Annotated in this window: 52 protein-coding genes, 1 pseudogene and 2 riboswitches (1 of these 55 cut by a window edge); of the genes and pseudogenes, 38 read left to right on the top strand and 15 right to left on the bottom strand. The window is 71.1% G+C overall.

Going from position 1 to position 56,401, the window contains the following annotated elements:
- Nucleotides 1-119 precede the first annotated feature (119 nt).
- A complete protein-coding gene (locus tag AQI88_RS36540) occupies nucleotides 120-2,207 on the top strand; it encodes a hypothetical protein (protein WP_067008260.1) in 2,088 nt (695 codons plus the stop codon).
- A 102-nt stretch (nucleotides 2,208-2,309) separates the two neighbouring features.
- Here the strand turns inward: AQI88_RS36540 and AQI88_RS48090 are convergent.
- The 6 genes and pseudogenes from AQI88_RS48090 to gcvT all read right to left on the bottom strand — a co-directional run.
- Nucleotides 2,310-2,634: pseudogene (locus tag AQI88_RS48090) on the bottom strand (type II toxin-antitoxin system VapC family toxin); the annotation flags it as partial.
- Complete coding sequence (locus tag AQI88_RS46260) at nucleotides 2,631-2,807, bottom strand: hypothetical protein (protein WP_159050484.1); 177 nt, start codon at nucleotides 2,805-2,807, stop codon at nucleotides 2,631-2,633. The gene AQI88_RS46260 and the pseudogene AQI88_RS48090, both read right to left, overlap by 4 nt.
- Nucleotides 2,801-4,168 carry an L-serine ammonia-lyase gene (locus AQI88_RS36545; protein ID WP_067008262.1) on the bottom strand — a complete coding sequence of 456 codons (1,368 nt, stop codon included), beginning with the start codon at nucleotides 4,166-4,168 and terminating at the stop codon, nucleotides 2,801-2,803. Before AQI88_RS36545 ends, AQI88_RS46260 begins: the two co-directional genes overlap by 7 nt.
- Before the next feature lie 97 nt (nucleotides 4,169-4,265).
- Nucleotides 4,266-5,546: a serine hydroxymethyltransferase gene (gene glyA, locus AQI88_RS36550; RefSeq protein WP_067008264.1), complete on the bottom strand. Its 1,281-nt coding sequence runs from the start codon at nucleotides 5,544-5,546 to the stop codon at nucleotides 4,266-4,268.
- Nucleotides 5,547-5,560: 14 nt separating this feature from the next.
- Nucleotides 5,561-5,938, bottom strand: a complete 378-nt coding sequence (gene gcvH, locus AQI88_RS36555; protein WP_067008266.1) for a glycine cleavage system protein GcvH — start codon at nucleotides 5,936-5,938, stop codon at nucleotides 5,561-5,563.
- A gap of 117 nt (nucleotides 5,939-6,055) precedes the next feature.
- The gene (gcvT, locus tag AQI88_RS36560) at nucleotides 6,056-7,183 is read right to left on the bottom strand and encodes a glycine cleavage system aminomethyltransferase GcvT (RefSeq protein WP_067008269.1); all 1,128 of its coding nucleotides are present in this window, start codon (nucleotides 7,181-7,183) and stop codon (nucleotides 6,056-6,058) included.
- 41 nt (nucleotides 7,184-7,224) lie between these two features.
- Nucleotides 7,225-7,338: riboswitch (glycine riboswitch) on the bottom strand.
- A riboswitch (glycine riboswitch) is annotated at nucleotides 7,339-7,436 on the bottom strand.
- Nucleotides 7,437-7,614: 178 nt separating this feature from the next.
- On the opposite strand from gcvT, the gene AQI88_RS36565 reads away from it, so the two are divergent.
- The 10 genes from AQI88_RS36565 to AQI88_RS36610 all read left to right on the top strand — a co-directional run bounded on the left by AQI88_RS36565 (nucleotide 7,615) and on the right by AQI88_RS36610 (nucleotide 19,043).
- Nucleotides 7,615-8,292, top strand: coding sequence for an AAA family ATPase (locus AQI88_RS36565; RefSeq protein WP_067008278.1), 678 nt, complete (start codon nucleotides 7,615-7,617; stop codon nucleotides 8,290-8,292).
- 101 nt (nucleotides 8,293-8,393) lie between these two features.
- Nucleotides 8,394-9,188: an enhanced serine sensitivity protein SseB gene (locus tag AQI88_RS36570; protein ID WP_067008281.1), complete on the top strand. Its 795-nt coding sequence runs from the start codon at nucleotides 8,394-8,396 to the stop codon at nucleotides 9,186-9,188.
- A 187-nt stretch (nucleotides 9,189-9,375) separates the two neighbouring features.
- Nucleotides 9,376-10,173 (top strand): enhanced serine sensitivity protein SseB C-terminal domain-containing protein, encoded by a 798-nt coding sequence (locus AQI88_RS36575; protein WP_398698700.1) that lies wholly within the window; start codon nucleotides 9,376-9,378, stop codon nucleotides 10,171-10,173.
- A 350-nt stretch (nucleotides 10,174-10,523) separates the two neighbouring features.
- On the top strand, nucleotides 10,524-11,522 hold the full coding sequence (locus AQI88_RS36580) for an ABC transporter permease (protein ID WP_067008287.1): 999 nt from the start codon (nucleotides 10,524-10,526) through the stop codon (nucleotides 11,520-11,522).
- A 53-nt stretch (nucleotides 11,523-11,575) separates the two neighbouring features.
- Nucleotides 11,576-13,330: an ABC transporter substrate-binding protein gene (locus tag AQI88_RS36585; protein ID WP_449657830.1), complete on the top strand. Its 1,755-nt coding sequence runs from the start codon at nucleotides 11,576-11,578 to the stop codon at nucleotides 13,328-13,330.
- A gap of 72 nt (nucleotides 13,331-13,402) precedes the next feature.
- The gene (locus tag AQI88_RS36590; protein WP_067008293.1) at nucleotides 13,403-14,410 is read left to right on the top strand and encodes an ABC transporter permease; all 1,008 of its coding nucleotides are present in this window, start codon (nucleotides 13,403-13,405) and stop codon (nucleotides 14,408-14,410) included.
- Complete coding sequence (locus tag AQI88_RS36595) at nucleotides 14,407-15,501, top strand: ABC transporter ATP-binding protein (RefSeq protein WP_067008296.1); 1,095 nt, start codon at nucleotides 14,407-14,409, stop codon at nucleotides 15,499-15,501. The genes AQI88_RS36590 and AQI88_RS36595 overlap by 4 nt, the downstream gene beginning before the upstream one ends.
- On the top strand, nucleotides 15,498-16,850 hold the full coding sequence (locus AQI88_RS36600; protein WP_067008299.1) for an ABC transporter ATP-binding protein: 1,353 nt from the start codon (nucleotides 15,498-15,500) through the stop codon (nucleotides 16,848-16,850). Before AQI88_RS36595 ends, AQI88_RS36600 begins: the two co-directional genes overlap by 4 nt.
- Before the next feature lie 94 nt (nucleotides 16,851-16,944).
- A complete protein-coding gene (locus tag AQI88_RS36605; protein WP_067008302.1) occupies nucleotides 16,945-18,336 on the top strand; it encodes a M1 family metallopeptidase in 1,392 nt (463 codons plus the stop codon).
- Nucleotides 18,337-18,383: 47 nt separating this feature from the next.
- The gene (locus AQI88_RS36610) at nucleotides 18,384-19,043 is read left to right on the top strand and encodes a trimeric intracellular cation channel family protein (protein WP_067008305.1); all 660 of its coding nucleotides are present in this window, start codon (nucleotides 18,384-18,386) and stop codon (nucleotides 19,041-19,043) included.
- Here the strand turns inward: AQI88_RS36610 and AQI88_RS36615 are convergent.
- On the bottom strand, nucleotides 18,952-20,235 hold the full coding sequence (locus AQI88_RS36615) for an alpha/beta hydrolase (RefSeq protein ID WP_067008441.1): 1,284 nt from the start codon (nucleotides 20,233-20,235) through the stop codon (nucleotides 18,952-18,954). The two genes, AQI88_RS36610 and AQI88_RS36615, sit on opposite strands and share 92 nt — an antisense overlap.
- 164 nt (nucleotides 20,236-20,399) lie before the next feature.
- On the opposite strand from AQI88_RS36615, the gene AQI88_RS36620 reads away from it, so the two are divergent.
- On the top strand, nucleotides 20,400-21,263 hold the full coding sequence (locus AQI88_RS36620) for a thioesterase family protein (RefSeq protein ID WP_067008309.1): 864 nt from the start codon (nucleotides 20,400-20,402) through the stop codon (nucleotides 21,261-21,263).
- A 183-nt stretch (nucleotides 21,264-21,446) separates the two neighbouring features.
- On the opposite strand, the gene AQI88_RS36625 is transcribed toward AQI88_RS36620, so the two are convergent.
- Nucleotides 21,447-22,043 (bottom strand): TIGR03086 family metal-binding protein, encoded by a 597-nt coding sequence (locus AQI88_RS36625; RefSeq protein ID WP_067008312.1) that lies wholly within the window; start codon nucleotides 22,041-22,043, stop codon nucleotides 21,447-21,449.
- A 104-nt stretch (nucleotides 22,044-22,147) separates the two neighbouring features.
- On the opposite strand from AQI88_RS36625, the gene AQI88_RS36630 reads away from it, so the two are divergent.
- Together AQI88_RS36630 and AQI88_RS45430 are read left to right on the top strand one after the other, a co-directional pair.
- Nucleotides 22,148-23,128 carry a helix-turn-helix transcriptional regulator gene (locus AQI88_RS36630; protein ID WP_067008315.1) on the top strand — a complete coding sequence of 327 codons (981 nt, stop codon included), beginning with the start codon at nucleotides 22,148-22,150 and terminating at the stop codon, nucleotides 23,126-23,128.
- A gap of 140 nt (nucleotides 23,129-23,268) precedes the next feature.
- Complete coding sequence (locus AQI88_RS45430) at nucleotides 23,269-23,589, top strand: hypothetical protein (RefSeq protein ID WP_067008316.1); 321 nt, start codon at nucleotides 23,269-23,271, stop codon at nucleotides 23,587-23,589.
- Nucleotides 23,590-23,619: 30 nt separating this feature from the next.
- On the opposite strand, the gene AQI88_RS36640 is transcribed toward AQI88_RS45430, so the two are convergent.
- Nucleotides 23,620-24,246, bottom strand: coding sequence for a TetR family transcriptional regulator (locus AQI88_RS36640; RefSeq protein WP_067008320.1), 627 nt, complete (start codon nucleotides 24,244-24,246; stop codon nucleotides 23,620-23,622).
- Between the two features lie 146 nt (nucleotides 24,247-24,392).
- Between AQI88_RS36640 and AQI88_RS46885 the strand changes: the two genes are divergently transcribed.
- From AQI88_RS46885 to AQI88_RS36650, 3 genes are all read left to right on the top strand, one after another.
- Nucleotides 24,393-24,560 (top strand): hypothetical protein, encoded by a 168-nt coding sequence (locus tag AQI88_RS46885; RefSeq protein WP_167357506.1) that lies wholly within the window; start codon nucleotides 24,393-24,395, stop codon nucleotides 24,558-24,560.
- A gap of 32 nt (nucleotides 24,561-24,592) precedes the next feature.
- Nucleotides 24,593-24,871 carry a DUF4190 domain-containing protein gene (locus AQI88_RS36645; RefSeq protein ID WP_067008323.1) on the top strand — a complete coding sequence of 93 codons (279 nt, stop codon included), beginning with the start codon at nucleotides 24,593-24,595 and terminating at the stop codon, nucleotides 24,869-24,871.
- A gap of 261 nt (nucleotides 24,872-25,132) precedes the next feature.
- Nucleotides 25,133-26,302, top strand: coding sequence for a cysteine desulfurase family protein (locus tag AQI88_RS36650; RefSeq protein ID WP_067008325.1), 1,170 nt, complete (start codon nucleotides 25,133-25,135; stop codon nucleotides 26,300-26,302).
- A 280-nt stretch (nucleotides 26,303-26,582) separates the two neighbouring features.
- Here the strand turns inward: AQI88_RS36650 and AQI88_RS36655 are convergent, their stop codons facing one another.
- Nucleotides 26,583-27,257: an N-acetylmuramoyl-L-alanine amidase gene (locus AQI88_RS36655; RefSeq protein ID WP_067008327.1), complete on the bottom strand. Its 675-nt coding sequence runs from the start codon at nucleotides 27,255-27,257 to the stop codon at nucleotides 26,583-26,585.
- 59 nt (nucleotides 27,258-27,316) lie between these two features.
- Here AQI88_RS36655 and mnmA point away from each other — a divergent pair, with 59 nt between their 5' ends.
- Nucleotides 27,317-28,447: a tRNA 2-thiouridine(34) synthase MnmA gene (mnmA, locus tag AQI88_RS36660; protein ID WP_067008334.1), complete on the top strand. Its 1,131-nt coding sequence runs from the start codon at nucleotides 27,317-27,319 to the stop codon at nucleotides 28,445-28,447.
- A 14-nt stretch (nucleotides 28,448-28,461) separates the two neighbouring features.
- Here mnmA and AQI88_RS36665 read toward each other — a convergent pair whose 3' ends face one another.
- Both AQI88_RS36665 and AQI88_RS36670 read right to left on the bottom strand, forming a co-directional pair.
- Entirely contained in the window at nucleotides 28,462-29,244 is a 783-nt protein-coding gene (locus tag AQI88_RS36665) for an alpha/beta fold hydrolase (protein WP_067008337.1), read from the bottom strand.
- A gap of 37 nt (nucleotides 29,245-29,281) precedes the next feature.
- Entirely contained in the window at nucleotides 29,282-29,605 is a 324-nt protein-coding gene (locus AQI88_RS36670) for a DUF427 domain-containing protein (protein ID WP_067008341.1), read from the bottom strand.
- A gap of 51 nt (nucleotides 29,606-29,656) precedes the next feature.
- On the opposite strand from AQI88_RS36670, the gene AQI88_RS36675 reads away from it, so the two are divergent.
- The 5 genes from AQI88_RS36675 (at nucleotide 29,657) to AQI88_RS36695 (ending at nucleotide 36,681) form a co-directional block, all read left to right on the top strand.
- Nucleotides 29,657-30,196: an LOG family protein gene (locus AQI88_RS36675; protein ID WP_067008344.1), complete on the top strand. Its 540-nt coding sequence runs from the start codon at nucleotides 29,657-29,659 to the stop codon at nucleotides 30,194-30,196.
- A gap of 16 nt (nucleotides 30,197-30,212) precedes the next feature.
- On the top strand, nucleotides 30,213-30,902 hold the full coding sequence (locus tag AQI88_RS36680) for an SDR family oxidoreductase (RefSeq protein ID WP_067008444.1): 690 nt from the start codon (nucleotides 30,213-30,215) through the stop codon (nucleotides 30,900-30,902).
- Between the two features lie 60 nt (nucleotides 30,903-30,962).
- Nucleotides 30,963-31,970 (top strand): methionine synthase, encoded by a 1,008-nt coding sequence (locus AQI88_RS36685; protein ID WP_079058040.1) that lies wholly within the window; start codon nucleotides 30,963-30,965, stop codon nucleotides 31,968-31,970.
- Between the two features lie 15 nt (nucleotides 31,971-31,985).
- On the top strand, nucleotides 31,986-34,181 hold the full coding sequence (gene ligA / locus AQI88_RS36690) for an NAD-dependent DNA ligase LigA (RefSeq protein ID WP_067008347.1): 2,196 nt from the start codon (nucleotides 31,986-31,988) through the stop codon (nucleotides 34,179-34,181).
- Between the two features lie 259 nt (nucleotides 34,182-34,440).
- Nucleotides 34,441-36,681: a putative bifunctional diguanylate cyclase/phosphodiesterase gene (locus AQI88_RS36695; RefSeq protein WP_067008350.1), complete on the top strand. Its 2,241-nt coding sequence runs from the start codon at nucleotides 34,441-34,443 to the stop codon at nucleotides 36,679-36,681.
- A gap of 76 nt (nucleotides 36,682-36,757) precedes the next feature.
- Here AQI88_RS36695 and AQI88_RS36700 read toward each other — a convergent pair whose 3' ends face one another.
- Nucleotides 36,758-37,333: a TetR/AcrR family transcriptional regulator gene (locus AQI88_RS36700; RefSeq protein WP_067008353.1), complete on the bottom strand. Its 576-nt coding sequence runs from the start codon at nucleotides 37,331-37,333 to the stop codon at nucleotides 36,758-36,760.
- 87 nt (nucleotides 37,334-37,420) lie between these two features.
- Here AQI88_RS36700 and AQI88_RS36705 point away from each other — a divergent pair, with 87 nt between their 5' ends.
- The 13 genes from AQI88_RS36705 (at nucleotide 37,421) to AQI88_RS36765 (ending at nucleotide 49,879) form a co-directional block, all read left to right on the top strand.
- Nucleotides 37,421-37,792: a DUF4267 domain-containing protein gene (locus AQI88_RS36705; protein WP_067008357.1), complete on the top strand. Its 372-nt coding sequence runs from the start codon at nucleotides 37,421-37,423 to the stop codon at nucleotides 37,790-37,792.
- A 28-nt stretch (nucleotides 37,793-37,820) separates the two neighbouring features.
- On the top strand, nucleotides 37,821-38,315 hold the full coding sequence (locus AQI88_RS36710; protein WP_067008360.1) for a cupin domain-containing protein: 495 nt from the start codon (nucleotides 37,821-37,823) through the stop codon (nucleotides 38,313-38,315).
- Nucleotides 38,316-38,407: 92 nt separating this feature from the next.
- Nucleotides 38,408-38,704 (top strand): Asp-tRNA(Asn)/Glu-tRNA(Gln) amidotransferase subunit GatC, encoded by a 297-nt coding sequence (gatC, locus tag AQI88_RS36715; protein ID WP_031117542.1) that lies wholly within the window; start codon nucleotides 38,408-38,410, stop codon nucleotides 38,702-38,704.
- A 2-nt stretch (nucleotides 38,705-38,706) separates the two neighbouring features.
- Entirely contained in the window at nucleotides 38,707-40,203 is a 1,497-nt protein-coding gene (gene gatA, locus AQI88_RS36720; protein ID WP_067008363.1) for an Asp-tRNA(Asn)/Glu-tRNA(Gln) amidotransferase subunit GatA, read from the top strand.
- Nucleotides 40,200-40,439 (top strand): hypothetical protein, encoded by a 240-nt coding sequence (locus AQI88_RS36725; protein WP_067008367.1) that lies wholly within the window; start codon nucleotides 40,200-40,202, stop codon nucleotides 40,437-40,439. The genes gatA and AQI88_RS36725 overlap by 4 nt, the downstream gene beginning before the upstream one ends.
- Nucleotides 40,440-40,455: 16 nt before the next feature.
- A complete protein-coding gene (gene gatB, locus AQI88_RS36730) occupies nucleotides 40,456-41,970 on the top strand; it encodes an Asp-tRNA(Asn)/Glu-tRNA(Gln) amidotransferase subunit GatB (protein ID WP_067008370.1) in 1,515 nt (504 codons plus the stop codon).
- A gap of 154 nt (nucleotides 41,971-42,124) precedes the next feature.
- Complete coding sequence (locus tag AQI88_RS36735; RefSeq protein ID WP_067008374.1) at nucleotides 42,125-42,439, top strand: hypothetical protein; 315 nt, start codon at nucleotides 42,125-42,127, stop codon at nucleotides 42,437-42,439.
- A gap of 203 nt (nucleotides 42,440-42,642) precedes the next feature.
- Nucleotides 42,643-44,874: an MMPL family transporter gene (locus tag AQI88_RS36740; protein ID WP_067008377.1), complete on the top strand. Its 2,232-nt coding sequence runs from the start codon at nucleotides 42,643-42,645 to the stop codon at nucleotides 44,872-44,874.
- Complete coding sequence (locus tag AQI88_RS36745; RefSeq protein ID WP_067008380.1) at nucleotides 44,852-45,427, top strand: GNAT family N-acetyltransferase; 576 nt, start codon at nucleotides 44,852-44,854, stop codon at nucleotides 45,425-45,427. The genes AQI88_RS36740 and AQI88_RS36745 overlap by 23 nt, the downstream gene beginning before the upstream one ends.
- Nucleotides 45,428-45,462: 35 nt before the next feature.
- Nucleotides 45,463-46,002, top strand: a complete 540-nt coding sequence (locus AQI88_RS36750; protein ID WP_067008383.1) for a hypothetical protein — start codon at nucleotides 45,463-45,465, stop codon at nucleotides 46,000-46,002.
- A gap of 200 nt (nucleotides 46,003-46,202) precedes the next feature.
- Nucleotides 46,203-46,394 carry a hypothetical protein gene (locus tag AQI88_RS36755; protein ID WP_067008386.1) on the top strand — a complete coding sequence of 64 codons (192 nt, stop codon included), beginning with the start codon at nucleotides 46,203-46,205 and terminating at the stop codon, nucleotides 46,392-46,394.
- Between the two features lie 170 nt (nucleotides 46,395-46,564).
- A complete protein-coding gene (locus tag AQI88_RS36760; protein WP_107118771.1) occupies nucleotides 46,565-49,645 on the top strand; it encodes a helix-turn-helix transcriptional regulator in 3,081 nt (1,026 codons plus the stop codon).
- A gap of 36 nt (nucleotides 49,646-49,681) precedes the next feature.
- On the top strand, nucleotides 49,682-49,879 hold the full coding sequence (locus AQI88_RS36765) for a DUF6191 domain-containing protein (RefSeq protein ID WP_067008392.1): 198 nt from the start codon (nucleotides 49,682-49,684) through the stop codon (nucleotides 49,877-49,879).
- A 9-nt stretch (nucleotides 49,880-49,888) separates the two neighbouring features.
- Here the strand turns inward: AQI88_RS36765 and AQI88_RS36770 are convergent, their stop codons facing one another.
- Nucleotides 49,889-51,043 (bottom strand): PQQ-dependent sugar dehydrogenase, encoded by a 1,155-nt coding sequence (locus AQI88_RS36770; protein ID WP_107118772.1) that lies wholly within the window; start codon nucleotides 51,041-51,043, stop codon nucleotides 49,889-49,891.
- 119 nt (nucleotides 51,044-51,162) lie between these two features.
- The gene (locus tag AQI88_RS36775) at nucleotides 51,163-52,161 is read right to left on the bottom strand and encodes an aldo/keto reductase (RefSeq protein WP_067008398.1); all 999 of its coding nucleotides are present in this window, start codon (nucleotides 52,159-52,161) and stop codon (nucleotides 51,163-51,165) included.
- Nucleotides 52,162-52,235: 74 nt separating this feature from the next.
- On the opposite strand from AQI88_RS36775, the gene AQI88_RS36780 reads away from it, so the two are divergent.
- Complete coding sequence (locus AQI88_RS36780) at nucleotides 52,236-53,210, top strand: 2-hydroxyacid dehydrogenase (RefSeq protein WP_067008401.1); 975 nt, start codon at nucleotides 52,236-52,238, stop codon at nucleotides 53,208-53,210.
- 371 nt (nucleotides 53,211-53,581) lie between these two features.
- A protein-coding gene (locus AQI88_RS36785; protein ID WP_067008405.1) for a putative bifunctional diguanylate cyclase/phosphodiesterase crosses the window boundary here: on the top strand, nucleotides 53,582-56,401 show its 5' portion. The gene runs 210 nt beyond the window's last position; 2,820 of the gene's 3,030 nt are visible here — the first part of the coding sequence; it begins with the start codon at nucleotides 53,582-53,584; the stop codon falls past the right edge of the window.

Consider the following 56,401-nt stretch of genomic DNA (forward strand, 5'->3'; position numbering starts at 1 on the left):
CCGTGACCTTCGCCCGGTAGTGGGCTGCTGGTCCTCGGCCGGGTGGTGTGTCGCGCTTCGGCGATAGCGTGACGGGACAAGCAGTGGTGCGGACAGGTTGGGCGGGCAGGTTCATGCGGATGCGGTTCGAAGCCGGGGCCGAGGATGAGTTCGAGGCGGCGTGCGGGCTGCTGGTCGGCCGGCTGGTCCGGTGGGCCGGGGAGCAGGGTCTACCGGTGGACGGTTTCATGGCCGAGGCGGCGTTGGATTACCGGCACCGGGCGACGGTCGACGGTCGGCTGGGGCTGTGGGAGCCGCGGCATGTGGAGGAGCTGCTGCTGTCCTGGTTGCCGGAGCAGGTCACCGAACTTCCCGGGGAGGAATGCGGCGATGCACCAGGCACGTTGTGTACGCTGCTGCGTTTTCTGCATGCCGCGCAGTTGGCGGATCCGCGAGGAATGGCACTTGAGGACTCCCTTGCCGCCGTCGATGCGGCCGCGGAGGGGTATCCGGCGGCGATGGCGGACCGCACCCGCTGGGGTTTGGCGAAGTTCTGGGCGATGACCGCTGCCGAACAGGGCGTGGACGTCCTGGACGGGGCGGCCATGCAACTGTTCGCGGAGCGGGTGCAGCGCGGGGAAGTCGCCTATGACGAGCGGGCCCTCGGCGAGATCCTGGAACGGCGGCTGACCGGCCGGGTGCTGTCCGGTGTGGCCCGCGCCGAGCCGCAGCTGCCTGTGGTGTTGCCCCTGGACGACGAACTGCGCCGACAAGCCGGGGCGTCTACCGTCGTGGCGCAGTTGCGAGGAATCGCCGAGTGGGCGGGGCGGGACGGTCGCGCGGTGACGACGGCGGGCCGGCTGCGGATCGCCGACGCGCGCGAGCTGGTGGAGGCACTGGGCACTGGTGACAAGGCCGAGGGCGTGCGTTCTTCGGCCGACCTGCCGCGTCTGGGACTGCTGGTGGAGTGGGCGAAGAAGGCACGGCTGGTCCGGGTGGTCAAGGGACGGCTGTATGCGGTGGCCAAGGCCCGGCCGGTGCTGGCCGACCCGTTTCAGCTGTGGCTGCGTGTCTTCGACGCGTGTTTCGAGCTGCGGCAGGCGCTGATCGGGGCGCGCAGCGGCTGGCACGTCGGGTCGATGCTGTTCGACGTGTATGAGGAGGTGCTGGAGGATGTGCTGAACACGCTCTACAGCCTGCCGCACTCGATGCCCTGGCCGCACCTGCGAGACTCCGTGCACCTGGCCTACCGAGCTCGGTTCCCGTTCGACGGCGGGGCGGATCTCCAGCACAGGATGTGGTTCGAGCACGCCGACCGGGATCTGCGCACGGTGCTCGATGCGCTGGTGGACCTGGGCGCGATCGAGCGGGACAGCGGTATGGCCGATCCGGTGTTCCTCGACGTCGACCTCTGCCGTGCCGGAGACGAACTGCCCGCGGACATGCCGCCGGAGGTCGCGGAGCTGCTGGGCACTGTGGGAGCGCCAAAGGACGCGGCGGCGCAGGAGCGCGCCCGCGCCCGGTGCGAGGAGCTGACTGCCGGGCCGGTGGAGCTCCTCCGTCTCACGGAGCTCGGCACCCGGGCAGTACGGCAGCGCCTGCTGGCGGCCGGCCGGGACGCGCCGCTGGTCGGCGAACTGGCCCAGGCGCCGGCGGCCGGCCTGCTGGGGGTGCTGGCCGAGGAGTACGACCCGGAGGCCGCCCGTGCGGAGCTGGCCGGCTGGATCTCGGCCCACGGCGAACGGGATGCCGCACTGCGGCAACTCACCGAAGCCGTAGGGACCATGGCCCTCCGCACGCGTGCACAGGCGATGCTCGACGTACTTCTGACGGCGTTGTCGGACGGTGAAGGCGAACGGCTGCTGCGCGCGCTGCGCGGCGATGCCCGGCTGGCTCCGCTCGCGCTGAGCGTGCTGGCGCACCGTGAACTGCTGTCCCCCGAGGACATGACCGACGCGGAGCATCTGCTGGTGCTCGCCGAGAGCCTGCTCCAGCTCGTGGAGCTGGCGGGTGGCGAGGACGGCGCCGTGGATGCGCTGCGTGCTCAGGGCCCCGAAGCCAGGCACGCGGTCGCCGCCGTGCTGGACTCCGCGCACCCGGACCGGGCGGGGCTCGAAGAACTCAGGCAGCTGGCGGCCCGCGCATGGCGCACTCCGGCCGCCCGCCTCGGCCGCGGCCGGAAGCACGGACGCCGCGTCGGCAAGAGCGGCCGCAAGCGGCACCGCTGACCAGGGCAACACCGTCCGTTCCCGCAGGCGCGACTGGGATCGGTACGGGCACGCAGCTGGGAGACCGGTGGCCCTCGGCGGCGTGCGTCCCCGGTGGCGCGCTGGCGTCGGGGCGTGGGCCGGTGCGGTGGTGGCGACGATGGCGTCGAGGGCGTATGTGTGATCGTGGAGGCCGGCTGCGGCGAGGAGCCTGCCGGCGCGGCGGGCGATGGCTTCGGTGGGCGGGATGACGTTCACGCGGGAGACGGCGTAGTCGAAGCGGGCCTGGTTTGGTCCTGGGGTGGTCGCGGGCTTCGACGAGGGTGACGGAGCTGGTGACGACGCGCATGTCCTCGGCCTCGGCGGCGGCCAGCCACTCGGTGAGTTCGGGTGTGCGGCGTACCAGCTCGGACAGTCCCTCGCAGTCCAGGACGAGGGTGCCGCTCACGCGGCATCCGCCGAGCCGGCCGTGTCACCGCGCAGGACCGCCCGCTTGGCCTCGACCGCTGCCTGATCCACCGGCCCGTGTTCGGCTTCGGCGTCCTCGATGAGTTCGCGCAGCCGGTCGCGCTCCAGTTGGCGCTGAATGAGAGCTTCGGTCAGGGCCCATCCCCTCAGCACTCGATGATGTTCACCGCCAGCCCGCCCCGAGCCGTCTCCTTGTACTTCACGCTCATGTCGGCGCCCGTGTCCTTCATCGTCTTGATGACCTTGTCCAGGGACACCATGTGGGCGCCGTCGCCGCGCATCGCCATCTTCGCGGCCGTGACCGCCTTCACCGCGGCCATGCCGTTGCGTTCGATGCACGGGATCTGGACCAGGCCGCCGACCGGGTCGCAGGTCAGGCCGAGGTTGTGTTCCATGCCGATCTCGGCCGCGTTCTCCACCTGCTCGGGAGAGCCGCCGAGCACCTCCGCCAGCGCGCCCGCGGCCATGGAGCAGGCGGAGCCGACCTCGCCCTGGCAGCCGACCTCGGCGCCGGAGATGGAGGCGTTCTCCTTGAAGAGCATGCCTATGGCGCCGGCGGCCAGCAGGAACCTCACTATGCCGTCCTCGTCGGCGCCCGGCACGAAGTTGATGTAGTAGTGCAGGACCGCCGGGATGATGCCGGCCGCGCCGTTCGTGGGGGCGGTGACCACGCGGCCGCCCGCCGCGTTCTCCTCGTTCACGGCCATCGCGTAGAGCGTGATCCACTCCATCGCGTGCGCCAGCGGGTCGCCCTCGGCGCGCAGCTGGCGGGCCGAGACGGCCGCGCGGCGGCGGACCTTCAGGCCGCCGGGCAGGATGCCCTCGCGGGACAGGCCGCGCGAGACGCAGGCCTGCATCACCCGCCAGATCTCCAGCAGGCCCGCCCGGATTTCGTCCTCGGTGCGCCAGGCGCGCTCGTTCTCCAGCATGAGGGAGGAGATCGACAGGCCCGTTTCCTTCGTCAGGCGCAGGAGTTCGTCGCCGGTGCGGAAGGGGTACTTCAGGACCGTGTCGTCCAGCTTGATGCGGTCCGCGCCGACCGCGTCCTCGTCGACGACGAAGCCGCCGCCGACCGAGTAGTACGTCTTGGAGACCAGTTCCGTGCCCGCGGCGTCGTACGCCCACAGCGTCATGCCGTTGGCGTGGTACGGGAGCGCCTTGCGGCGGTGCAGGATCAGGTCGTCGTCGAAGGAGAAGGGGATCTCGTGCTCGCCGAGGAGCGAGATCCGGCCGGACTCCTTGATTCCCTCCACCTGCTCGTCGGCCTTCTCCACGTCCACCGTGCGCGGCGAGGCGCCCTCCAGGCCGAGCAGCACCGCCTTCGGGGTGCCGTGGCCGTGGCCGGTCGCGCCGAGCGAGCCGTACAGCTCGCAGCGGACGGACGCGACCTTCTCCAGGAGGTCCTCATTGCGCAGTCGGCGGGCGAACATGCGCGCCGCGCGCATCGGGCCGACCGTGTGGGAGCTGGACGGGCCGATGCCGATCGAGAACAGGTCGAAGACCGAGATGGCCACGGGGACTCCTCAATACGGGTGGTGCGGGGGTGGTGCAGGGGGTGGGGCACCGCGCGCGCTGTACTTCCAGTGTGCGCGGTGCCCTGAAAAAAGTGACTTACTTGTTCAGACCGGGGTACAGCGGGTGCTTGTCGGCCAGGGCCTTGACCCGGGTCTTCAGAGCCTCCGCGTCGGCCTCCCCGAAGGGAGAAGGCGCCTTGAGGGTTTCCGCGATCACGTCCGCGACCTCGGCGAAGTCCTCGGCCGTGAAGCCGCGGGTGGCGAGGGCGGGCGTGCCGATCCGCAGGCCCGAGGTGACCATCGGGGGGCGCGGGTCGTTCGGGACGGCGTTGCGGTTGACCGTGATGCCGACCTCGTGGAGACGGTCCTCGGCCTGCTGCCCGTCCAGCTCGGACTCGCGCAGGTCGACCAGGATCAGGTGCACGTCCGTGCCGCCGGACAGGACGTTCACGCCGGCCTCGCGGGCGTCGGACGCGGTCAGCCGCTCGGCGAGAATCCGCGCGCCCTCGACCGTACGGCGCTGGCGCTCCTTGAAGTCCTCGCTCGCCGCGACCTTGAAGGAGACCGCCTTGGCCGCGATCACGTGCTCCAGGGGGCCGCCCTGGAAGCCCGGGAAGACGGACGAGTTCAGCTTCTTCGCGAAGTCCTTCTTGGCGAGGATGATGCCGCCGCGCGGGCCGCCCAGCGTCTTGTGGGTGGTGGACGTGACGACGTCCGCGTGCTCCACCGGGTTCGGGTGGAGACCGGCGGCGACCAGGCCCGCGAAGTGCGCCATGTCGACCCACAGGTAGGCCTCGACCTCGTCGGCGATCCGGCGGAACTCGGCGAAGTCCAGCTGCCGCGGGTACGCCGACCAGCCCGCGATGATCACCTTCGGGCGGTGCTCCTTGGCGAGGCGCTCGACCTCGGCCATGTCGACCAGGCCGGTCTCGACGTCCACGTGGTAGGCGACCACGTTGAACTGCTTGCCGGAGAAGTTCAGCCGCATCCCGTGGGTCAGGTGGCCGCCGTGCGCCAGGTCCAGGCCGAGGATGGTGTCCCCGGGCTGGGCCAGCGCGAACAGCGCCGCCTGGTTCGCGGAGGCGCCGGAGTGGGGCTGCACGTTGGCGTACTCGGCGCCGAACAGCTCCTTGATCCGGTCGATGGCGATCTGCTCGGCGACGTCGACGTGCTCGCAGCCGCCGTAGTAGCGGCGGCCCGGGTAGCCCTCGGCGTACTTGTTGGTCAGGACCGAGCCCTGCGCCTCCATCACCGCGAGCGGGGCGAAGTTCTCGGAGGCGATCATCTCCAGCGTCGACTGCTGGCGGTTCAGCTCGGCGTCGACCGCGGCGGCGATCTCCGGGTCGAGCTCGTGCAGGGACGTGTTCAGGACAGTCATACGGTTACGACTCCTCAGCCGGCGGTCTCGGCGGTGTACTCGTCGGCGGAGAGCAGGTCGGCCGGCTCCTCCGTGACGCGCACCTTGAACAGCCAGCCGCCCTCGAAGGGGGCGGAGTTCACCAGCGACGGGTCGTTGACGACGTCCTCGTTGACCTCGGTGATCTCACCGGTGACCGGCGAGTACAGGTCGGAGACCGACTTCGTCGACTCCAGCTCGCCGCAGGACTCGCCCGCGGCCACCGTGGAGCCGACCTCGGGGAGCTGGGCGTAGACGACGTCGCCGAGCGCGTTGGCCGCGAACTCGGTGATGCCGACCGTCGAGACGCCGTCCTCGGCGGCCGACAGCCACTCGTGCTCCTTGCTGTAGCGCAGCTGCTGGGGGTTGCTCATGGCCTGAATTCTCCTGTACGCGCGGGAGTGCTGGTGAATGGGGGACTACTGGAACTGCTTGTGAGCAGGTGAAATGTGCGCAGGGTCACGTGTGCGGCACGGACCGTGCCCCAGTGTCTACTTCTGGCGCTTGTAGAAGGGCAGTGCGACGACCGCGTACGGCTCGTGGCTGCCGCGGATGTCCACGCCGACGCCCTCGGTGCCCGGCGCCGCGTGCGCCGCGTCGACGTACGCCATGGCGATCGGCTTGCCCAGGGTGGGGGAGGGGGCGCCGGAGGTGACCTCGCCGATCACCGCGCCGCCCGCGACGACGGCGTACCCGGCGCGCGGCACCCGGCGGCCCTCGGCGATCAGGCCGACGAGGACCCGCGGCGGGTTCTGCTCGGCGTGGGAGGCGGCCTCGGCCAGCGCCTCGCGGCCCACGAAGTCGCCCTCCTTCTCGAACTTCACCACGCGGCCGAGCCCGGCGTCGAAGGGGGTGAGCGAGGTGCTCAGCTCGTGCCCGTACAGCGGCATGCCCGCCTCCAGGCGCAGGGTGTCCCGGCAGGACAGGCCGCACGGGATCAGACCGACGCCCTCGCCGGCCCGGGTCAGCGCCTGCCACAGCTCCACGGCGTGCTCCGGCTTCACGAACAGTTCGAAGCCGTCCTCACCGGTGTAGCCGGTGCGCGCGATCAGCGCGGGGACCCCGGCGACCGTGCCGGGCAGGCCCGCGTAGTACTTGAGGCCGTCCAGGTCGGCGTCGGTGAGGGACTTCAGGATGCCGGGGGACTCCGGGCCCTGGACCGCGATCAGCGCATACGCGTCACGGTCGTCGCGGACCTCGGCGTCGAAGCCGGCGGCGCGCTCGGTCAGCGCGTCCAGCACCACCTGGGCGTTGGAGGCGTTGGCCACGACCATGTACTCGGTCTCGGCCAGCCGGTAGACGATCAGGTCGTCCAGGATGCCGCCGTCGGCCTGGCAGATCATGGTGTAGCGGGCGCGGCCGACGCCGACGGAGGCGATGTTGCCGACCAGGGCGTGGTTCAGGAGGGCGGCCGCCTGCGGCCCGGTCACGGTGATCTCGCCCATGTGGGAGAGGTCGAAGAGGCCGGCCTTGGTCCGTACGGCGAGGTGCTCGTCGCGCTCGGAGCCGTAGCGCAGGGGCATGTCCCAGCCGGCGAAGTCGGTCATCGTCGCACCGAGCGAGCGATGCAGCGCATCCAGCGCGGTGTGACGCAATCCAGTGGGTTCGGTACTGCTCATCGGTCGGTCGTCTCCCAGGGCACATGACGGGCGAGGAACGTTCCTCCCCATCTGTCATCGGAACCTGAGAGGTTCGCCATGATCCTCGCGAGGAGTGGTCACGGCTTGCACCTTGGGTGGAGCCACTGACACAGCGGCCCGCTTTTCAGATGTGCCTCGCCCGCGCGGTAACGGGGCCTGAGAGATTCAAGGGAGGGACTTGCTCCTTCGGCGCCCCAGCGAAGGCTGCTGGGGACTCTCCCGCGCGGATTCAAACGGCCGGTATGCAGTTGGCGGCCACATCATTGCACGCCGCACCCCCACGCGTCAGGGCCCGCATCTGTAACCGACCTGTGGCAGTACGCGCACCGAACCGCCGGACGCCGCACATTACCTTCTCTTTACATCCGATGGGCATGACCTTTGCAAGCCCACAGGGGAGGACGATCACGGTGAACAGGACCACGGCCTACGCCGCCACCACCGGCATTGCGGTGCCGAAGCAGCCCTTGGCCCCGGCCCGCGAGCGCTGCGCCGAGCGTCCGGCCCCGGTCGTCCGCGACCTGCGCGACCGCGGCGGACGCAGCCCGCACGCGCTGCTCTTCGGACCCCAGGACCTGGTGGTGGTCACCGGCCTGCCCGGCAGCGGCAAGTCCACCTTGATGAGCCGCGCGGTCCGCGGCCACCGCATCGACTCCCAGGACGCCCGCGACCACTGGGCAGCCCGCCTGCCCCGTCTCCTGCCGTACGCCCTCTACCGCCCGCTGGTCCGCCTCGCCCACTACGCCGGGCTGCGCCGCGCCCTGCGCACCGGCGAGGGAGTCGTCGTGCACGACTGCGGCACCCAGGCCTGGGTCCGCGCCTGGCTGGCCCGCGAGGCCCGGCGCCGCGGCGGCACCCTGCACCTGCTCCTGCTCGACGTCACTCCCGGCACCGCCCGGGAGGGCCAGCGCGAGCGCGGCCGCGGCGTCTCCCGGTACGCCTTCCGCCGCCACCGCCGTACGGCCGCCCGCCTGCTGCGTGCGGTGGAGCGGGGCGAGCTGCCCGCCGGCTGCGGCTCGGCGGTGCTGCTGGACCGCGACGCGGCGGACGTCCTGCGCCGCATAGGCTTCGCCGGCCACGGGGAGTGAGCCGGCCTCCCGGACCGAGCGGTGTCATCGGCCTGAGCGTTGTCACAGCCACCCGCTAGCCTTTTGAGCCACAGCAGTGGTTCCCGGCAGGCGGCAGGCAGATGGACTTCTCGGCGGCGGACTTCTCCGCGGACATTCCGGCACAGGCGCACCCCCACCCGCACAGCGGTTGGCCTGGCAACGAGCTGGAGGAGATGCTCTCGGCCTCCCTCGGCATACCCTCCGCGGGCGGCCGGATCATCGAAGTCCTCGGCCGGAGCTTCGTGTGGATCCCGCTGCCCAACGGCGGCGGCCCGGACAGCGGCCCGCTGGATCTGCCCACCCTGGACATCGACGGCCAGGTCTACGTCCCGGTCTTCAGCTCCGAGGAGCAGTTCCGCCAGGCGGCCGGCTCCCACATGTCGTACTCCATCGCCCCGGCGGTGGAGTTCGCCCGCGGTCTGCCCCCGCAGGCCGGTATAGCCGTGAACCCCGGCGGTGTGGTCGGCATACCGCTGCCGCCCCAGGCGGTGGCCGAGCTGTGCCGCGCGGGCCGCACCCCGCTGGACGGCCCCGGCACGGGCGGCCGGGTCCGCCTCTTCGAGCCCGACTGGCAGGACGACCCGGTCGACTTCCTCTCCGCAGCCTCCGCCGAGTTCGCGGCGACGGGCGTGGTCCGCACGGCCCGCCGCTGCCTGGCCGGCATAGAAACGGCCGACCCGGTGATGTTCGTGGGCGTGGAACTCGCCCAGTGGGAGGGCGACCTGCGCGCCCTGCCCCTGGAGGCGCTCGGCAAGGCCCTCGGCGAGGTCCCGGTGAAATGGCCGGTCAACCTCGTCCTCCTCGACGTGGCCGAGGACCCGGTGGCCGACTGGATGAAGACAAACGTCCGCCCCTTCTACCAGTACGGCCACTGAACAGCCCACTCAGGGGCAGCCGACCAAGGGGGCGCGGGGAACTGCGCGACAAGCCACAACGCACCCCGCGCCCGCGAACCGAAGACAAGGCCCCACCCCACTAGGCGCTTAAGCTGTTCCCAAACGCGGGGCACTCCAAAGAAGGGCAAGACAGGTGAGCGCGAGCCCAAGCGGCAGCGTCGAGCACATGCTGCGCCAGGTCACCCCCGGGCGCTACGACGCCTACGAGGCACTGCTGCGCGCCCTCGCCACCCCTTCCTCCGGCCAGATCTGGATGCTCCTGTGGCACGGCCAGGCCGGCTCCCCGGACGCCCAGTACGGAAACATGGAGGTCGACGGCTTCAGCTACGCCCCCTGTGTGACCTCCGCCCAGGAACTCTCGGCCAGCGGCTGGAACCGCTCCTACGAGGTGGTCGACGGACTCGACGTGGCCCGCACCCTCTATCCCGACCACTTCGGCATCTGGCTCAACCCGCACGCCCCGGGCGGCGGCGTCGGCATCCCCTGGCTGGACCTGCGCCGCATCGCCACCGGCCTGGACCGCCAGCCCGCCGGTCCCCTGCGGCTGACGGAACCCGGCATCGAGATCCCGCAGTTCTACGCCCTGCTCGCGCAGAACGCCCACCGCACCCCGGCCCTGCGCACCCTGCGCCGCGCCTGGGTGCAGCCCGCGCTCGGGGCGCCGTACCTCGCCATCGGTCTGGACGTGTACGACACCTCGCCGGCCGCCGTCGACTCGGTGCGCGCGATGATGCAGCAGTCCGTCGGCGCGGTCCCGGAGGGGCTGCCGGTCTCGACGGTCGCGATGACGGACGACTACGACCCGGTCGTGATGTGGATGCGGGCCAACGCCCGCCCGTTCTACGACCGCGAGGCCCACGCGGCCCCGCCCCAGCCCCAGCCCCAGCCGCAGCCGCAGCTTCAGCCCCAGCCTCAGGGCCCGGCCGCCGGTTACGGCTACCCGCCCGTCCACGGCGGCTACTGATCAAAGGGGCCGCGAAGCCCGCTTCTTGGCCTTGATCGTAGAATTTACGTGCCCGGCACACTTCTGCGCGCGTAGACATCGGTTGGACGTGCCGAACCGCGCAAAATCGACGTTCTGTCCCAACTGGGCCGTGTCCGCGGGGCGTTACCCAATGTTCGGATAACGGAATCCCTCGCACTGCATCACGGTTGCGCATACTTTCGCCGTCAGCTCTGGCGGGTGATCGCAGCGACGCTGAAGACTCCCGACTCAGACACGAGGTGGAGACCTCGTGATCGATGGCAAGTCGACAAAGCCGCAAACCGCGGCAGGCGCAGGCCGGTCACCACCGGCGAGAGGGGTCGCTCACCGTGACCGCACCGATCGAGACCACCGGGGCGGCAGCCGAGGCACAGCCGGAGGCTGTGCTGGCGGGTGCCGAGAAGGGGCAGATCGAGGGTCGTTCCCTGGGCCAGATCGCCTGGTCCCGGTTCAAGCGGGACAGAGTCGCCGTCGTCGGCGGCATCATCGTGATCCTGCTGATCCTCCTCGCGATCCTCTCGCGCCCCATCCAGGCCATGTTCGGCCTCGACCCCAACGCCTTCCACCAGGACCTGATCGTGCCCGACACCTCGCTGCCCAAGGGCGGCCTGGGCGGTATGAGCATGGACCACCCGCTGGGTGTGGACCCGAAGTTCGGCCGGGACATCGCCACCCGCATCCTGGAGGGCTCCTGGGTCTCCCTGGTGGTCGCCTTCGGAGCCACGATCCTGTCCAACGTGATCGGCGCGATCATGGGTGTCGTCGCGGGCTACTACGGCGGCCGGGTCGACTCGATCATCAGCCGGCTGATGGACGTCTTCCTCGCCTTCCCCCTCCTGCTGTTCGCCATCGCCATCTCCGCCACCCTGCAGGGCGGCGCCTTCGGCCTCAACGGACTGCCGCTCCACCTGAGCGTGCTCATCTTCGTCATCGGCTTCTTCAACTGGCCCTACCTGGGCCGGATCGTGCGAGGTCAGACCCTTGCCCTGCGCGAGCGCGAGTTCGTGGACGCCGCCCGCGGCATGGGTGCCAAGGGCCCGTACATCCTCTTCCGCGAGCTGATGCCGAACCTGGTCGGCCCGATCATCGTCTACTCGACGCTGCTCATCCCGACCAACATTCTGTTCGAGGCCTCCCTGAGCTTCCTGGGTGTCGGTATCCAGCCCCCGCAGGCGTCCTGGGGCGGCATGCTCCGGGAAGCCGTCACCTACTACCAGGTCGATCCCCAGTACATGATCGTGCCGGGCCTCGCCATCTTCATCACCGTCCTCGCGTTCAATCTGCTCGGCGACGGTCTCCGCGACGCTCTCGACCCCCGCAGCCGCTAGGCAGCTCCCGAGAGTCCATCTAGTTTCCGATCATGGAGGGGAAACAGACCATCATGCGAAGGTCAGCGCTGGCCGCGGTCGCGGCCATCGGCTCCGCCAGCTTGCTCGTTGCAGGCTGCAGCAAGGCCGATGACAACAAGGACGGCAACACTCCGAAGGCGGCCGGTGCCAACGCGGCGACCACGGGTGTCGTCAATGCGTCCGACAAAAAGGGCGGCACGGTCACGTACGAGATGTCGGACGTGCCGGACTCGTTCGACCCCGGCAACACGTACTACGCCTACATGTACAACTTCAGCCGGCTCTACGCCCGCCCGCTGATGACGTTCCAGCCCGGCCCCGGCGAGAAGGGCAACACCCTTGTCCCGGACCTCGCCGCGAGCAAGGGTGTCCCGAGCGACGGCGGCAAGACCTGGACGTACAAGCTGCGTGCGGGCCTGAAGTACCAGGACGGATCGGCGATCACGTCGAAGGACGTCAAGTACGCCGTCGAGCGCTCCAACTTCGCGCGTGACGTGCTCTCGCTCGGCCCGAACTACTTCCAGCAGTTCATGAAGGACGGCGACAAGTACAAGGGTCCGTACAAGGACAAGGGCGCCAAGGGCCTGTCCTCGATCGAGACGCCGGACGCCACCACGATCGTCTTCCACCTGAACCGCGCCTTCCAGGAGTTCGACTACCTGGTCGCGGCTCCGCAGACGGCTCCGGTGCCGCAGGCCAAGGACGACGGCGTCGACTACGTCAAGCACATCGTCTCCTCCGGCTCCTACCAGTTCCAGAGCTACCAGGAGGGCAAGCAGGTCGTCCTGGTCCGCAACAAGAACTGGGACGCGAAGACCGACCCGCTGCGCAAGCAGCTGCCGGACAAGATCGTCGTCAACCTGAAGGTCAACCCGGAGACGATCGACAAGGACATCCAGTCCGGCGACGCCACCGCCGACCTCGTCGGCGGCGGTGTCCAGGCCTCCACCCAGGCCCAGCTGCTCAACTCGGCCGACGGCAAGGCCGCCACGGACAACACCTACGGTGGCCGCCTGGTCTACATGGCGATCAACACCAAGGTCGCGCCGTTCGACAAGGTCGAGTGCCGCAAGGCCGTGCAGTACGCCGTCGACAAGGTCTCCGTGCAGACCGCCGAGGGCGGCCCGATCCGCGGTGAGGTCGCCTCCACCGTTCTGCCGCCGGACATCACCGGCTACCAGAAGGCGGACGCCTACGCGACCAAGGGCAGCAAGGGTGACGTCGCCAAGGCCAAGGCGCAGCTGAAGGCCTGCGGCAAGTCGTCGATCAGCACCAACATCACGGCCCGCTCCGACCGCCCGCAGGAGATCGACGCCGCCACGGCGATCATCAACTCGCTGAAGAAGGTCGGCATCAACGCCACCCTGAAGCAGTACCCGCAGGGCAAGTACTTCACCGACTACGCGGGTGTGCCGAAGTTCACCGAGAAGCAGAACATCGGCCTCATGATGATGCAGTGGGGTGCCGACTGGCCCTCCGGCTACGGCTTCCTGCAGCAGATCCTGAACGGCAAGGCGATCAGCCAGTCCGGCAACACCAACCTGTCGCAGTACGACAACAAGAAGGTCAACGACCTGCTCGGCCAGGCTATCGCCGCCGAGGACGTCGCCAAGCGCAACGAGCTGTACGCGCAGATCGACAAGCAGACGATGGACGACGCCGTCCTCGTCCCGCTGACCTACTTCAAGGTCCTTCTGTACCGCTCGCCGTACGCGACCAACGTGGTCTCCACTGCCGCCTTCAGCGGTGAGTACGACTACCTCAACCTCGGCACCACGAAGAAGTAGCAGCCCCGGAAGGCAGGTGAAGGCATTGGTGCCCGCGGGCTTCGCGGCCCGCGGGCACCAGCGCCGGTCCCCGTGATCTCGTACATCCTCCGCCGGACGTTCGCGGCAGTGATCCTGCTGCTGGTCGTCACCGCGGTCACCTTCGCCATCTTCTTCCTGCTGCCGCGACTCGCCGGCCAGACAGCGGATCAACTGGCGCAGCAGTACATCGGCAAGAGCCCGTCGAAGGCGGACATCGCCGCGGTCAAGCACAACCTCGGTCTGGACCAGCCCGTCTACGTCCAGTACTGGCACTTCATCAAGGGGATCGTGGCCGGCGCCAACTACGACCTCGGCCCCACCACGGTGCACTGCAACGCACCCTGCTTCGGCTACTCGTTCAAGACCCACCAGGCGGTCTGGCCGGAACTCACCTCGCGCATGCCGGTGACGATGTCGCTGGCCGCGGGTGCCGCCGTGCTGTGGCTGCTCTCGGGTGTGACGGTCGGCGTCATCTCCGCCCTCAAGCCGCGCTCGATCTTCGACCGCACCTTCATGGGCGTCGCGCTCGCCGGTGTCTCGCTGCCCATGTTCTTCACGGGCAACCTGGCCATCCTGCTCTTCACCTATCAGTGGCCGATCTTCGGCCGCACGTACGTCCCGTTCACCGAGAACCCCGCGCAGTGGGCCAACACGCTCTTCCCGGCGTGGTGTTCGCTCGCACTCCTCTACTCCGCCATCTACGCGCGGCTCACCCGCTCGGGCATGCTGGAGACGATGAACGAGGACTTCATCCGCACGGCCCGCGCCAAGGGTCTGCGTGAGCAGAAGGTCGTGGTCCGGCACGGACTGCGGGCCGCCCTCACCCCGATCATCACGGTCTTCGGCATGGACCTCGGTCTGCTGCTCGGCGGCGCCGTGATCACCGAGACCGTGTTCTCGCTGCACGGCATCGGCGAGTACGCGGTGAACGGCATCACCGACAACGACCTGCCCAAGATCCTCGGCGTGACCCTGCTCGCCGCCTTCTTCGTCGTGATCGCAAATCTCCTGGTGGACGTGCTCTACGCCGCCGCCGACCCGCGCGTGAGGCTCTCGTGACCGAACTCTCCAAGACCGGCGCCGCAGTGGGGGAGCCCACCCCCGCCGGCAAGGCGCCCGAAGCCTTCCTGGAAGTCCGCGACCTCAAGGTGCACTTCCCGACCGACGACGGCCTGGTCAAGTCCGTCGACGGGCTCAGCTTCTCGCTGGAGAGGGGCAAGACCCTCGCCATCGTCGGCGAGTCCGGATCCGGCAAGTCGGTCACCTCGCAGGCCATCATGGGCCTGCACCGGCTCGGCGCCCGCGGCAAGAACGTGCAGATGTCCGGCGAGATCTGGCTGGACGGCAAGGAACTGGTCGCCGCATCCCCGGACGAGGTGCGCAAGCTCCGCGGCCGTGAGATGGCGATGATCTTCCAGGACCCGCTGTCCGCGATGCACCCGTACTACAAGGTCGGCGACCAGATCGTGGAGGCCTACCGGGTCCACCACGACGTCAGCAAGAAGGTCGCCCGCCGGCGGGCCATCGAGATGCTCGACCGGGTCGGCATCCCCGAGCCGGCCAAGCGCGTCGACGGCTACCCGCACGAGTTCTCCGGCGGTATGCGCCAGCGCGCCATGATCGCCATGTCGCTGGTCAACAACCCCGAGCTGCTCATCGCGGACGAGCCGACCACCGCCCTCGACGTCACCGTCCAGGCGCAGATCCTCGACCTGATCCGGGACCTGCAGAAGGAGTTCGGCTCCGCGGTCATCATGATCACCCACGATCTCGGCGTGGTCGCCGAGATCGCCGACGACGTCCTGGTGATGTACGGCGGCCGGTGCGTGGAGCGCGGCCGGGCCGACGAGGTCTTCGAGAAGCCGCAGCACCCGTACACCTGGGGCCTGCTCGGTTCCATGCCCCGCATCGACCGTGAGACCTCCGAACGGCTCATCCCGGTCAAGGGCCAGCCGCCGAGCCTCATCAACGTCCCCTCGGGCTGCGCCTTCCACCCGCGCTGCCCGTACGCGGACATCCCCAAGGGGAACGTCACCCGCACGGTGCGCCCCGACCTGGAGCTGGTGAGCACCGGGCACTGGTCCGCCTGCCACCTCCCGGCCGAGGACCGTGAGCGGATCTGGACCGAAGAGATTGCGCCGAAGCTGTGAGTGAGACGAAGAAGACGGACACCGTCGCCGAGGCCGTGATCCCGAAGCAGGCGTCGGCTCCCGAGGACCGCGAGGTGCTGCTCAAGGTCGAGGGCCTGACCAAGCACTTCCCGATCAAGAAGGGCATCCTCCAGCGCCAGGTCGGCGCCGTGAAGGCCGTCGACGGCATCGACTTCGAGGTGCGCAAGGGCGAGACCCTGGGCGTGGTCGGCGAGTCGGGCTGCGGCAAGTCGACCATGGGCCGGGTCATCACCCGACTCCAGGACCCGACCGACGGCAGGATCACCTTCGAGGGCCAGGACATCACGCGGCTGTCGACCGGGCAGATGCGTCCGCTGCGCCGCGACATCCAGATGATCTTCCAGGACCCGTACGGCTCCCTGAACCCCCGTCACACCATCGGCTCGATCGTCTCGGCGCCGTTCCGGCTCCAGGGCGTGGAGCCCGAGGGCGGGGTGAAGAAGGAGGTCCAGCGGCTCCTCGAACTGGTCGGCCTCAGCCCCGAGCACTACAACCGCTACCCGCACGAGTTCTCCGGCGGCCAGCGCCAGCGCATCGGTATCGCCCGCGCGCTCGCCCTGAAGCCGAAGCTGGTCGTGGCCGACGAGCCGGTCTCCGCGCTGGACGTGTCCATCCAGGCCCAGGTCGTCAACCTCATGGACGACCTCCAGGAGGAGCTGGGCCTCACCTACGTGATCATCGCCCACGACCTCTCCGTGGTGCGGCACGTCTCGGACCGGATCGCGGTGATGTACCTCGGCAAGATCGTCGAGCTGGCCGACCGCACCTCGCTGTACGAGTCGCCGATGCACCCGTACACCAAGGCGCTCATGTCGGCCGTGCCGGTGCCGGACCCGAAGCGCCGCGGCCAGAAGAGCGAGCGCATCCTGCTGCGCGGCGACGTGCCCTCGCCCATCGCCCCGCCCTCCGGCTGCCGCTTCCACACCCGCTGCTGGAAGGCGACGCAGATCTGCAAGACGACCGAGCCGCAGCTCGTCGAGCTGAGGTCCGGCCAGCAGGTCGCCTGCCACCACCCGGAGAACTTCGCCGACCAGGCTCCCCAGGACACGGTCCTGCTCTCGGTGGCGAAGGAGGCGTCGGAGCTGGTCCCGGACGCGGTGCTGGAAGGCTCCGCCGAGCAGGCCGAGGCTGCCGAGCAGGCCGAGGCTGCCGAGGAGGGCGAGGCTGCGGAGGAGGCGGTGGCGGCCGAGCCCGCCGACACGGCCGCGAAGCCGTCGTCCGCCGCCGGGGAGTCCGAGCGCGGGTCGGCGGCCGACGAGAAGGCCGCAGCCCCCGAAGGCGAGGCCGAGGCTTCGGACACCGACTCCCAGGAGTCGACCGACAAGTAGCACGACTAGGCAAAGTCATGCACATGCCCGAACGGGAGAGTGCAGAGTCGTCCGTGTCCGTCCACCGACCGGCACACGCTCGAAAGGGACGACCATGGCACTCTCCCGTTCGGCACGCTTAGCGGCCCTCGCCACCGCGGCGGCCTCCTTCCTGACCATTGCCGCCTCCTCCGCCCCCACTCCTGGCGCCCCCGGCATCGGCGATCCCTACTTCCCACAGCTCGGCAACGGCGGCTTCGACGCCCGCCATTACGACCTGGACATTGCCTACGACCCGGGCACCGGCCGCCTGGACGGCCGTACCACCCTCACCGCACGCGCCACCCAGAGCCTGTCCTCCTTCGATCTCGACCTCCAGAAGCTGGAGATCACCAAGGTCGAAGTCGACGGCAGACCCGCCCGGTTCACCCGCGACGGCGACGAGGTCACCGTCACCCCGCGCGGAACCCTCGCCAAGGGCCGGCACTTCACCGTGTCCGTCACCTACGGCGGCATACCCGAACCCCTCGGCGGCCCGATCGTCTTCGGCTCGAAGTACGGCTGGATGAAGACCGCCGACGGCGTCTTCGTCGCCTGCGAGCCCAACGCCGCCTCCACCTGGTTCCCGTCCAGCGACCACCCCGCCGACAAGGCCACCTACGACATCCGGATCAAGGCACCCAAGGGCCTGACCGGTGTCTCCAACGGCCGGCTCGTGTCGACGTACGACCGGGGCGACTCGACGTACACGCACTGGCGGGAGAGCCGGCCGATGGCCACCTACCTCGCCACCGCCACCATCGGGAAGTTCGATGTGCAGACCGGCCGCACCCCGGGCGGCATCCCGGTCTACGTCGCCATCGACCCCGTGCTGAAGAACAGCAACAACGTCGACGTGTACGCCGTCACCGCCGCCGCAACCGACTACTGGTCGCAGGTCTTCGGGCCGTACCCCTTCGAGGAGACCGGCGCGATCGTCGACGCCATGCCCGAGGCCGGGTTCTCGCTGGAGGTGCAGAGCAAGCCCGCCTACTCGGCCGTGCGCAACGAGACGACCATCGTGCACGAGCTGGCCCACCAGTGGTTCGGCGACTCGGTGAGCGTGGCCCGGTGGCAGGACATCTGGCTCAACGAGGGCTTCGCCACCTACGCCCAGTGGCTGTGGGCCGAGCACCAGGGCACCCGTACGGCCCACGACTCCTTCCTCGCCGCCTACAACGCCCGCCCCGCCGACGCGGGCTTCTGGCAGATCAAGGTGGCCGACCCGCAGCGCGACACGATGTTCGCCTCCGCCGTCTACCAGCGCGGCGCGATGACGCTCCAGGCACTTCGGGAACGGATCGGCGACCAGGCGTTCTTCAAGCTGCTGCCCACCTGGACCCGGCTCCACCGGTACGGCAACGCGGACACGGCCGACTTCGTCCGCCTCGCCGAGCGGATCAGCGGACAGAAGCTGGACGACCTGTTCGGCACCTGGCTGTTCACGACAGGCAAGCCGACCTTGTAGCCCTGGCTTTGTAAGGTTCGCACCCCTTGACAGGTGAGAATGTCAGGGTGCAGCTCCAGCAACTCTTCAGTCCCTCCGTCCAGCACACGCTCGATGTCATCGGCATCTTCGTGTTCGCGATCTCCGGCGCCCTGCTGGCCGTCCGGAAGAACTTCGACGTGTTCGGCATCGCCGTGCTCGCCGAGGTCACCGCGCTGGGCGGAGGGCTGTTCCGCGACCTGGTCATCGGGGCCGTACCCCCGGCCGCCTTCACGGACTTCGGGTACTTCGTCACCCCGTTGTTCGCCGCGCTCGTCGTCTTCTTCCTGCATCCGCACGTGGAGCGCATCCAGTCGGCGGTGCTCGTCTTCGACGCCGCAGGACTCGGCCTGTTCTGTGTCACCGGCACGACCAAGGCGTATTCCTACGGCCTCAACCTGACCGCCTCCGCGACGCTGGGCCTCGCCACCGCGGTCGGCGGTGGCGTGCTCAGGGATGTGCTCGCCAACGAGGTTCCCTCGCTGCTGCGCTGGGACCGCGACCTGTACGCGGTCCCCGCGATCGTCGGCGCCACCATGGTGGTGCTGTGCATCCGCTACGACGCCCTGACCCCGGTCACCAGCGGACTCGCGGTCGTCACGGCTTTCGTGCTGCGCCTGCTGGCGATGAAGTTCCACTGGCGAGCGCCGCGTGCGTGGAACCGCCGGTCGACTGTGTCCGAGGAGTAGACCCGGTGGTCCCGGTGGTCCCGGTGGTTCCCGTGGTCCCGGTGAGGGACCGGTCCTGGCCCTTGGCGCGGTTCTGGCCCATCTGCAGGGTCAGCCACCGGAACACCGTGTCGACCTGCGGCCGCCACAGCGCCATGGTGTGCCCGCCCATGCTGCGCGGCAGGAACACCACGTGCACGGTCGTCGGCGCCTTGGCGGCGGACTCCATGGCGACCCCCGCCTGGTAGCCGTCGCCGGACTCGCCGGAGAAGTACAGCGCGATCCGCGGCGGTGCGGACGCCTTCTTGAGAATCAGGTAAGGATTGTTCTCGGCGCGCAGGGTGGGGTTCTGTGCGGCGAGGGAGTTACGCTCGCCGATCGGGTCGTTGTACCCGGACATGCTCACCGCGGCCCGGTAGCGGTCCGGGTGCGCCACGGCCAGCTTGACCGCGCAGTGCGCGCCCGCCGAGTACCCGGCCACCGCCCAGCCCTGCGGCGCCGGAAGGGCCCGGAAGTTGTCCATGACCATCTTCGGCACGTCGATGCTGAGCCAGCTGTCGGCGTTGACCTGGCCGGGGATGTTGGCGCAGCCGGTGTCCACGCCGGCCAGCAGGTTGGTGCGCGGGGCGACCAGGATGAAGGGCGCCACCTGGCCGCTCTGCATCAGCGGCAGCAGCTGCTCGTGCGCCTTCATCGACCCGAACCAGGCCTTCGCGGAGCCGGGGTAGCCCGGCAGCATCTCCACGACCGGGAACTTCTTGTGGGCGTAGGCCGGATCGTTGTACTGGGGCGGCAGCCAGACGTAGACCTCGGCGTTCACGCCCGACACCCGGCCCTTGAGCTGGGTGACGCGCACCCCGCCGGCCGCGTGCATGCCCGGCCCGTCGGCTTCCTTGAAGTCCTGCTTGACCTTGGGCAGCTTCTTGAACGCTATGCCGCCGGTGCCGTCCCGGCCGAGGTCGGCGGCCTGCTGGACGTGGTTGCCGGTCCCCAGCAGGTCGGCCCAGTTGTCGTACAGGTTGTTCTGGTTGTTGACCAGAACGAAGACCAGCGTGACGGCCGTGCCCTGGGCGAACAGCAGCATCAGTACCCGGGCCGCTGCGCGCAGGGCTTTGGGCCCCCGCATCCTCGACCAGAGGACGAGCGGCAGTATGACGGCGACCACGGACAGCACGATGGTCGTGTAGAGGAACGGAGTCCCGGTGAGGCTCATGTCCCCATAGAGGGGAATCAGGGGCTCGAGGTTGTGGACGTGTCCGGACACTTACCGAGAAATTGCCGGAACCTCACTCTGTAGAGGGGATCCTGCCGCAACCTGACGCCCTGCCGCAACATCCAAAGCTACCGCTTAGTAATTTCATGTTGTACCGTTCACCCATGCCAGAAGCAGCTTCCGCACCCTCCCCGTCGCGGGCCGTGATCGGCGACAGCGAGTTCGACCGCGACACGGCGGTCACCCGGCGCGAGCCCGGTGTCTACGACATCGACCTCTCCGCCGGCTGGACCATCTTCGACGCCGTCAACGGCGGCTTTCTGCTGGCGGTCCTCGGCCGGGCCCTCGCGGACGCGCTTCCGCACCCGGACCCGTTCACCATCTCCGCGCACTACCTGACCGCGTCCCGGCCGGGCCCGGCGGTCGTCCGCACCGAGGCGGTCCGCACCGGCCGCACCCTCTCCACCGGCCAGGCCTCGCTCCTCCAGTACGACGACCAGGGCAACGAGGTCGAACGCATCCGCGTCCTCGCCTCCTACGGCGACCTCCGTGACCTCACCGACGACGTCCGTACGACGGCGGCCCCGCCCGCGATCCCGCCCCTGGAGCAGTGCTTCGGCGCCGACGACGCTCCCGAACCGGTCCCGGGCAGCTCGGCCATCGCCGACCGGCTGATGCTCAAGCTGGACCCCGCCACCCTCGGCTGGGCGCTCGGCGCTCCCTCCGGCAAGGGCGAGATGCGCGCCTGGTTCGGCCTCGCCGACGGCCGCGACGCCGACCCGCTCTCCCTCCTGCTCGCGGTGGACGCCCTGCCGCCCACCGCCTTCGAGATCGGCCTCAAGGGCTGGGTGCCCACGGTCGAACTGACCGTCCATGTCCGCCACCGCCCGGCCCCCGGCCCGCTGCGGGTGTCGATCACCACCCGCAACCTGGCCGGCGGCTTCCTGGAGGAGGACGCCGAGATCTGGGACAGCGAGGACCGTCTGGTCGCCCAGTCCCGGCAACTCGCCCGGGTCAGCCGCGGCTGAGCGGCGCGCGGCCCGTCCGGGCCGCCAACTGCGCGCAGACACCGCCCCCTTCGGCCGCCTCCCGGCGAGCGCCGAAGGGGGTCTCCGCATCGCGGGGACGGGAGTCCGGCAACACCTGACGCGCGGTGACGAGCGCGAACTCGGCTGGCCGAGGGCCTTGCCGCAGGGTGGGGGCGGTCGGGGTCAGGCCGGGTTGAGGGGTTTGCGTCCCAGCCAGGCTGCCAGCTGTCCGTAGGTGTCGGTCCCTTCGGGGGCCTCGACCGCCGAGCCGAAGGGCGTGTCCGCGTCCCGTCGGGTGTCCGGCAGGACGCGGCGCGCGGTGGCGAGCGCGAACTCGGCGGGTTCCGGGTCGAGCGCGTGCGGGTGGCCGAGGGCTTCGGCGAGGTCCCAGGTGTGGGTCACGAGCTCCATGACATAGCCGGAGAGCGCCGCATGGCCGGGTACCTCGCCCCAGGGGACCCGCACAGTGCTCGCCATCCGCTCGTCGGTCTCCCAGGCCTTCAGGACCCGCACGCGGACCTCTTCGTAGGCCGCCGCCCAGCCGTCGTCCTCGACGCCCTCGGCGAAGGGGTGCACCGCGAGTCCGTCGCCACCCTCGCCGACCACGGCGATCCGCCGGGTGCCGCCGACGATGTGGCTCAGCAGGGTCCGTACGTCGAACTCGGTACAGGGCGTCGGGCCGTCGAGCTGCTCGGGGCGCACCGTCTTGATGAGCGCGGCCGCCTGCTCGGTGGCGCGGGTGTAGACGGGGCGCGGGTCGATGAATCCGGTGGTGGTCATGGGGTGCCTCTCCGCTGGTCGGTATGGAGAGAAGGATGCGCGGATAACCTGACAGATCCCGTCAACATTTGCGTCGGGGTCCGGTGCGGCGGGATTCTGGGGGCGTGAAGTCCGACCGGCTGCTGTCGATCCTGCTGCTTCTGCAGACCCGGGGCCGTGTGCCCGCACGTGAACTCGCAGAGCGGCTGGAGGTGTCGGTCCGCACCATCTACCGGGACATCGAAGCACTGTCGGCCTCCGGCGTCCCCGTGTATGCCGAACGCGGCCGGCACGGCGGCATCGAACTCCTCGCCGGTTTCCGCACGGACGTCACCGGCCTGACCGCGGACGAGTCCCGCGCCCTGTTCATCCTCGCCGCCCAGGGTGCCCACGCCGCGCTCGGTCTCGACGCGGCGCTCGGCTCGGCCCTGCGCAAGGTGATGGCGGCCCTGCCGGCCCCGCACCGGCCCGCCGCCGAGGTCACCAGCCGCCGCATCCTGGTCGACGCCACCCGCTGGCGCAGCGGCCCGCAACAGGCGGTCGACCTGGAGGTGCTCCAGGACGCGGTGTTCTCCGACCGGCGGCTGAAGCTGCGCTACCGGCACAGCGGGGAGCGGGAGCCACGGACGTACACCGTGGACCCCTACGGCCTGGTCGCCAAGGCCGGGGTCTGGTACCTGGTCGCCGACCGGCGCGGCGCGCCCCGGCTGTTCCGCGCCGACCGGGTGCGCTCGGCCCGCCTGCTGGACGAACCGGTGCGGCGCCGCACCGGCGTCGAACTCGCCGACGTCTGGGAGGTGTTGCGCCGCCAGGTGGAGGAGCGGCCACAGGACGGGATCGACGTCACGGTACGGATCCGGCGCGAGCGGCTCGACATGTTCCAGCGCATGACCGCCGCACAGCTGACCGAGCTGCCGGACGACGACGGCGAGAGCGACTGGGTCACCGCCCGGCTGTCGTACCCGGCCCTGCGCGCGGTGCGCCAACTGCTGGCGTTCTCCGACCAGGTGGAGATCCTCGACCCGCCCGAGGCGCGCGCGGAACTGGTACGGGCGGCGCGTTCTGTCACGGCCTTGTACCAGCAGACGGAGCACGGAAGCGGGTGAAGTCCCAGGTGAATGCCGGTACTTGAGGTGTGCTTCACCCGATTGACAGGCGGGGGACAGGAGGCGCCCAAGAACGCCCTGAGCGCCGTTGGTTCAGTGCCCGCCTCAGGACTCCCTCATCTCTCGTGGAGCTGTCTCTCATGAAGCGTGCACGCCTCGTCCCCGCCGTCGCCCTGCTGGCGCTGTCCCCGCTGCTGCTGACCGCCTGCGGCTCGGGTGACTCCTCCTCCTCGACCAGTGGCACCTCCGGACAGCAGGCCTGTCAGGCGCCGTCCGGCGCGCCCTCGGGGGCGTCCACCGGGAAGCCGAGCCGTGCGCCGTCGGGTGCGCCCTCGGGCATGCCGAGCAGGGCGTCCGGCGGGGGCCAGGGCGGTCCCGGTGGCGGGCAGGGCGGCGGCTGCGGCGGGCCGGGCGGCGGCCAGGCCGGAGGGCAGGCCGGCGGTCAGGCTCAGCAGGGCTGACCGACGAGGCCGTACGACACAGGGAGCGGGTCAGTCCAGCCAGTGCCGGCGGCCGATGCTGATGAGCCGCATCTGCCGGGTGGCGAGCTGGGCGACCTGCTCCCGCTCGTCCTGTGAGGCCTCCAGCGCCTCCAGGAAGAGGGAGGCGGTGATGAGCATCTGGTCGACGTAGAGGTGCGCGAGCATCAGCAGGTCGTCGTCGCTCCAGCCGTCGGCCTGCGGGTCCTTGGCCAGCTCGGCCTTCACCTCGTCGGCGAACCGGGCCAGTTGGTCCCGGATGGCCTCCCGCACCGGCTGGACCCCGCCATGGCGCTCGCGGGCGATGAAGCGGACGTGGGCGGGATAGGCCTCCACATGGCGGGCTATCAACTCGACGGCGCGTGTGATGCGTTCCTCGCTGTCGCCCGCCGTGGACACCGTCGTCTTCACCATCGGGTGCAGGCTGCCCAGGGCCTCGTCGACCAGGGCCACGCCGAGGTCGGCGGTCGAGCGGAAGTGCCGGTAGAAGGCGGTCGGAGCGACACCGACCGCACGGGTGACCTCGCGCAGACCCAGGCTGCTCAGACTCTGCTCCTCCAGCAGCGCGAGCGCCGCGTCCAGGAACGCCTGCCGGGTCTTCTGCTTCTGGGCCTGCCGGATGCCGAGGGTGTGACTCATGTCATCCAGTTAACAACTGTTCTCTGGAATTGAAAAGCCGCGGGAGGCGCTAGACTCAAAGTCAGTGAACAACTGTTACTACAACTGTTCACCGAAGCTTCACGCAGGCCCTTCACACCAGGCATCCCGGAGGGGGATCCGATCCCATGCTGTTCCTCGTCGCCGCACTCATGCTGTTCGGCGTGGTACTGGGCACTGTGGCCCACGCGCCGATGGCCGTCACCGCCACCGGTGCCGCCGTGATCGCCGTCTGGCTCGGCATCTTCGCCATCCGTGAGCGCCACGGCCGCCGTCGCCGCGCCTCGGTCAACTGACCGTCCCGAACGACTTCCAGGAGCTGAGCACCATGCAACTCACCGCACCGGCCACCGGCCGCACCGAAACGCGTTCGCGCACGCGGGACGCCGACGGCATGGCCGTGGCGTCCTTCATCCTCGGCCTTCTCGGCCTGCTCGTCCTCAACGTCTTCCTCGGCCCGATCGCCATCGCCCTGGCCGTCGTCGCCCTGTGGCGCGGCACGTCCCGGCGTGGCCGCGCGTACCTGGGTCTGGGCCTGGGCGTGGCCGACCTGGCGGTCCTCGTGATCGCCATGCAGATGTCCCACACGGTGTCGTGGAGCCTCTGAGGCGGACGGACACCGCCTGACGACGGCGGGGCCCCGAGGACGACGGGGCGCTTCCCGCTTTCGCCGTGGGCAGTCGTTCCGCAGGGCGATGGGGGTCCCTCCCGCTCGAGCGAAGCCGAGAGTGGGGGAGGGTGGGCACGGCCTACAGCGCCGGGTGCGCCGCCACCAGGGCCAGGTGCAGCCCGCGTAAGGCGCATTCGCAGCCAAGCAACGACTCGCGGCCGAGGCCAACTGGAAGGGCCCCGTAGAATCGGGCTCACCATGGCTTACCTCGACCACGCCGCCACGACCCCGATGCTCCCGGAGGCGGCAGAGGCACTGACCGCCCAACTGAGCATCACCGGCAACGCGTCCTCCCTGCACGCCTCCGGCCGCCGGGCCCGCCGTACAGTCGAGGAGTCCCGCGAAACCCTCGCGGAGGCACTGGGCGCCCGCCCCAGCGAGGTCGTCTTCACCTCGGGCGGCACCGAGGCCGACAACCTCGCGGTGAAGGGCCTGTACTGGTCCCGCCGCGACGCCGACCCGGCCCGCACCCGCGTCCTGGCCAGCCCCGTCGAGCACCACGCGGTACTCGACGCCGTGCACTGGCTCGGCGAACACGAGGGCGCCACCGTCGAATACCTCCCCGTCGACGCCTACGGCCGCGTCCACCCCGAGGTGCTGCGCGAGGCCATCGCCCGCAACCCCGACGACGTCGCCCTGGCCACCGTGATGTGGGCCAACAACGAGATCGGCACGATCCTGCCGGTCCGTGAACTCGCCGACGTGGCAGCGGAGTTCGGTGTCCCGCTGCACGCCGACGCGGTCCAGGCCTTCGGTCAGGTCCCGGTCGACTTCGGTGCTTCCGGCCTCGCCGCGATGACGGTGTCGGGTCACAAGATCGGCGGCCCCTACGGCATCGGCGCGCTCCTGCTCGGCCGCGAGCACACCCCCGTACCCGTCCTGCACGGCGGCGGCCAGGAGCGCCACGTCCGCTCCGGCACCCTCGACGTCCCCGCCATCGCCTCCTTCGCGGTGGCCGGGCGGCTCGCCGCCGAGCAGCGCGCGTGGTTCGCCCGCGAGATCGGCGCCCTGCGGGACCAGCTGATCGACGCCGTCCGTACGGCCGTCCCGGACGCGATCCTGGGTGGTGACCCGGCGCCCGAGGGCCGCCTCCCGGCCAACGCCCACTTCACGTTCCCCGGCTGCGAGGGCGACTCCCTGCTGCTCCTGCTGGACGCCCAGGGCATCGAGTGCTCCACCGGCTCCGCCTGCACCGCGGGTGTCGCCCAGCCCAGCCATGTCCTGCTCGCCACCGGCACCGCCCCGGACCTGGCCCGCGGCACCCTGCGCTTCTCCCTCGGCCACACCTCCACGGAGGCCGACGTCGAGGCGGTCGCCAAGGCCATCGGGCCGGCGGTGGAGCGGGCTCGGGCGGCGGGGCTCAGCTGAGCGGCTCCGCCAGGCGTCGGGGCACAAAAAACGACCTACGAGACGGGTTCCCTTCGCCGGTATTGTCCGGATCAGGTGACTGGGGGTCGCCTTCCAGTCCAGTACTTGCGACTTTCAGGCCTCTCAGTCCGACCGTCGACGTCGGCCCCAGCGGAAGCCTTGTGCCTCTCGCCAAAGTCGGCTACTCCGCTCGAACTCCCTCACTCGTCCCGTAGGCCAGTTATTAGAATAATCCGTCTACTCCGGGACGGCATGCTGTAAACCATGATTTTTTCGGACGTTACGTCTCTGGTGTGTGCACCTGCCTCACCAGCCCCATGTATCGCCCCCAGTCCCAGTGCGGCCCGGGGTCGGTGTGGTCCGTCCCCGGTACCTCCACATGCCCGATGACGTGCTCCCGGTCGGCGGGGATGCCGTAGCGCCCGCATATCGCGGCCGTCAGCCGCGCCGAGGCCGCGTACATCGCGTCCGTGAAGGACGAGGCGTCCTCCACGAAGCCCTCGTGCTCGATGCCGACGCTGCGCTCGTTGTACCCCCGGTTGCCCGCGTGGAAGGCCACGTCCAGCTCGCGGATCAGCTGGGTGATCCGGCCGTCCCTGCGCACGATGTAGTGCGCCGCCGCCGCGTGCGCCGGGTCCTGGAAGGCCTTCACCGCGCTGCGGTAGCCGCCCTGCGTGACATGGATGACGACCCGGTCGACGGGGTAGTCGTCCGGCCGGTCCGCCTGCCGGTAGTTCGCCGGTGACGCAGCCACCCACCGCGCACCCCGGAAGTCGACGGCCCCCGCCACCCGGGGCTTGTCCACTCCCGGCAGCCGCCACCACAGATGGGACAGCTCCTGCCGGGCCAGCACGGCCGTGCCCACGGCGGCCGCGGCCCCGCCGACGAGCAGGGCCCGCCGCCCCAGCCGCCGGTCCGCGTCCCCGCCTGCCGGCCGCCCGCTCGTCGCCTCCATGTGATCGTCAACGGATATCCGGCGGCCCCGGTTCCCGCGCCCCGTACTCTGGAAGGGCTATGACTGACACCCCGCAGCGCACCCGCCCCCTCCGCGTCCTCGCCGCCATGTCGGGCGGTGTGGACTCCGCCGTCGCCGCCGCCCGCGCGGCCGAGGCGGGCCACGATGTGACCGGCGTCCACCTCGCGCTCTCCGCGAACCCGCAATCCTTCCGCACCGGCGCGCGGGGCTGTTGCACCATCGAGGACTCGCGCGACGCCCGCCGCGCCGCCGACGTCATCGGCATCCCGTTCTACGTCTGGGACCTCGCCGACCGCTTCCGCGAGGACGTCGTCGAGGACTTCATCGCCGAGTACGAGGCCGGGCGCACCCCCAATCCCTGCCTGCGCTGCAACGAGAAGATCAAGTTCGCCGCGCTGCTGGACAAGGCGCTGGCCCTCGGCTTCGACGCGGTCTGCACCGGCCACTACGCGCAGGTGATTGTCGGCGAGGACGGCTCCCGCGAACTCCACCGCGCCTCCGACATGGCCAAGGACCAGTCGTACGTGCTCGGCGTCCTGGACGAGAAGCAGCTCGCCCACGCGATGTTCCCGCTCGGCGACACGGTGACCACCAAGGAGGAGATCCGCGCGGAGGCCGAGCGCCGGGGCCTGGCCGTCGCCAAGAAGCCCGACTCGCACGACATCTGCTTCATCGCCGACGGCGACACCCAGGGCTTCCTGGCCCAGCGGCTCGGCACGGCGGAGGGCGACATCGTGGACGAGTCCGGCGCCAGGCTGGGCACGCACGAGGGCGCCTACGGCTTCACCATCGGCCAGCGCAAGGGCCTGCGGATCGGCACCCCGGCCCCCGACGGCAAGCCGCGCTACGTCCTCGACATCTCCCCGGTGACCAACACGGTGACCGTCGGCCCGGCCGCCGCCCTGGACGTCACCGCCCTGACGGCGATCAAGCCGCGCTGGTGCGGCACCGCCCCGGCGGGCCCCGGCACCTACACCGCCCAGCTCCGCGCCCACGGCGGCGAGACCGAGGTCACCGCGGACGTGGTCGGCGGCGAACTGCGCGTCACCTTCACCGAGCCGGTCCGCGGCGTCGCCCCGGGCCAGGCGATCGTGCTGTACGACGGCACGCGCGTGGTGGGCTCGGCGACGATCGCGTCGACCACGCGCGCGACGGCAGCGGCGGTGTGACCGGCTGAGCCGGGTCACCCGGTGACGAACTCGGCGAGCACGGGACCGAGCACGTCCGGCTCCACCATGTGCGTCTGTCCCTCCAGGACCCGGTACGTGCCCCGGGGCACGGTGTCCGCGATCTCCCGGGACGCCACGCGCATCCACTCCGGGCTCGCCCCGCCCGCCACGGCCAGCACGGGCACAGCGATCGAGGCCAGCCGCTCCCGGGGCAGCAGGCCGTCGCCCATGACCGCGTCGTCGTAGGCGAGGCTCGGCGCGACGGCCTCCATGCCGGCCCACATCGGGGACCGGCGGGCGCCCCGGATCATCTCCTCGCCGAGGCCCGTCAGCCGCAGGAACAGCTCCACGGCGTCCCCGCGCCGGCCCTCCGTGAGCGCCCTGTTCAGGTTCTCCTTGTACGCGGCCTCCCGCTCGGCGCCGCCCTCGAGGAAGTCCGCGAACGGCGCCTCGTACACGGCGGCCTGACGGACCGGCAGGCCGCTCGCCGCCGCCTCCAGCACCAGCGCGCCGCCCGAGGAGACCCCGAACAGCGCCGCCTCGCCGCCCACGGCGTCGATCAGCGCGGCCAGGTCCTCGACCTCGCGCGCCACCGTGTACGGCGCCGTGTCACCGCTCTCGCCGCGGCCCCGGCGGTCGTAGACGACGGCCGTGCAGCGGTCCGCGAGCCGGTGCGCGAGGGGGGTCACGGTGCCGCCGGTGGACATCGCGCCGCTCACCAGGATCACCGTCGGCCCCTGGCCGGTCACTTGGTACGCGAGGGAGGTGCCGTCGCGGGAAGTCGTCTTTTTGTCCATGCCGGTGCAGACTGCCGCACGGCGCCGGGCTCATCGGTCACGACACGTCGGCGTCGTAGAAGCAGAAGTGATCCCTGATCTCCGCCACGTCCGGCTTCGGGTCCGGGTACGCCCACACCAGGTCGGGCGCGTCCGGCAGCGACCAGTAGGAAGCCGTGCCCTTGAAGGGGCAGACGGTGTGCGTGCCGGACGGGGTGAGCAGGTCGAGGCGTACGTCCTCGGCGGGGATGTAGTACCGCACCGGACAGCCCGTCTCGCGCAGTTCGAGGGGGCGGTCGGTCTCCGCGAGCACCTGGTCGCCGTGCACCACGCGCACGTGCCGCTCGCTCTTCTCGATGGTGATGGTGTGTCCGTGGGTCATACCGGAACAGCGCCGGCGGGCCCGGACTTCTTCCCCAGTACGGTAAGGCACATGAACATCTGCGTCTTCCTCTCCGCGGCCGAACTCGACGAGCGGTACACGCGCCCCGCGCGCGAGTTCGCGAAACTGCTCGGCAAGGGCGGGCACACCCTGGTGTGGGGCGGCTCCGACGTCGGACTGATGAAGGTCGTCGCCGACGGCGTGCAGGAGGCGGGCGGCAGGCTGCTCGGCGTCTCGGTCGGCTTCCTGTCGGCGACGGTGCGGCCCGGCGCCGACGAGATGGTCATCGCCGCCGACCTCGCCGAACGCAAGAAGCTGCTGCTGGAGAAGGCCGACGCGGTGGTGATCATGGTGGGCGGGACCGGCACGCTGGACGAGGCCACCGAGATCCTGGAGCTGAAGAAGCACGGCCACACCGACAAGCCGGTGGTGCTGCTGAACACGGCCGGCTTCTACGACGGCCTCCAGGAGCAGTTCCGCCGCATGGAGGACGAGGGCTTCCTGCCCCGCCCGCTGTCCGAGCTGATGTTCTTCGCCGAGGAGCCGGTGGGCGCACTGGACTACCTGGAGGCGTCGCTCGGCACCCGCTGATGCGAGCATGGCGGGCATGGCTACACATGTGATCACCGGGGCCGGTTCCGGCATCGGCGCGGCCGTCGCCCGCCGTCTGCACGCGCGCGGGGACGAACTCGTCCTGCACGCGCGCGACGCGGCCCGCGCGAAGGAACTGGCAGCCGAGTTCCCCGGGGCGCGCACCCTGGTCGGCGATCTGTCCGACCCCGACAAGCTCTCCTGGGCCTTCTCCCACCAGACGCTCCCGGACCGGGTCGACTCGCTGCTCCACATCGCCGGGGTCGTGGACCTCGGCGAGATCGGCGAGCTGACCCCGAAATCCTGGCGCCACCAGCTCAACGTCAACCTGATCGCCCCCGCCGAGCTGACCCGGCACTTCCTGCCCCAGCTCCGTGCCGCCCGCGGCCATGTGATCTTCGTCAACTCCGGTGCCGGACTCAACGCCCACGCCGGCTGGTCCGCGTACGCCGCCTCCAAGCACGGCCTGAAGGCCCTCGCCGACTCCCTGCGCCAGGAGGAGCACGGCAACGGCGTCCGCGTCACGTCCGTCTACCCCGGCCGCACGGCCAGCCCCATGCAGGCCAAGGTCCACCAGCAGGAGGGCAAGGACTACGACCCGGGCCGGTGGATCGACCCCGAGTCGGTGGCCACGACGATCCTGATGTCCCTGGACCTCCCGAGGGACGCGGAGGTCAACGACCTGACGGTGCGGCCGGGGCGGTGAGCGTATCGGCCAGGGGTTCAGGGGGCGGAGACCGCCGGCGCGGCGGCATACCCTGCCGGGGTGAGTGAGAAGAGCGAGTTCAGGTTCCCAGGAGCCACCGGCGTCGGCTCCATGCCCGGAGGGGACGCGAGGGAAGCCGCCAAGACGGTCACCGGCAGCTTCGAGGAATTTCCGTATCTGCCCGAGCTCCCCGCCCGCGGCCCCGGCGCCGACATGATCGGCCGTACCGCCGGACTGCTGGTCGAGCTGTACGCGCGCGTGGAGCCCAGCGGCTGGCGGATCGGGGACCGGCCGGGGCGGGACACCAAGCGGGCGCGGTCCTGGCTGGGGGAGGACCTCGACGCCCTGGAGGAGTTCACGCAGGGCTACGAGGGCGACCTCAAGGTGCAGGCGGTCGGACCGTGGACGCTGGCCGCCGCCCTGGAGCTGAGGAACGGTGAGTCCGCCCTGTCGGACCCCGGCGCCTGCCGCGACCTCGCCGGCTCGCTCGGCGAGGGCCTGCGCCAGCACCTCGCCGAGGTGCGCCGCCGCATCCCGGGCGCCCGGCTAGTCCTCCAGCTCGACGAGCCCTCCCTCACCGCCGTGCTGCGCGGACAGGTCCGTACCGCCAGCGGCTACCGCACGCACCGGGCCGTGGACCGGCAGGTCGTCGAGGCCGCCCTGCGCGACGTCGTCGGGGTGCACGGCGGGGGACCCGTCGTCGTCCACTCCTGTGCTCCCGACGTCCCGTTCGCCCTGCTGCGCCGGGTCGGCGCGGACGCCGTCTCCTTCGACTTCTCGCTCCTCACCGAGCGTGACGACGACATCATCGGCGAGGCCGTGGAAGGCGGTACCCGGCTGTTCGCCGGTGTCGTGCCGGGCACGGACGGCCCATTGTCAGACCCTGCCGGTAGCGTCATGGGTGTCAGGGCGCTGTGGCGCAGGCTGGGGCTGCGTCCCGGGCTGCTCGCAGAGGCGGTCACGGTCACCCCGGCGTGCGGTCTCGCGGGTGCTTCCCCCGCCTACGCACGCCAGGTGCTCGCCCACTGCGCCCGGGCGGCGAGATCCCTCGCGGACAACCCAGAGTAACGGGAGGACAACACGGTGGCCGGCGACAAGCAGCAGGCGGAGACGGCAGTGCCCGCCGAGGCACGGGTAAAGCACGCGCAGCTCGCTGAGCAGATCGAGGAGCACCGCTTCCGGTACTACGTGAAGGACGCTCCCGTCATCAGCGACGCGGAGTTCGACAAGCTCCTGAAGACCCTGGAGGCGATGGAGGAGGAGTATCCCGAGCTTCGCACGCCGGACTCGCCGACCCAGAAGGTCGCGGGGTCGTACGAGACGGAGTTCACGGCGGTCGAACACCGCGAGCGGATGATGTCGCTGGACAACACCTTCAACGACGACGAGCTGGCGGCCTGGGCCGACCGCATCGCCAGGGAACTGGGCGAGCAGGAGTACCACTTCCTGTGCGAGCTGAAGGTCGACGGCCTCGCCGTCAACCTCACCTACGAGCACGGCCGCCTCACGCGCGCGGCGACGCGAGGCGACGGCCGCACCGGCGAGGACATCACCCCGAACGTCCGCACGATCGCGGAGATCCCGGACCGCCTGAAGGGCGACGACGTCCCCGACCTCGTCGAGATCCGCGGCGAGGTCTACTTCCCGATGGAGAAGTTCGAGGAGCTGAACGCCCGTCTGGTCGCGGCCGGCGACAAGCCCTTCGCCAACCCCCGTAACGCCGCCGCCGGTTCGCTGCGCCAGAAAGACCCGCGGGTCACCGCCACCCGCCCGCTGCACATGGTGGTCCACGGCATCGGCGCCCTGGAGGGCTTCACGGGCATGACCCGCCTCTCCCAGGCCTACGACCTGCTGAAGACCTGGGGCCTGCCCACCTCCCGGCACAACCGCGTGGTCGACGACCTCGACGGCGTCCGCGCCTTCATCGCCCACTACGGCGAGAACCGCCACTCCGTGGAGCACGAGATCGACGGAGTCGTGGTCAAGCTGGACGAGATCCGGCTCCAGGGCCGCCTCGGCTCCACCGCGCGTGCCCCGCGCTGGGCGATCGCCTACAAGTACGCGCCCGAAGAGGTCAACACCAAGCTCATCGACATCAAGGTGGGCGTCGGCCGCACCGGTCGTGTCACGCCGTACGCGCAGGTCGAGCCGGTCACGGTCGCGGGCAGCGAGGTCGAGTTCGCCACCCTGCACAACCAGGAGGTCGTCAAGGCCAAGGGCGTGCTCATTGGCGACACCGTGGTCATCCGCAAGGCCGGTGACGTCATCCCGGAGATCCTCGGCCCGGTGGTGGACCTGCGCGACGGCGGCGAGCGGGAGTTCGTGATGCCGGGCGAGTGCCCGGAGTGCGGCACGGCCCTGCGGCCCATGAAGGAGGGCGACATCGACCTCCGCTGCCCCAACGCGCGTACCTGCCCGGCCCAGTTGCGCGAGCGCGTCTCCTACCTCGCGGGCCGCGAGTGCCTGGACATCGAGCACTTCGGCGCGGTGGCCGCCGCCGCGCTCACCCGCCCGCTGGAGCCGGCCGACCCGCCGCTGGTGGACGAGGGCGACCTGTTCGACCTGACGGTGGAGAAGCTGCTGCCCATCAAGGCCTACGTCCTCGACCCGGACAGCGGTCTGCCCAAGCGGGACCCCAAGACGGGCGAGGAGAAGGTCGTCACGGTCTTCGCCAACCAGAAGGGCGAGCCGAAGAAGAACACCCTCGCGCTGCTGGAGAACATCGCGGCGGCCCAGCAGCGGCCGCTCGCCCGGTTCCTCAACGGGCTGTCCATCCGGCACGTCGGCCCGGTGGCCGCGCAGGCCCTCGCACGTGAGTTCCGTTCGATCGACCGCATCGAACAGGCCAGCGAAGAGGAGCTGGCGGACATCGACGGCGTGGGGCCCATCATCGCCGCCGCCCTCAAGGAGTGGTTCGCCGAGGACTGGCACCGCGAGATCATCCGAAAGTGGAAGGCCGCCGGAGTCCCGCTGGAGGACCAGTCGTCCGGCGAGGAGCAGGGGCCGCGCCCGCTGGAGGGTCTCACCGTCGTCGTCACCGGCACGCTGGAGAACTTCACCCGGGACGGGGCCAAGGAGGCGCTGCAGAGCCGCGGTGCGAAGGTGACCGGTTCTGTCTCCAAGAAGACCTCGTTCGTCGTCGTGGGTGACAATCCGGGATCGAAGTACGACAAGGCCATGCAGCTCAAGGTTCCGGTTCTGAACGAGGACGGTTTCGGCGTCCTCTTGGAGCAGGGCCCCGAAGCGGCGGCCGAAGTCGCGCTTCCGACCGGGGAGTAGCGGTTGAAGGCCACCCGATCGGCGCATATCAGATGCATACGGGTGGCCCGGGCGCATTCGGGCAACCGTCGACGACCGCTGCCCGAGGAAGCCTTCTGCGGCCTACTGTTGAGGTGTGCGCCTGCCGTGCCCAGCTGCGGTTGGGGCATCCCCCTGCTCGCCGAGGGCACGGGGAAGGTTTCTTCAACGCGGAGCCGCTGATGGTTGTCGGGCATCGGGCCGCGTGGCGTGGGCACCGCCGGCTGTGAGAGGGACGGGAATGGAACCGACCGAGAGCGCCGCCCCGGACGCACGGCTGCGCCTGCGCCGCCGTGCGGGCGCGTGGCGGGGGAGCCGGTGGACCGGGCGGGGCGCCGAGCGCACGGGCACCCGGACGCGCCCGGCCGGACCGGGGCCCGCGACCGAGGCACACACCCCGATCCCGCTGGCCATCGAGCCCGCCCCCGCGCTGTCCGGCGCCGACTCCGAACGGCACGTGTCCTGGCCCGCGCTGCCCGCGGCCGTCGTGGCCGCCGCCGGATTCGCCCTGGGCGCGGGCTTCTACCGCGCCTTCACCGGCCATCACGCACTCTTCCCGGGCGGCACGGTCGGCTGGTCGCTGGCCCTGCTCACCGGCGTCATCGTCGGCCACCTCGTGATGCTCGGCCGTGCCCGCTGGTGGGGCGGCACCGGTTCCGGCGCCGCCCTCACCCTGGCAGTCCTGCTGCTGTACGGCTGGGTGCCCGCCTGGATGGTCAGCCTCACCGTCGTCGTCCTGGTCGGCATAGCCAGGCGGCACCGCTGGCGGCAGGGCGTGCTGCACGGCGCCGTGGACATCCTCGGGATCAGCGTGGGCGCCCTGGTGCTCGGCTCCTTCGGGCGCGTACCGAGCGTCGAGGCGCCCTGGCGGCCGGACACCTGGAGCATCGCCGCGCTCCCCGAGGTGGTGCTCGTCGCGGCCGCCTACCTCGCGGTGAGCCGCGGCCTGCTGTGGTACCTGCACGCCCCGCGCGGCGGGGGACTGCCCACCGTCGCCCGCACCGCACTGGTCAGACAGGGCCTGGTCGCCGTCGCGCTGCTCGGCATCGCGCCGCTGGTGTGCGTGGTCGCCGACGCAGAGCCGATCCTGCTGCCGCTGTTCGCCATCCCGCTGATCGCCCTCGACTCCACCCTGTGGATGGCCCGGGCCCGCGCCGAGGAGCAGTTGCGCGACCCGTTGACCGGACTGCCCAACCGGCAGTGGCTGCTGGAGCGCATCTGGACCGCCCTCGACGACGCCGAGCGGATAGGCGCGCGTACGGCCCTCATGCTGATCGACCTCGACCGTTTCCGGTCGGTGAACGACACCCTCGGTCATCTCGCCGGTGACCGGCTGCTGTTGCAGATAGCCGACCGGCTCCGGCTCGCCCTGCCGCGCGGCGCGGAGGCCGCCCGGCTCGGCGGTGACGAGTTCGCGGTCTTACTGCCCGTCGCCGACTCCACCACGTCGGCCACGCGGGTCGCCCGCGGCCTCGTCGCCGCCCTCAGCTCGCCGCTCGACCTCGACGGGCTCACCCTCGTCCTGGAGGCCAGCGCGGGTGTCGCCGTCTTCCCCGACCACGCACTGGACGCCGAGGGGCTGCTGCGGCGGGCGGACGTGGCGATGTACCAGGCGAAGCGGGACCGTACGGGCGTCGAGGTCTACGAGTCCAAGCGGGACTCCAACACCCCGGACCGGCTGGGCCTGCTGGGCGATCTGCGCCGGGCGCTGGACGCGCACGAGGTGCAGTTGCACTACCAGCCCAAGGTCCGCTTCGACGGACAGGTCGCCGGGCTCGAGGCGCTGGTCCGCTGGGTGCATCCCGAGCGCGGGAAGGTGCCGCCGGACGAGTTCATAGCGATAGCCGAGTCCTCGGGGCTGATGCCCCATCTGACGGAGTACGTGCTGGAGACCGCACTCGCGCAGGTCGCCCGGTGGCGGGCGCAGGGGCTGCGGGTGCCGGTGGCGGTCAATGTCTCCCCGCGCGATGTCCACACGCCCGGCTTCGCGGGCTCGGTCGCCGCGCGCCTGGCCCGGCACGGAGTCCCCGCGGGAGCCCTCCAGCTGGAGATAACCGAGCACGTGCTGCTGGAGGATCCGCAGCGGGCCGCCGACACCCTCGCCGGGCTCACCGGGCACGGCGTGAAGATGTCCCTGGACGACTTCGGCACCGGGTACTCCTCGCTGGTGCATCTGCGCCGGCTGCCGGTGAGCGAGCTGAAGATCGACCGGTCCTTCGTGGCCCGGCTGGCCGTGGACAACGAGGACGCGGAGATCGTGCGCTGCACGGTCGACCTGGCACACTCGCTGGGCTTGCTGGTCGTCGCCGAGGGCGTGGAGGACGACGAGACCTGGGAGCGGCTGCGGGACCTCGGCTGTGACGCGGTGCAGGGGTGGCTGGTCGCCGCGGCGATGCCTCCGGACGAGACGACGGCGTGGCTGCGGGCGAGGGGGTCCCGTGGGTGGCAACGCCCGCGCGCTGCGCTGCCGGCCGCCGAATAGTTCTTCCCGGCCGACCGCCCAACTCGGCTTGGCCGCACGGCTCCTGTGGGGGCCGACCACTGTCGGCGGCTGCGGGTCAGCCCGCGAAGTGGCCGACCAGCAGCGCCAACCTGCTCTCATGCGCCCCCTCCGGTAGCCGGCCGCTGCGCGTCAGGGTCGCCAGGCCGTGCAGGCAGGCCCAGAACGTCTCCGTCAGCAGGCCGGGGTCGTCGCCCTCCGCCGCGATCGGCTCCACCGCCAGGAGCAGTTCGCCGAACGCGTCCCACAAGGGCGCCGGTGCCTCCTCCGTGGCGAACGGCAGGTCCACCAGGTGGGTGAACATCGCGTCGTAGAGGGCCGGCCTGCGCTGCGCGAAGGACGTGTACGTCTGCGCCACCGCCGCCAGCGACTCCCGGATGCCCCCGGCCGCCGTGCGCGCGGCCCGCAGCTCCGCCGCCAGGTCCGCGCAGCCCTGCACCGCGACCGCCGCCATGATCGCGTCCTTGCCCTTGAAGTGGCTGTAGAGGACCGGCTGGCTGTACTCGATCTCGGCGGCCAGCCGGCGTGTGGTCACCGCGTCCCAGCCCTCCGCCTCCGCCAGTTCCCGTGCGGCCGTCACGATCAGCCGCTCGCGTTCCGCTCGTTCGCGCTCCCGGCGCGTCTGGATCGTCATGACCCTGATTCTAGCATCGCTAGCGATTCTGTCGATGCTCTGCTAGCTTCGCTCTTGTCCCTAGCGCTGCTAGCAAGGAGAAGAGACGTGACCGTCACCGCGTACACCCTGGCCGTCGTACTCGACCTGTTCTGCGTGTTCCTGGGCTACGGGTTCCTGTTCCGGCCCGCCTCCTCCGCCGCCGGTTACGGCGTCCCCGCCCGGCCGGACGGCGACGCCGGCGCCTACCTCACGATCAAGGGCCTGAGGGACGGCACCTTCGGTCTGCTGGGCCTGGCGCTGCTGGCCTTCGCCGGGGCGCAGGCCGAGGCCTGGTTCATGGTCTGCGTGGCCCTTGTCCCGCTCGGCGACACGCTGATAGTCCTGCGCAACGGCGGCACGAAAGCCGTCGCCTTCGGGATCCACTTCGCCACCGCGGTCGTTGTACTGATCAGTGCGGGTCTGCTGTTCGCCGTCTGAACGCCCGATCACTCACAGGGGGAGAGTCATGTCGCTGTTCGTTCCGAAGTTCGACGAGTCCGTGATCGTCCGTGAGGCCGAGGCCGAAGTCGTCGGCCGCGCGCCCACCACCGTGCGCCTGCTGGCCGACAGCAGCCGGACCGGCGGCGCGCTGTCCACCCAGCGCGTCACCCTCACGGCGGGCGCCGACGGCGCCAAGCCGCACTGGCACGACAACTCCGCCGAGATGTTCTTCCTGCTCGACGGCGCCGCCGACATCCTCTCCGGCGAGGACGTCGTGACCGCCGGCCCCGGTGACCTCGTCATCGTCCCGCCCGGCAAGCCGCACGCCTTCGCCGCCGTACCCGGCGCCGACGCCGACCTGCTCATCGTCCTCACGCCGGGCGTCGAGCGCTTCGAGTACTTCCGCCATCTGCAGCGCATCGCCCTCGGTGAGGCCACTTCGGAGAGCCTGCTGGAGGTGCAGGAGCTGTACGACAACCACTTCCTGAAGAGCGAGGCGTGGGACGCCCGGCGCCGCTGAGGACGGGGCCCCGGCAAACCGTTTCACGGGCACGGGGCCCCGACCCATAGGATTGGGCCAAACCACACACACTCACCCCAGAGGATCGCTGCATGCCTGGCATCACGCGCGAGGAGGTCGCCCACCTCGCCCGGCTGGCGCGTCTGGAGCTGAAGCCCGAAGAACTCGACCACTTCGCAGGCCAGCTCGACGACATCATCGGCGCGGTCGCCCGCGTCAGCGAGGTCGCCGACCAAGACGTACCGCCGACCTCTCACCCGCTGCCGCTGACGAACGTCATGCGGCCGGACGAGGTCCGTCCCTCGCTCACCCCCGAGCAGGCGCTCTCCGGCGCCCCGGCCCAGGAGCAGCAGCGTTTCAAGGTGCCGCAGATCCTGGGGGAGGACTGACCATGACGGACAGCATCATCAAGCTCACGGCCGCCGAGACCGCCGAGAAGATCGCCTCCGGCGAGCTGACGGCGGTCGAGGTCACCGAGGCCCACCTCGCCCGCATCGAGGCCGTGGACGAGAAGGTCCACGCGTTCCTGCACGTCGACCGCGAGGGCGCGCTCGCGCAGGCCCGCGCCGTGGACGAGAAGCGGGCCCGCGGCGAGAAGCTCGGCCCGCTGGCCGGCGTCCCGCTCGCGCTCAAGGACATCTTCACCACCGAGGGCGTGCCGACGACCGTCGGTTCGAAGATCCTCGAGGGCTGGATCCCGCCGTACGACGCGACGCTCACCAAGCGGCTGAAGGCCGCCGACGTCGTCATCCTCGGCAAGACCAACATGGACGAGTTCGCCATGGGGTCCTCCACCGAGAACAGCGCCTACGGCCCGACCGGCAACCCCTGGGACCTCACCAAGATCCCCGGTGGATCGGGTGGCGGTTCCTCCGCCGCGCTGGCCTCCTTCCAGGCGCCGCTCGCCATCGGTACCGACACCGGCGGCTCCATCCGCCAGCCGGCCGCCGTCACCGGCACGGTCGGCGTCAAGCCGACGTACGGCGCGGTCTCCCGCTTCGGCATGGTGGCGTTCTCGTCCTCCCTCGACCAGGGCGGCCCCTGCGCCCGTACGGTTCTGGACGCGGCCCTCCTGCACGAGGTCATCGCCGGGCACGACCCGCTCGACTCCACCTCCATCGACGCCCCGGTCCCGCCGGTGGTCGAGGCCGCGCGCAACGGCAGCGTCGAGGGCATGCGCGTCGGCGTGGTCAAGCAGTTCCGCGGCGAGGGCTACCAGGCCGGCGTCGTGCAGCGCTTCGACGAGTCCGTCGAACTGCTCAAGGAGCTGGGCGCCGAGATCGTCGAGCTGGACTGCCCGTCCTTCGACCTCGCGCTGTCGGCGTACTACCTGATCGCCCCCTCCGAGTGCTCCTCCAACCTCGCCCGCTTCGACGGCCTGCGCTACGGCCTGCGGACCGGCGACGACGGCAGCCACTCGGCCGAGGAGGTCACCTCCCTCACCCGTGAGGCGGGCTTCGGCCCCGAGGTCAAGCGCCGCATCATGCTCGGCACCTACGCCCTGTCGAGCGGCTACTACGACGCCTACTACGGCTCCGCGCAGAAGGTCCGCACGCTCATCACGCGCGACTTCGAGAAGGCCTTCGAGCACGTCGACGTGATCGTCTCCCCGACGACCCCGACCACCGCGTTCGCGATCGGCGAGCGCGTGGACGACCCGATGGCGATGTACCTGGCCGACCTGTGCACCATCCCGACCAACCTGGCGGGCAATGCGGCCATGTCGCTGCCCTGCGGTCTCGCCCCGGAGGACAACCTCCCGGTCGGCCTGCAGATCATCGCCCCGGCGCTCAAGGACGACCGGCTGTACAAGGTCGGCGCCGCCGTCGAGGCCGCCTTCGTGGAAAAGTGGGGGCACCCGCTGCTCGAGGAGGCTCCGTCCCTGTGAGTGCACTGAACAAGGCCAAGGGCTTCAAGAAGTCGAAGTCCGGCACGTACCTGTCGATGGCCGGGACCGCGTTCGGCGCGATCGGTGTGGCCAAGCAGATCAAGAAGGCGCGCGCCGAGCACGACACGCTGCGGCTGATCGACGCCACCGTGTCCGCCGTCGCGATCGTCACCGGCCTCGCCATCCTCTACCGCGAGCTGAAGCGGCTGGGCGACGACGACGTCCTGCTGGGCTGAGAGGGAAGTTTTCACCGTGACCACCACGACCGACCTGGTGTCGTACGAGGACGCGCTGGCGTCGTACGACCCCGTCATGGGCCTCGAGGTCCATGTCGAACTCGGCACCAAGACCAAGATGTTCTGTGGCTGTTCGACGGCGCTCGGCGCCGAGCCGAACACCCAGACCTGCCCGACCTGCCTCGGCCTGCCCGGCTCGCTCCCGGTCGTCAACGCGACCGGCGTCGAGTCGGCGATCAAGATCGGTCTCGCGCTGAACTGCGAGATCGCCGAGTGGTGCCGCTTCGCCCGGAAGAACTACTTCTATCCGGACATGCCGAAGAACTTCCAGACCTCCCAGTACGACGAGCCGATCGCCTTCAACGGCTACCTCGACGTACAGCTGGAGGACGGCGAGACCTTCCGCGTGGAGATCGAGCGCGCCCACATGGAGGAGGACACCGGCAAGTCCACCCACGTGGGCGGCGCGACCGGCCGTATCCATGGCGCGCAGCACTCGCTGCTCGACTACAACCGCGCGGGTATCCCGCTCATCGAGATCGTCACCAAGCCGATCGTCGGCGCCGGCGAGCGTGCTCCCGAGGTGGCGAAGGCGTACGTCCGTGAGCTGCGCGAGCTCATCAAGGCGCTGGACGTCTCCGAGGCCCGCATGGAGATGGGCCAGATGCGCTGCGACGTGAACCTGTCGCTGATGCCCAAGGGCAGCGAGAAGTTCGGCACGCGCTCCGAGACGAAGAACGTCAACTCGCTGCGTTCCGTGGAGCGTGCGGCGCGCTTCGAGATCATGCGGCACGCCGCCGTGCTCGGCGGCGGCGGCACGATCATCCAGGAGACCCGTCACTTCCACGAGGACACGGGGTCCACGACCTCGGGCCGCGTGAAGGAGGAGGCCGAGGACTACCGGTACTTCCCGGAGCCCGACCTCGTCCCCGTGGCGCCCTCGCGCGAGTGGGTCGAGGAGATCCGCGCCGCGCTGCCGGAGATGCCGCTGGCCCGCCGCACCCGCCTGCTCGCGGAGTGGGGCATCTCGGCCACCGACATGCAGGCGATCCTCAACGCCGGCGCCCTGGACCTGATCGTCGCCACCATCGACGCCGATGCCGACGCGGCCTCGGCCCGCAAGTGGTGGATGGGTGAACTGGCACGCAGCGCCAACGAGTCCGGCAAGACGCTGGACGAGCTGGCCATCACGCCGGAGCAGGTTGCCCGGGTCGCGCATCTGGTGGCTTCCGGCGACCTGAACGACAAGCTGGCCCGCCAGGTCATCGAGGGCGTCCTCGCGGGCGAGGGCACCCCGGACGAGGTCGTCGAGAAGCGCGGCCTGAAGGTCGTCTCCGACGACTCGGCGCTTGGCACGGCTGTCGACGAGGCCATCGCCGGCAACCCGGGCATCGCGGACAAGATCCGCGGCGGCAAGGTGGCCGCGGCCGGCGCCCTGGTCGGCGCGGTCATGAAGGCGACCCGGGGTCAGGCCGACGCGGCCCGCGTCAAGGAGCTGATCCTGGAGAAGCTCGGCGTGAGCGAGGGCTGAGTCCCTGCTCACCACGGCCCCGGAGGCACGTCCTCCGGGGCCGTACCCGTATCTGCGGCGTGCGATGTTCCGGTCACGAACGACCATGGACAACAGCCAAGGGCACCGCCCCGCACCCAGGTTTCCCGGCCGGACGCGCTACGCTCGCCCTGCCATGAGTGGACGCACCGATTCCGACACCGAACCCGTCATAACCGAGGCGGAAGAGCCGACGGACGACGTCTCGGACGCCCGCCGGGCCCGCTGGACCGCCGCCGGCAGCGGAGCCCTGCTCACCCTCGCCGGGCTCGCCGCCGCGCTCCTCCGGCTCACCGGATCCGCGCCGGCCCTCGTGCCCGCCGCCTACGCCCTGGGCGCCGCCGTGTGCGCGTTCGCCGCGTTCCTCGGCTTCCGCGGCCGTACCCGCCGGGCGCTGTGGCTGTTGATCGTCGGGACGATGGTCATGGCTCTCGGGGACCAGTTCGACTGAAGTGCCCGCCGGGACGACAGAGTTCGCCGAACTGTCCTGTGACGTACCTCGCACTCTTATGAATAAGCCTATGAACGCGGCAAACGATCACTTTTGCCTGCGAGAGTGTCCTGCGATTGCTCATGCGTTCTTTGCGGGCTGTTCAGTCGATGGACGATCGTTCCCGGTCAAAGATCAACACATCGTCCACTGGGAGCACGTCCGTGGCAGCCCTCGCCCGTTGGTGTGTCCGGCATCGCCTGGTCGCCGTCCTGCTGTGGCTCCTCGCCTTCGGCGGGGTCACCGCGGCCGCCACGGCGGCCGGTCCGGCGTACTCGAACGACTACGAGGTCCCCGGCACCGAATCGGGCCACGCCGCCCAGCTGCTCAAGTCGGGCTTCCCGGGCCTGGCCGGTGACAGCGACACCGTCGTCTGGCACACCGGCTCCGATACCGTCCGCGCGCCCGGCGTCGAGCGGACCATGACCCGCACCCTGCATCGCATCGCCGGCCTGCCGGGAGTGGCCTCGGTGGCCGGCCCGTACGGCCGTCACGGCGCCCACCGGATCAGCGCCGACGGCCACACGGCCTACGCCGCCGTCGCCTTCACCCAGCAGGCCGAGGACATCAAGAAGTCCGAGGCCGAGGCTGTCGTACGCCTTGCCAAGGCCGCCGAGCGGGACGGCCTCAGGGTGGAGTTGGGCGGCAGTGCCATCGGGCTCACCCAGTCCGCCCGGGGGCATACCGCCGAGGTGGTCGGCGTGGTCGTCGCCGCGGTCGTGCTGTTCCTCGCCTTCGGCTCGCTCGCCGCCTCCCTGCTGCCGATCGCCACCGCGCTGATCGGCGTGGGCACGGCGTACGCCGGCATCGGACTGCTCGGACACGCCATGACCGTCGCCGACTTCGCGCCCATGCTCGGCATGCTGATCGGGCTCGGCGTCGGCATCGACTACGCGCTCTTCATCGTGACCCGGCACCGGCGCGGTCTGAAACGCGGCCTGAGCGTCACCGAGGCCGCCGCGAACGCCGTGGCCACCACCGGACGCGCGGTCGTCTTCGCGGGTGCGACCGTCTGCATCGCCCTGCTGGGCATGCTGATCCTGCGCCTGGGCTTCCTCAACGGCGTCGCCGTCGCGGCCTCGTTGACGGTCGTGCTCACCGTCGCGGCCTCCGTCACGCTGCTGCCCGCCCTGCTGGCCTGCATCGGACCGCGCGCCCTCAGCCGCCGGGAGCGGCGCCGGCTCGCCGAGCACGGGCCGCAGCCGGAGGTGCCCACCGGTCTCGCCGCCCGCTGGTCCGCGTTCGTGGAGCGCCGGCCCAAGCTGCTCGGCTCCCTCGCCGTCGCCGTCATCGCCGTGCTCGCACTGCCGACGCTCTCCCTCCACCTCGGCACCTCCGACCAGGGCAACGACCCCCGCTCGTCCACCACACGAGGGGCCTACGACCTCCTTGCGCAGGGCTTCGGGCCCGGAGTGAACGGCCCGCTGACCCTGGTGACGCGCGTCGACGGCGGCGACGACAAGCTCGCCCTGGACAGCCTCGACACCACCCTGCGCGCCACCCCGGGCGTCGCCTCCGTCACCCCCGTCACCTACGACTCCGCCGGCGACACCGCGTACCTGACCGTCGTCCCCGACTCCGCGCCCCAGTCGCAGCGGACGAGCGACCTCGTCGACCGGCTGCGCGGCCAGGTGCTCCCGCGTGCGGAGACCGGCACTTCCCTGGACGTGCACGTGGGCGGGGTCACGGCGAGCTACGACGACTTCGCGGACGTGATCATCGGCAAACTGCCGCTGTTCGTGGGCGTGGTCATCGGGCTCGGCTGTCTCCTGCTGCTGGTCGCCTTCCGCTCGCTCGGCATCCCGCTGAAGGCCGGCGCGATGAACATCGCCGCGGTCGCCGCCGCCTTCGGCATCGTCGTCGCCGTCTTCCAGTGGGGCTGGGGCAGCGAACTGCTCGGCCTCGGCCGCGCGGGCCCCATCGAACCCTTCCTGCCCGTGATCATGGTCTCGGTCCTCTTCGGGCTCTCGATGGACTACCAGGTCTTCCTGGTCAGCCGGATGTACGAGGAGTGGCTGGAGACCGGCGACAACCGGCGGGCCGTGCGCGTCGGCCTCGCCGAGACCAGCCGGGTGATCAACTCGGCCGCGGTCATCATGATCTCGGTCTTCCTCGCCTTCGTCCTCAGCGGCGACCGCGTCATCGCCATGTTCGGCATCGCGCTCGCCTCCGCCGTCGCCCTCGACGCCTTCGTGCTGCGCACCCTGCTGGTGCCCGCCCTGATGCATCTGCTCGGCGCCGCCAACTGGTGGCTGCCCGCCTGGCTGGAGGGCCGGCTGCCGCGCATCAGCATCGAGCCGCCCGAGTGCCGCGCCGCCCATGAGAGGCTCGGCAGGGTCTCGATGGAGGAACTGCGGAAGGAGCATCGGCACGATGTACGCGATATCCCTGGGTGACGACAGCGCCGAGCTGCGGCCTCTGGAGGTCTGGCACGCGGCGGAACTGCTCGCCAACATGGACCGGGGACGGGAGTTCATCGGCCGGCACATCGGGCTGCCGGACGTGGTGGCCGACCTGGACGGCGCCCGCGCCTGGATCCGGTCGTACGCCGACAAGCGCGCCGCCGACGCGGGCGGCCTGCACGGGATCTGGCTGGACGGGAAACTGGTCGGCGGGCTGCTGTTCCGCGTCTGGGACACGCCGAGCGGGGTCTGCGAGGCCGGCTGCTGGCTGGAACCGGCGGCGGCCGGGCGAGGCCTGGTCACACGCGGCATGCGGGTGCTGCTCGAGTGGGCGTTCGAGGAGCGCGGCATGCACCGCGTGGAGTGGTACGCCTCCTCCGCCAACGAGGGCAGTCTCAACGTGGCCAGGCGCCTCGGCATGACCCACGAGGGCGTCATGCGCGAGAGATATCCACACCGGGGCGTGCGCTCGGACACCGAGCTCTGGGCGGTGCTGGCCCCCGAATGGCGTGCCGCACGCGCGCGTAGGCCTCACAACGATCATTAAGAGACCTCTCAGACAGCGTCCGTACGGTGCCGGGCATGGCAACGAAGACAGACGACGTCACCAAGACCGACGACGAGCGCGCACCGCAGGAGGCGGAGGCCGGGACCGAGGGTGCGCAACCGGCCGGGCAACCGACCGAGGAGACCGAGGCGAACGGGGCAGCACCTCAGGAGAAGACTCCCTCCGGGGTCGGCCAGGGCGCCGCTGCCGTCGTCTCCGCCGCGCTGGGCCTGGTCTCGCTCAGCGGCGGCTGGATCGGCACGGTCGCGGCCGCCCGGGAGACCCTCGTCGGCCAGCTCCAGACCTCGTCCAACGCGGGGGTCGCCCAGCAGGTCAAGGAGGTCTACGGCGACGCCTGGCACACCACCGCGCTGTGGGCCGGGCTGTTCGCGCTGGCCGCGCTGATCACCGGCGTGGTCGTGCTCGCCCGGCCCGCGTTCGGCGCTCCCGGCCGTCCGCAGGCCGCCTGGATCAAGTCCGTCGCGTGGGCGGGCGTCTCGCTCGGAGTCATCGGCCTTCTCCTGGCCGTCCTGAAGTACTCCGACGCGCTGCTCGCCCTGCCCTCGACCGGCTGAAGGAACCGCAGGTCCCCCGGGGGCCTTAGGGAATCCGTGAGCACCTTACGGAGCCCCTAAGGCCCCTTACGTGTGCCGGGGGCCCGCCGCCCGCCCGAAGATGCGGAACTCTCCCGATGTGGCGTACCCCCCTGGGAGACGAAGGTGGAGGCATCGCAGAAAGCGAAGCACGAAACCGCCTCTCCCGAAGGACACACACCATGTTCGAGCTCGAACTCCACCGGACGCGGACCGCCGAGCTGCGCCGCGAGGCCGACCAGGAGCGCCTGGCCCGCGAGGCCGTGCGTTCGCGGCGCACCGCCCGCCGCGAGGAGGCCGCCCGGCACAGCACCTCGGGTGCCGAGACCCATACCGACCGCCCCCGTCGGCAGCGGCTCCCGCGCACCGCGTGAGCGCGGGGCCGGGCGAAGGCGGCCGCACGGGGGTCGGCCGCCTTCCGTCCCCGGGCCGTACGACTCTCTACGAGCGTCGTACGGCCCTCTCGCCTGCGGGTTCGCCTACTGGTACGACAATCGCACCACGGCTGTGGAAAACCGCTGCCCCGCCCTCCGGACCTCGTGCGATGCTCGGGCCCGTGGAGACTAGGTCCGTCAGTCCCGTGTTCGTCGGCCGCACCGACGAGTTGGACACACTGAGCGACGCGCTCGCCCGTGCCGAAGCGGGCGAGCCGCAGGCGTTGCTGCTCGGCGGTGAGGCCGGGGTGGGCAAGACCCGGCTCGTCGAGGAGTTCGCCACCGCCGCCGGCCGCCGGGATGCCGTCGTCGCCGTGGGCGGCTGTGTCGAGATCGGCGCCGACGGGCTGCCCTTCGCCCCCTTCTCCACCGCCCTGCGTGCGCTGCGCGACGCCCTGCCCGAGGAGTTCGCCGCCGCCGGAGCAGGACAGGAGGAGGAACTGGCCCGGCTGCTGCCCGAGCTGGGGGAGGCCACCTCCAGCCGCCACGACGAACAGGGCATCGCCCGCCTCTTCGAGCTGACCGTACGACTGCTGGAGCGGGTCGCCGCCGAGCACCCGGTCGTGCTCGTCCTGGAGGACCTGCACTGGGCCGACGCCTCCACCCGTCACCTCCTCGCCTACCTCTTCCGCACCCTGCGCACCGGCCGTCTCCTCGTCCTCGCCACCTACCGCTCCGACGACATCCACCGCCGTCACCCGCTGCGCCCCCTGCTCGCCGAGCTCGACCGGCTGCGCACCGTCCGCCGCCTCGAACTCGCCCGTTTCACCCGCGAGGAGGTCGCCCGTCAGATCGCCGGGATCCTCGCCGCCGAACCCGACCCGGCCCAGGTCGACGACATCTTCGAACGCTCCGACGGCAACGCCTTCTTCGTGGAGGAACTCGCCGTCGCGGCCTGCGAGGGATGCTGCACCGGCCTGACCGACTCCCTGCGCGACCTGCTCCTGGTCCGGGTCGAGACCCTGCCCGAGAGCGCCCAGCGGGTCGCCCGGGTCGTCGCCGAGGGCGGCTCCACCGTCGAGTACCGGCTGATCGCCGCCGTCGCCCGGCTCACCGAGGACGACCTCATCGAGGCGCTGCGAGCCGCCGTCGGCGCCAACATCCTCACCGTGACCCCGGACGGCGACGGCTACCGCTTCCGGCACGCCCTGGTCCGCGAGGCCGTCGCCGACGACCTGCTGCCCGGCGAACGCTCCCGCCTCAACCGCCGCTACGCCGAGGCCCTGGAGGCCGACCCCGCCCTCGTCCCGGCCGACGCCCACATGATGCGCCTGGCCAGCTACTGGTACCACGCCCACGACGCAGCCCGGGCCCTGCCCGCCGTCCTGGACGCCTCCGTCGTGGCCCGCCGCCGGCACGCCTACTCCGAGCAACTGCGGCTGCTGGAGCGGGCGATGGAGCTGTGGGACTCCGCCCCCGAGGAGGTCCGCTGCGCCCTGCGCCCGTTCGACTGCACCGAGGTCCCCCCTTCCTGCGGCCGCGATCAGGCCACCACCCCGCTGCGCTATCTCGACCTCATGGCGGAAGCGTCGGTCGCGGGCCGCTTCGGCGGGGAGCGCGAACGCGCCCTGAAGATCATCAAGCGGGCGCTGCGACTGCTGGAGGACGAGCCCGATCCCCTGCGCGCCGCCTGGTTCTGGGTACAGCGCTCCCATCTCGTGCAGGCACAGGCCCGCGGTGACGGCTGGCAGGAGCTGGCCACCGCACAGGAACTCGTCCGCGGGCTGCCGCCGTCCGAAGTGCACGCCGAGGTGCTGGCCCACGTCGCCTCCTGGCGCATGCTGCACCAGCCCGGACCCGACGCGTTCGCCGCCGCCGAGCGGGCCGTGCAGTATGCGCGGATGGTGGGCGCCCGCGAGATCGAACTGCACGCCCGTCTCACCCTCGGCGGCCTCATGATCGACGCGGGCGACACCGAGTCCGGGTTCGCGGAGATGTTTCACGTCAAGGAGGACGCGCTCCGGGAAGGCGTGCGGGGCGTGGCGGGCCGGGCCTTCGTGAACCTGCCGTCCGCGCTGCAGGCGGTCGGCCGCTCCCGGGAGTCCGTGCCCCTCCTGCGCGAAGGCATCGCCTTCACCCGCAGGTTCGGGCTGGTGGACACCGAGGCCTGGGTGTGGGGCAACTTCTCCGACTCGCTGTACGCGCTCGGCCAGTGGGACGAGGCCGCCGACGCCGCCGCGAACGCGCTCCGGACGCGCCACAGCGTCAAACCCCAGGGCTCGGGCGCCCTGCGCCTCGCCCACCTCGCACTGGCCCGGGGCGAGCTCGCCGACGCGGCCCGTCACCTGGCCACCGCCGGCGCGCGCTACGGCTCCCACGACCCCACTCCCCAGCAGTCGCTGCGCGTGGCCCGCGTCGCCATCGGCGTCGCCGCCGCGGAGGGCCGGATCCACGACGCCCGCGCCGAACTGTCCAGGGCGCTGGACAGCGGATTCCCGCCCGGCACCCACCGCTACGCCTGGCCCCTGCTGCTGGCCGCCGCCACCGCCGAGGCCGACGCCCGCGCCCTGCCCGCCGCCGCGGCGGACCGCGCCGGGATCCTCGACCGCCTCCACGAGACGGTCAGGAAGCTCACCATCGGCGCGCCCCTGTGGGGGGCCTACGAGCGGTGGATCCGCGCCGAACTGCACCGGGCCGTGGGCACGGACACCCCGGACACCTGGTCGGAGGTGGTCACCGCCTTCGAGTGTCTGGACCGCCCCTACGACCTGGCCCGTGTCCGGCACCGCCTCGCCCAGGCCCTGCTGACCGAAGGCGGTGAGGACGAGCGCGACCGGGCCGTGGAACTGCTGAGGCTGGCCGGGGCGGTCGCCGACCACCTCGGCGCCCGCCCGCTCGCCGACGCGGTGGCCCGGCTCGCCCGGCGCGCCCGGCTGACCCTCACCCTCCCCCACGCTCGGCTTCGCTCGCGCGGGGGGACCCCCATCCCGCGCCAGGCCCTCATACCCGCCGACCCGGCCGAGGCCCTGGGCCTGACCAGCCGGGAACGGGACGTCCTGCGGCTGGTCTCGGCCGGCCGCACCAACCGCCAGATAGCCGAGGAACTGTTCATCTCGCCGAAGACGGCCAGCGTCCATGTCTCCAACATCCTGTCCAAGCTCGGTGTCTCGGGCAGGGGCGAGGCGGCGGCGGTGGCGCATCGGCTGGGGCTGTTTCCGGCCGAACCGCTCACCGCCCCGACGGCGGGCTGACCGTACGCTGGAGGAAACCGGCAGGGGGGAGAAGCCGTGTTCGACGCTTTCGGGGAAGTGTTCGCTCCGAGCCGCAGGCACACCCAGGAGGAGCAGAACCGCCTGGAGCTGACCCGGGAGGACGTCGGGGACGCCGACCCGGGCCGGGGGCCCATAGACCTCGCCTCGGGAAAGGTCGTCGTACGCCTGCCCGAGCCGCCGCCCGCCGAAGCGGAACCCACGGACGACGACTGAGCGACGGGGCTATTTCACCTCCGCCTCCAGCACCCGGTCGTCCCCCTTCTTCGGCGTACCCCGCCCGTCCGTGTTGCTCGTCACCAGCCAGACCTTGTCGCCGCCCGCCGGGACCACCGTGCGCAGACGGCCGTAGTCGCCGGTGAGGAAGGCCTGGGGGGCCGCCGAGGCCCTGGTGCCCTGCAGGGGGATGCGCCACAGCCGCTGACCCTTCAGGGCCGCCATCCAGATCACGCCGTCGACGTAGGCGATGCCGCTGGGGGAGGCCTCGTCGGTGTGCCACTGGGCCATCGGGTTGCGCAAGCCCGGGTCGGAGGACCTGCCCTCGGCCTGCGGCCAGCCGTAGTTGCCGCCCGGCACGATCGCGTTCAGCTCGTCCCAGGTGTCCTGGCCGAACTCGGAGGCGAACAGGCGCTGCCGGGTGTCCCAGGCCAGGCCCTGCACGTTGCGGTGGCCGTACGAGTACACGGGGGAGCCGGGGAACGGGTTGCCGGGGGCCGGCTCGCCCTCCGGGGTCAGCCGGAGGATCTTGCCGCCCAGGGACTTCCTGTCCTGGGCCAGGCCACGGTCGCCGCTCTCGCCGGTGCCCGCGTAGAGCATCCTGTCGGGGCCGAAGGCGATACGGCCGCCGTTGTGGATGATCCCCTTGGGGATGCCCTTGAAGACCGTGTCGGGGGCGCCCAGCTGCTCACCCGCCGGCTTCCGCTCGTCGTACAGCATCCGGACGATGCGGTTGTCCGAGGCAGAGGTGAAGTAGGCGTAGATCATGTGGTCCGAGGCGTAGTCGGGCGACAGGGCGATGCCCAGCAGGCCGCCCTCGCCGGCCGGGGAGACCCCGGAGACCCGGCCCAGCTCGGTCGTCTTGCCCGTCCTCTCGTCGATCCGGGTGATCGTGCCCTCGTCACGGGAGGAGACCAGCAGCCCGCCGCCCGGCAGGGCGGCCAGGCCCCACGGCGTCTTCAGGCCCTCGGCGACCGTGCGCAGCACCTTGACCGACCCCTTCGCCGGCGCGGCCGACTCGGTGGCCTGCGCGGAGGGGGCGGTGCCCGATGCCGTGGTCGCGCCGCCGGCCGGCGATCCTCCGCCGCCGGAGGAGCAGCCCGCCGTCAGCAGGAGCGCGGTCGCGGCCAACACGGCTGTCACAGCTCGACGTTGCACGATCATGGTCCCTTCGGGGCGGCGATCCAGTGGCAGGCTCTCCCTCTCATACACCGCTCGCCCCTTCCGGGTTCCCGCTTCACGAGGACCGATCGCGTGCGCCGCTTCTCCCCCACTAACACCCCTCAGTCCCAGGACCCCTGGGCCCCCGGCAGCCGGGACACCTCCGCCAGGTCCTGAGCGGTCAGGCCGAGTGCGGCGGCCGCCGCGTTCTCCTCGGCCCAGCGCTTCTGCTTGGTGCCGGGCAGCGCGATCACATGACGGCCCTGGGCGAGCACCCAGGCCAGGGCCACCTGGGCCGCGGTGACGTCCTCGCCGTGCCGGCCGGCGACACGGCGCAGACCGGCGACGATCGGCTGGTTGGCCGCCATCATCTCGGCCGTGAAGCGGGGATGGCGGGCGCGCAGGTCGTCCCGCTCGAAGCCCTCGCCGGGGGTCAGCGTGCCGGTCAGGAAGCCGTTGCCCAGGGGCATCGCCGCGAGGAAGCCCACGCCCCGCGCCGCGCACCACGGCAGCAGCGCGTCCAGCGCCTCCGGCGACCACACCGACAGCTCCGCCTGCACCGCGCTGACCGGGAAGACCTGCTGCACCCGCTGGAGCTGGCGCAGCGTCGTGTCGTGCAGGCGGGTCCCGGAGCGGCGCCCGGCGCGCGCCCCCACCGCGCACAGCCCCAGCGCCCGCACCTTCCCGGCCCGCACCAGCTCGGCCATCGCGCCCCACGTCTCCTCGATCGGGATCTCGGGGTCGGCGCGGTGCAGCTGGTAGAGGTCGATCACGTCCGTCTGCAGGCGCCGCAGCGAGGCGTCGCAGGCCCGCTTCACATATCCCGGACGTCCGTTGGCCACGATGTGCTGCTCGCCCACGAGCAGCCCCGCCTTCGTCGACACGAAGGCGTCCGCGCGCCGCTCCTTCAGCACCCGCCCCAGCAGCAGCTCGTTGGTGAACGGGCCGTACATGTCCGCCGTGTCCAGGAGGGTCGAGCCCAGGTCCAGCGCCCGGTGCACGGTTCTGAGCGACTCGTCGCCCCGCTGCCGCGACCCGCTGTACGCCCAGCTCATCGGCATGCACCCGAGTCCGACGGCCCCCACCGCGAGTCCCCCCGCGCCGATCGTCCTGCGCTCCACCTGCTCGTGAACCTCCCTCTCCTGGGCCCCAACCTAACCTCTGCACACCTGTTCGCCTGACATAGCCTCCTGACATGACCGCAGACATCTGGCTTCCCATCGCGCCGCAGGAGATCGAGGGGCTTCCCGAGGGCCCCCGGTACCTGTTCTGGGACGGGGGCGAGGAGTTCCCCGGCGATCCGGCCGACTGTGCCTTCTACGTCGTGCCGTACATGAAGCCGACCGAGGTGGGCGTGCGCCCGCTGCCCGGCATGAAAGCGGTCCAGGTCGTGCAGACGCTGACGGCCGGCATCGACCATGTGGAGCCGGGCCTGAAGCACCTGCGCCCGGGGGTCCGGCTGTGCAACGCGCGCGGGGTGCACGAGGCGAGCACCGCCGAGCTGACGCTGACGCTGATCCTCGCCTCCCTGCGCGGCATCCCCGACTTCGTGCGGGCCCAGGACCGCGGGGAGTGGCTCGGCGGGTTCCGCCCGGCGCTCGCCGACAAGAGCGCTCTCATCGTCGGCTACGGCTCCATCGGGGCGGCCATCGAGGACCGGCTCGCGCCTTTTGAGCTTGCGCGGGTGGCGCGCGTCGCGCGCTCAAGGCGCACCACGGCGCGCGGTCCCGTGCACCCGCTCACCGAATTGCCCTCCCTGCTTCCGGACGCCGATGTCGTGATCCTGTGCACGCCCTTGACGGAGGCCACCACAGGCCTGGTCAACGCCGGTTTCCTGGGTCGGATGAAGGCCGGTGCGCTGCTCGTGAACGTCGCCCGCGGACCCGTGGTCGACACCACGGCGCTGCTCGCCGAGTTGGAGCGCGGCCGCATCACCGCGGCGCTGGACGTGACGGACCCCGAGCCGCTGCCGGCGGGACATCCCTTGTGGCAGGCGCCAGGCGTGCTGATCAGCCCGCATGTGGGCGGCCCCACCTCGGCCTTCCTGCCGCGCGCCAAGCGCCTGCTCACCGACCAGGTGAACCGCTTCGTGAACCACGAGCCCCTGCGGAACGTGATCCTTACGACGGGAGAGAACGGGGCGTGGATGCCGGGAGAGATCGGGATGTAATCCCCTTCCGGCACCCTCCGCGACCTTTCGGATGCGGGCCGTACCGGCATCACCGCTGGTCGTCACGGAGCGTAGAGAAGCTATGTCCCTGAGTGACGATACTGGTGTATCGTCCCGACAGGGGTTGCGCCGTCCGCATTCGGCGCCGGGGATGGACATTTCAGATTTGTGAGGGGGGCGACGGGCGATGCACGGCCTATGGACGAGCGATCCGACGCGGCGGAGCCGCCGGCGGCGACCCTGGCGCACGGCGGCGCGCAGACGCGGCCATCCACGAGCCATCACAGCCACCACCGCAGGCCGGGCGGTCGCCGCAGGAATGTGCACCGCGACGCGCGGGACCCGGGAGCGGCGCAGACCGGGAGGCCCCGGTGAGTGCGCCGCCCTCCGTGACGACCGTGACGAGCGCTCCGGACGGCGCGGTGCGTGCACCGCATCCGCCGGGAGCGCCGCTTGCGTCCCGTGTGCCGGCCGCCGGTGACGGGTCGCGCCTGGTCCGGCAGTTGGTCCTCGCCCTGGTCTGCGGGGCCTATGCCATCGGGTCCATGTTCGACTGGGGCTCGGGCTACCTCGCGCTGATCATGGGCGACTTCGGGCTGGCCGCCGCAGCGGGCACCGCCGCCGTCTCCTGCTTCCTCTACGCCCGCAGCCCGCGGGTCCGCTTCCGGCCGGCCTGGCTGCTGTTCTCGCTCTCCTCGGCGATGGCGGCCCTGGGCAACGCGGTGTGGGGGTGGTACGAGGTCGTGCTGGGGCGGACCGTGCCCAGCCCGAGCTACGCCGACCTGTTCTTCCTGTGCTTCGCGCCGCCCGCCATCGTGGGCCTGCTGGTCCTCGCCAAGCGGCCGGTGACCAGGGCGGGCTGGATCTGCCTGGCGCTGGACGCCTGGCTGATCGGCGGCTCGCTGCTCACCCTGTCGTGGAGTCTCGCGCTCGCCCAGGCGGCGCGGTTCGACGGACCGAGCGTGGCGCACACCGCGCTGTCGCTGGCGTACCCGCTGCTCGACATCGTGCTCGTCAGCATGGTGCTCGCGCTGCACTTCCGCCGCTCCCCGGGCAACCGCACGGCGGTCAACACCGCGATCGGCGCGCTCGCCCTCACCGTCATGTGCGACGCGCTGTTCACCTCGCCGCTCCTGCACAGCAGCTACCACTCCGGGCAGCTGCTGGACGCGGGCTGGTTCGCCGGGTCGCTGCTGCTCGCCTACGCCCCCTGGGCCGCTCCGCTGCGCCCCGGAGCGCGGGACGCCGACCGGCACGTACCGGACGGGCACACGCGCGTGGTGCACGAGCACGTGCCCGGACAGCGCGGCACGGGCCATCCGCACGTGGCCGCGCCCGCACCCGGAGGCGACCAGGGCCGCTACCCGGCCGGCCGGCCGCTCTCCGGCTCCCTCGCCGCGCTCACCCCGTACCTCGCCGCCGCCGTGTGCACCCTGGGCATCCTGTACAACGTCCTCAACGGCCGCAGGCCCGACCATGTCGTGCTGATCACCGCGGGTGCCGTCGTACTGGCGCTCGTCATGCGCCAGGGCATCATGCTGCTGGACAACATCACCCTCACCCAGGAACTGGCGCAGAAGGAGAACCACTTCCGCTCCCTGGTGCAGGGCTCCAGCGACGTCATCATGATCGCCGCGCCCAACGGCATCCTCCGGTACGTCTCCCCGGCCGCCGCCGGGGTCTACGGACGGCCCGCCGAGGACCTGGTGGGCACCGAACTGGCCGCACTCATCCATCCGGAGGACCTGGGCTGCGTGGTGCACGAGGTGCGCCGTTTCCTCGCCGCCAGCCCGCTGGAGGGAGCCACTACGCGCATCGAGTGCCGGTTCCGCTCCGGTGACGGCGGCTGGCTCAACGTCGAGTCCACCGTGAACCGGCACCACGGCGGCCTGATCTTCAACAGCCGTGACGTCACCGAAAGGGTGCGGCTGCAGGCCCAGTTGCAGCACAACGCCGAGCACGACCCGCTCACCGACCTGCCCAACCGCGCGCTGTTCACCCAGCGCGTCCAGCAGGCCCTGTCCGGTCGCCGGGCCACCGACCGGGGCGCCGCCCTGCGCGGCACGGCCGTGCTCTTCATCGACCTGGACGGCTTCAAGGCGGTCAACGACACGATCGGGCACCAGGCGGGGGACGAACTCCTCGTGCAGGCCGCCCGCAGGCTCCAGGACGCGGTCCGGCAGGGGGACACCGCGTCCCGGCTCGGCGGCGACGAGTTCGCGGCCCTGATCGTCGGGGACGGCACCCGTGACCGTGCCGCCCGGGAGCGGAACATCCTGGAGCTCGCCGACCGCCTCAGGCTGACCCTCTCCCAGCCGTACGCCATCGACGGCAACGATGTCCGGGTCAACGCCTCCATCGGCGTCGCCTTCGCCGAACCGGGCCTCGGCGCGGGCGAGCTGCTGCGCAACGCCGACCTCGCGATGTACCGCGCGAAGTCGGCCGGAAAGGGCCGCGTCGAGCTGTACAAGCCGCAGATGCAGCAGGACGTCGTACGCAAGGCGGAGCTGGCCACACGGCTGCGTGCCGCGCTGCACGACGGCGAGTTCGCCCTGCTGCACCAGCCCGTGGTCTGCCTGGAGAACGGCCGGATCACATCGGTCTCCGCGCAGGCGCGCTGGCGCTCCTCCCAAGGGGTGCTGTTCACCCCGGCCGAGTTCCTGCGGGTGGCCGAGGACGGCGACAAGACCGCGGAGCTGGACCGCTGGATCCTCCAGGAGGCGGTGGAACAGGCCGCCGAGCGGGCCGCCACCGGGACCGTGGTGCCGGTGGCCGTCCGGATGAGCGCCCGGCGGCTGCTGGACCGCTCGACGCCGCTCGGCTCCCTGGAGGCGCTGCTGACCCGGCACGGGCTGCCGCCCGGGGCGCTGGTCGTGGAGCTGTCCGACACCGACTCCAGGACCTCGCTGGACGAGCTGGAGCGGCGCCTGACCGCGCTCGGCCGGCTCGGGGTACGGATCGCGCTGGACGGCGTCGGCAGCGGCTACGCGGCGATCACGGCTCTCAGGAAGCTCCCCGTCGACATCCTCAAGCTCGACCGCAGTCTGGTCGAGGGCGTCGTGGAGTCCGCACGGCTGCACAAGATCACCAGCGGGCTGCTGCGCATCGCCGGCGATCTCGGGCTCCAGTCCGTCGCCGAGGGCGTGGATCTGCCGGAACAGGTCGTCGCGCTGCGGGCGATGGGCTGCACG

This window comes from Streptomyces cellostaticus, from assembly GCF_001513965.1.
GTDB classification, from domain to species: domain Bacteria; phylum Actinomycetota; class Actinomycetes; order Streptomycetales; family Streptomycetaceae; genus Streptomyces; species Streptomyces cellostaticus.

Coding starts and splice junctions, on each gene's coding strand:
- AQI88_RS36640 (WP_067008320.1), bottom strand. CDS start 24,246: ATGAGTCACACCCTCGGCATCCGGCAGGCCCAGAAGCAGAAGACCCGG.
- AQI88_RS36575 (WP_398698700.1), top strand. CDS start 9,376: ATGCTGCGCCAGGTCACCCCCGGGCGCTACGACGCCTACGAGGCACTG.
- AQI88_RS36650 (WP_067008325.1), top strand. CDS start 25,133: ATGGCTTACCTCGACCACGCCGCCACGACCCCGATGCTCCCGGAGGCG.
- AQI88_RS36710 (WP_067008360.1), top strand. CDS start 37,821: ATGTCGCTGTTCGTTCCGAAGTTCGACGAGTCCGTGATCGTCCGTGAG.
- AQI88_RS36695 (WP_067008350.1), top strand. CDS start 34,441: ATGGAACCGACCGAGAGCGCCGCCCCGGACGCACGGCTGCGCCTGCGC.
- AQI88_RS36755 (WP_067008386.1), top strand. CDS start 46,203: ATGTTCGAGCTCGAACTCCACCGGACGCGGACCGCCGAGCTGCGCCGC.
- AQI88_RS36540 (WP_067008260.1), top strand. CDS start 120: ATGCGGTTCGAAGCCGGGGCCGAGGATGAGTTCGAGGCGGCGTGCGGG.
- AQI88_RS36745 (WP_067008380.1), top strand. CDS start 44,852: ATGTACGCGATATCCCTGGGTGACGACAGCGCCGAGCTGCGGCCTCTG.
- AQI88_RS36585 (WP_449657830.1), top strand. CDS start 11,576: ATGCGAAGGTCAGCGCTGGCCGCGGTCGCGGCCATCGGCTCCGCCAGC.
- AQI88_RS36645 (WP_067008323.1), top strand. CDS start 24,593: ATGCAACTCACCGCACCGGCCACCGGCCGCACCGAAACGCGTTCGCGC.
- AQI88_RS36605 (WP_067008302.1), top strand. CDS start 16,945: ATGGCACTCTCCCGTTCGGCACGCTTAGCGGCCCTCGCCACCGCGGCG.
- AQI88_RS36675 (WP_067008344.1), top strand. CDS start 29,657: ATGAACATCTGCGTCTTCCTCTCCGCGGCCGAACTCGACGAGCGGTAC.
- glyA (WP_067008264.1), bottom strand. CDS start 5,546: ATGACTGTCCTGAACACGTCCCTGCACGAGCTCGACCCGGAGATCGCC.
- gcvH (WP_067008266.1), bottom strand. CDS start 5,938: ATGAGCAACCCCCAGCAGCTGCGCTACAGCAAGGAGCACGAGTGGCTG.
- AQI88_RS36680 (WP_067008444.1), top strand. CDS start 30,213: ATGGCTACACATGTGATCACCGGGGCCGGTTCCGGCATCGGCGCGGCC.
- AQI88_RS46885 (WP_167357506.1), top strand. CDS start 24,393: ATGCTGTTCCTCGTCGCCGCACTCATGCTGTTCGGCGTGGTACTGGGC.
- AQI88_RS36770 (WP_107118772.1), bottom strand. CDS start 51,043: ATGATCGTGCAACGTCGAGCTGTGACAGCCGTGTTGGCCGCGACCGCG.
- gatC (WP_031117542.1), top strand. CDS start 38,408: ATGCCTGGCATCACGCGCGAGGAGGTCGCCCACCTCGCCCGGCTGGCG.
- AQI88_RS36615 (WP_067008441.1), bottom strand. CDS start 20,235: ATGAGCCTCACCGGGACTCCGTTCCTCTACACGACCATCGTGCTGTCC.
- AQI88_RS36780 (WP_067008401.1), top strand. CDS start 52,236: ATGACCGCAGACATCTGGCTTCCCATCGCGCCGCAGGAGATCGAGGGG.
- AQI88_RS36750 (WP_067008383.1), top strand. CDS start 45,463: ATGGCAACGAAGACAGACGACGTCACCAAGACCGACGACGAGCGCGCA.
- AQI88_RS36620 (WP_067008309.1), top strand. CDS start 20,400: ATGCCAGAAGCAGCTTCCGCACCCTCCCCGTCGCGGGCCGTGATCGGC.
- AQI88_RS36700 (WP_067008353.1), bottom strand. CDS start 37,333: ATGACGATCCAGACGCGCCGGGAGCGCGAACGAGCGGAACGCGAGCGG.
- gcvT (WP_067008269.1), bottom strand. CDS start 7,183: ATGAGCAGTACCGAACCCACTGGATTGCGTCACACCGCGCTGGATGCG.
- AQI88_RS36655 (WP_067008327.1), bottom strand. CDS start 27,257: ATGGAGGCGACGAGCGGGCGGCCGGCAGGCGGGGACGCGGACCGGCGG.
- gatA (WP_067008363.1), top strand. CDS start 38,707: ATGACGGACAGCATCATCAAGCTCACGGCCGCCGAGACCGCCGAGAAG.
- AQI88_RS36570 (WP_067008281.1), top strand. CDS start 8,394: ATGGACTTCTCGGCGGCGGACTTCTCCGCGGACATTCCGGCACAGGCG.
- AQI88_RS36625 (WP_067008312.1), bottom strand. CDS start 22,043: ATGACCACCACCGGATTCATCGACCCGCGCCCCGTCTACACCCGCGCC.
- AQI88_RS45430 (WP_067008316.1), top strand. CDS start 23,269: ATGAAGCGTGCACGCCTCGTCCCCGCCGTCGCCCTGCTGGCGCTGTCC.
- AQI88_RS36665 (WP_067008337.1), bottom strand. CDS start 29,244: ATGGACAAAAAGACGACTTCCCGCGACGGCACCTCCCTCGCGTACCAA.
- AQI88_RS36760 (WP_107118771.1), top strand. CDS start 46,565: ATGCTCGGGCCCGTGGAGACTAGGTCCGTCAGTCCCGTGTTCGTCGGC.
- mnmA (WP_067008334.1), top strand. CDS start 27,317: ATGACTGACACCCCGCAGCGCACCCGCCCCCTCCGCGTCCTCGCCGCC.
- AQI88_RS36670 (WP_067008341.1), bottom strand. CDS start 29,605: ATGACCCACGGACACACCATCACCATCGAGAAGAGCGAGCGGCACGTG.
- AQI88_RS36735 (WP_067008374.1), top strand. CDS start 42,125: ATGAGTGGACGCACCGATTCCGACACCGAACCCGTCATAACCGAGGCG.